Below are 53,484 nucleotides of genomic sequence, written 5' to 3'. Positions count from 1 at the left end.
CATTTTAGTATAACGGGGTTTTGAGCTAGAAAAAACAAAAAACCCCGAATAGATCCACTTTTTTTTAAAGTGTCTACTATTGGGGGTTCAGTTCAATGAGCAGTTATGCTCATCCTTTTATATGTCTTCACAAATTAAATGTATCGAGACAATTCCTTGTATATCATATGTGATGTGAGTAATATCTACAGATGAGACTTTAAAACGCTGATAGGAAGCAATTTTATAGCTACTACTGAGATTTTCATTATCTACCATTGAGACTTTCTGTAATTACCATGTTTACTAATGAGATTAATCTTTATCTTGTCGAAGTTAAGCAAAGATAGGCAGCAAATAAACCTGACTGCCTTCAAAGGCTATATTGACCTATCGTTCTCCGTTAGCGTAATAAGGAAAAATGTTGCCTTATGGATTTGTATCACTGATCGTCGTCAGAAAACCGTTCCGTCCGGCAGTATCAATGAACTGATAAATCGATTGAACTGCTGAATGGGTAAACAAATACCATTGATTTTCAGTCGCATCATATAACATAACATCGGGATTGCCCTCGGAATGAGATAAAGTATAGAGATCAAATTGTTTAATGCTGTTCCCTTTTTGATCCAAAAAATCAAACTTTCCAACCATGTAATAGTCCCCCGGTGTAAGCTCTTGAACACTCGATGTGTACCCAGCAGGGGCATTCACCTTACTTCCTTTGTTTTCAAAAATATGATAAATTGCTTCGTTATAGGCACTCCCATTAATTTGTTTTACTATGCTGCCCATTGTATAGTAAACTTCGTGTTGCAATGCTTTCACTTTCACGCCGTCTAGAACAAATGGGGCAGGTTCAACAGATACTGTCGAATTTCGGAATTCGACGCTACTGTTAAACGTTTCTGCAATAAAGCGAAGCGGAACCATGATGCGATTATTCTTGATATATGGTGTTGCATCGAGTAGCGTGGGTTTACCATTTTTCACCGCTGTTTTGCTCTTTACTTTTAAGATTACCAGCATATCGCTTTTTGCGAGCGTAACTTCCGAACTCGACCAGTTGACCTTTGCTCCCAAATTTTCACTGATAAATCGTAAAGGCACCATCGTTCGATTGTTCTTAATTTCGGGCTTCACATCGGAGGCAATAGTAACACCTTCAACTTTTATTTGCATATCTGCCGCGTAAGCAGGTGAAGAGATAGATAAAATTAATGCAGCGAAAATTCCTGTGAGAACCTTTTTCATAATATTTTATTCCTTTCTTAGCATATTTTAGAGAACTAATACTATGACGAGAACTATGAAGTAATGTTCCGCTTTACTGCTCGTTAGCTTAACTTAAAGGCTGCCTAGCGACAGCCCTTTCAGTGTTGAACTATCGTGTCGTGCCATAGCAGACGGTGAAGATGATCCCGAAAAACAATCTTACATTCAGTTAATAATTGGTGATCAGATGTTAGACTCTGATCTGTTATTCCCCCTAATTTTTTATTACACCAGGAGTTAAATCGTGCTTATTAAGCTCGATTAATTTCTTTAACTTTCTGGGATTTTTATTCTTCCTGCAGTTCGATACATGGATGTATTATCCTCATCGATCTTATAACCATTAATCCATCCTCTTTGTTTAAATTCTTCTAATAATTGTGTATTGTTTAATGCTTTTGAATATTTTGAAGTGAGTTCATATGCCTCTTTGGATATGCAGTCAACTAAAAAATCAACTTCATACCGCGTGAGTTCTCTTAGTTTACTGCCATGCCATGTCTATCCCAAAGCATATTGAAATAGTTATGATAATTGTTTGCTAATAACGGAGATATCCCCCCACCTTACGAGTTTGACTAACTTCTCTTAATTGATGATATCGAAGTAGCATTTGATTTGACGTCGACACCCATTTCCCTTTTCGATTGCAATGGCTTTTCGGATTCGGACTAGCACTCCTTTTGCACTTCGTTTAGTTCGAAATCTATACGATGCCTCTTGAAAGATCTTCCTCAATTATGGATTCAACCACTTGCTCTCGTACACTGTAAAGATACAGAAGAATACTCCTAAATCCGATTTTATGAGGTATCCGAGCGGAAACCTCGTAATTTATAAAATTTAAAATAATATAGTTACAATAGCGTGCATCATTGTTGTAAAATTCAAAGTCTGAATAGGCTCTTGACAACTTGGTTATATTGAATTAACGTATATCCATATATTGTAAGACGAAGCAAAGGAAATTAATCAATTTCTTTGAATCTTAGAAAGCCGATGCTGGGTGAAATTACATTGGGAGCATAAGGATATAGCCATAGAGCATTAAACAAAGAACTTGGAGTGGTCTACTTTAAAATTTGCTAGAACAAAAAAACTCTCTGTATATGGACTGATATCTTGCCTCAACTTTACGATATAAATCGGTTGAAAACCACTTATTATGCATGCAGAGATTAACAACCTCATTGCTTAGGAGGATATGATTATGTCAAATGAGAGCATCGCAGAACTATTATTTCCGGATGTTGAGCTGTTGCCTGCTGATATTTTTTCTCTATATAAGCCAAGAAATTTATCTCCATCAACTATGGTGACGCGTTTTGCACCAAGCCCAACGGGTTCATTAAATATTGGTGGGCTTTACGCAACTTTAATATCGGAGAGATTAGCACACCAAAGTAATGGAATCTTTTATCTACGTATCGAAGACACAGATAAAAAACGCGAAGTTAAAGGCAGCATCGAGAATATTATCAATTCTTTGCTATACTTCGGGATTCATGTTGATGAAGGACCTACCCTATCAAATGATGAAAAGGGAGAATACGGCCCCTACAGACAAAGCTCACGAATACAGATCTATAAGGTATTTATTAAGGATTTAGTGCGAAAAGGATTAGCATATCCTTGTTTCTGTAATGCTGAGGATTTACGAAGGACAAGAATAAAACAACAAAACTTAAAAGTAACAACAGGTTATTATGGTCAATGGGCTATTCATCGAGATTTTCCTTTTCAGAAAACCAAAGAAGAGATTTTACATGGTAGACCGTTTGTTATTAGACTTAAATCTTTTGGATCATCTGATACGAGAATACAGTATTATGACTTAGTGAAGGGGCCGATAGAGTTACCCGAAAATGACCAAGATATTGTTATTATGAAAACGGATGGTCTACCAACATATCATTTTGCTCATGTTATAGACGATTATTTGATGGGTACAACCCATGTCATTAGAGGCGATGAATGGCTTTCCTCGGTACCAATCCATATTCAGTTGTTTGTAACCTTAGGTTTTAGAAGGCCGGAGTATGGACATATTGCTCCTATAATGAAGCAAGACGGGGTTTCAAAACGAAAACTCAGTAAACGTAAGGATCTTGATAGTACTGCTGAGTATTACAAAGAACAAGGATACCCAGGCATAGCTATAGGGGAATACTTCATGAATCTAATCAATTCTGACTTTGAAGAATGGCGAATAGCTAACCCTCGTAAATCATATAGAGACTTTATCATCTACACTGATAAAATGAATACTAGTGGTGCTTTATTAGACATGAATAAACTCAACGACATAAGCAAGGATGTTATCTCTAGGTTAACGAGTCAACAAATATTTGACCATTTATACACCTGGTCAAAGGAATTTGATTCTGAGTTATATACTTTAATTGAAAAGAATAAAAACTATACTGTTAATATTCTAAATATAGGTAGAACAATTGAGAAGCCAAGAAAAGATTATTCCAAGTGGTCAGATGTGAAGCCAATGATTGCTTTTTACTATGACGAATTGTTTGAAAGGGATGTATTGAAAGGCTATAAGTTACCTACAAATATAAGTTTTGATGTTGCAAAAGACATTGTACTAGGTTTCAGCAAAACATATAGTTTTGATAATGAAAAAGAGGCTTGGTTTCATAAAATTAAAGAACTTGCTCAAGAACTCGGTTTTGCTAAGGACATGAAGCAATATAAAGCCTGCCCTAGCAGTTACAAAGGCCATGTTGGTGATGTAGCGATGGTAATTAGGGTCGCTCTAACTAACAGAAGCAATACACCTGATTTGTTTGATATTATGAAAGTAATGGGCGAAAAAAGGGTGCTTGAACGAATGCAGAGACTGCTGTTGTCATAAGAGTTTTAAAAGTAAAATGACCGATCGAGATCGGTCATTTTACTTTTAGCATAAAACATATTAGAGCCGCTAATAAAAGATATGCTTGTCGCAAATTATGCCAAAACTTGCAACAAACTGTACAACATCCTCAACTCATTATCTCCAACGGTTAATTACTTATTAAACTACTCATCAACTTTTTCGACAATAGCTAACCATACAGAAATTTAATTAATATATATTCAAAAAGGTCAAAATGACGGATTTCACCAAAGCGCCACTGCTACCATCCCCCCTTCAGTTAGCAATTCGGCACCTAGTCGTTCTGCTGCCAAAACTTGATTAAATGGGAATATTTCCAAAACCATACCATAGCTACGGGCGATCAACTCCACGGAAGCACATAAATGCCCCACATCGATATGAACGGTGCGGAATATGTGAGGTTCACGATATCGGTACATACTTCGCTCAAATACGGCTGTGAGAAGCAGAATGGCACGTGGTGGCTTATTCCATTGCTCAGTCAACTCCGGAATCAACGTAGATAAGAATTCAGAACCAACTCGTTCACTGGATATATAATCCAATTGGTGATCACCCACGCAAACATGGTAACAACCTTGATCTAGGCCCTGGACAGCCTGCACAATTACATAGGCTTCTACCGGATGCCGTGCCCCCATGGACGGGCTGGTTCGCAAGTAAAGAGGCTCAGAAGTGTGAGATGATTGATTTTGGTTAATGATACCTGTCAGACCGAAGGCTACTGCGCATAAATTGCATAGCTCCTGTATCCCCCAATCAGTGTGGTGAAGAGGCTTATAGGCAGACCCAACACTCATTGACATTAAACTAGCCTCTATTACTGGCAGGCTAATTCTTTTGAGAGGACTAGGAGATTTCTTGAAACGGGAGTTGTCTGGTTCAATTTTTCCGTATTCCTCCATTCGCTTAGAATCAATAATACGACCATTCTCAGCATAATCGACAAACGGGTAATTATAGGTCAATAGCAAATAATCCCAAGCCGCCTGCCAACCATGTCTCGCGAAGCTGGCCATATGTTCCAGGTCATTCCGATGCCTTGAGTCTGTAGTCAGAATTAGTAGTTCCTTTTGCTTGAGATTGTCAAGAAGTTGCTTTAGTACCTTTATAGGAATCGTCACTCGGGCACCTGTCCGTTCCAATGCCGCCATCTCATCTATTGGCTCGGCACATACAAGAAGGAGCATGACGGCAATAACCGGTAGGGAGAACCGTTGCCTATTGCCGAGGTGATCAACAATCCATCGCTGTTGACCCGCAGAATCACGAGTCGGTCGGACGCGAACACTCGCATGCATTTGAATAGCCATCTTCGTGCCTCCTCTGAGATTCACCTATTGTGAGTGTATACAGGATCCTTTCTCGCGCCTTCTGTAGTGTTAGCATCTGCTCTGCCTCTCGCTCCCGTAGAGCTGGTGCTGGCAACCCGCCAAGCCCTAAAGCACCTGCCGCAATCAGTAACTCATGCCCAAAGCGCCCTGCTTTTATGAATAGACCTCGAAGCGATCCTTCTCCAGGATGACAATGTGCGTAATCATTCAAGTCAACTGCAAGGAAAATGGTACAAGCAGCGGTAAGTGGAGCACTCTGACCGAATAGTATGCGGGAGACTTGCTCGCGCAACATGCCAAGCGCCAGTGGCTCAAGCCCATGAGAGTCCGGGTAGTATCGATAAAGCCCAGGCTCAACCTCTTTTACTGCGTAAACAGCAACGTAAGCCACGAATGAGTGGTGTCTTTCCGAATTTATAGAATTTCGGAGGCGACATAGCCCATACCACAACAGGCTGCTGAATTGCCATTCTGCGATTATTTTCTCTGCGTAACGCCGAATGGTACGCCTTTGTAAAATAACTTCCCCAAGAAGCAGGTCTTCTGGCAGATCAATTGGGGCTGTCAGACGCTTGATATTGATATCTGTTACGGGATCAGAATTGCAACATGGCATATTTACTTGTCTAGCCGGTTGCACGTGGGACCACAAATAATAGTCAAGTACCTGATCCCAACCACGTTTTTTCCAGTGCTCTATGTCACTAAGCAGTTCTAACTGGTTCTCTTCAGTAAGAAATCCCCGCTCAATGAGGTACTCCTGTAATTGTAGAGCTTTCTCCACTCCTGATGCCTGCATGGCCAGCAGATCCAAGAGGGCGTTTACTTCAACTTCTACCCGTTGACCTGCTATGGGATTCGACAATATAATCCCTCCATCTCCTTCAACCACAGGGCTCATCACTGTGAGTTCTTTCCAAGACCAAGGTGGCATCATTGCACCTCCTCTGTTTCTGCTATCATATGTTTTTTTCTTTTGCAGAGCTGAGAAGTTGGTAATAATGGTTCTTCGCTATACCACGTGGTTAAAGTTACGTTTTCTAGACTAACAGGGCGATTTGACATGGAGCCTCTGCGGGCATGAGTACTCGCGAAAGCCGTGAAGCACAAGTTCTTCGCGTTGCTAACCAGCTCATCATGCCCGCCTCTCCATAAAAAATCGCAGTCCATTTACTCCATTTAGAGTAGCGAGGAAGTCCGCAATAGGGTGAACCTCGCATATAGCGCTCATTTTGTCACATCACTGCTCGACCATGAGCTGGTCGATCGCCTTACCCAGTTGATTTTGTACCCAATCAAAATCGGTGCAACGTTTATCGTAATCCAACTCTGCCATGGCTTGGTACACCTCATTGATTGTCTCTGCCACTTGCCTCCAAGGTCCAGTTGTTAACTCGATCACGTTAGGCAAAGGGTATTTCTTTTTTATGACTTGGATAGCATTTCTATAATTATCCCTCCTGCGCTCATCTTGGATATAACAGAACAGATGTCCGATATCTAGCATAAAGTCCCTTTGATACAAAAATTTCATGAGTTGCAACCCAGTCCACATTTCAAAAAGGATCGCCCCAAGTTGAAAAAAATCCGCCACAGGAAACTGGGCAGGTGTAAAAGCAAAGCCACAGTACAACTCAGGGGCTCCATATAGATGATTAGGAATGAAAATAGAATACCATCGAGTATACCTTTCGCCCTGTGACAGAACCGAATTCCCTTCTCGATAAGAAAGAGCAAAGTCGATCAGCTTTAAGCTCCCATCCTGGAACAAGACACAGTTGCTCGGCTTCAGATCCCTATGGCTAATTCCTTGCTTGTGTAGTTCCTCTACCGCCCTACATAGTTCCCGAAAGAGTTGTAAAGTGTGCAAAGGCTCCCTATCAAGTGATTTTATATATTCACTGAGATCTTTTACCCCTCTCTCCAGTGGTAAAAAGCGAAGACTTACTGGCGTTTCTGTGTCGCCGGAACTTGCTAAATCTAACTGTAAGGTACAGTTCTTCTCTAAAAGTTCCACCACGTAGGACTTCCCTTTTAGTTCACTCAGTAGTTGCTCCTCTCGCTCAAAAGCCGCTCGCCAGTATGGATCTTCTACACCTGGATTGAGAAACTTCATTACAACCGATTTGCCTGTCACGACATCCTTAGCTTTAAACAACAAGGAAGGGCACCCCTGTGGCGGCTCCATCAGCAGCTTTGGATTAACATAGCGGTCGGAAATCATTGCCTTTTGTTCAATGTTTCTCACTAATGTCGCTGTGAAGTCCATCATTTTCTCTCCTCTCGTGGTCCTGCTTGTGTAGCCAGGCGAGCGATCAGACAAGGAGTCATAGGACCTTGGGATAAATAACGTTCCGTAATTGCAGGGACAGACTCCCCCTTCGGGTAAGCAGAATTCATTTGCTCCAATGCTCGCTCTGTCTCAACCAATCCCACTGCATATGGTAGTGATGCCCATCCAAGTCCACCACCATAGCGCATCCCTTCCTTGACAATGCTTGGGTAATGACTAGCAATATCCTGTAATAAAATGTTGGCAACATCCCGACCTTTTTCCATTAACGTCAACGCGATTGCAGATGGCATAAGTCGGCGTATCCGCGAATAATGCATCTCCAGAGCCCCCTTAGGAGATAAATCTGCCATGATGCCCTCTGCAAATACTGCCCATCCCTCCAGTCCAACGCTACTTTGTAAGCAGTCGAGGTATGGCCCCATTACTCCATAGGTTCTACGCCACACATGCTCATGGTGTCCTGGACAAAGTTCATGAGCGATTGCCAATGCAGTATGGAGACGGAAGCGACAATTCATTGGCGTGTTGCGATATACAATCATTGGCGAAACTAGCATGCGTGCCTCTTGTCCGCTCTCGGATAACGGCAAATACAGTACTTCCGTAGCGAGAAAGGAAAGAAGACGGTTCCCTACTTCAATACGAGCAGTTGGTGCTGTGGTATGAACATATGTCCCCATTGCTTTAGATCTCAAATGCCGATACACGGAGTGAAGCCAATTTAGAACACTTGATGGATCATTATTTACTACATTAGTTTCTAGGTGATCATCCAGTTCCATTCCCCATTCGGAAACAAAATCCCAATCTGTAAGCTGGCTAAGTGTCTGAAATGTCCCTGCTTCCTTTTCTATGTGGGCAAAGTTATCTAAATCTACAAACATACGTTCAGTTAAAGTATTAGCCCACCAGGACATTGACTGACCAGTTCCAAAGCAATTGGATAATAAATGCTCTAGATGTTCTGGACGCAACCCACGCTTCGGTAAAATAGCTCCCTCTAGTCCAACAGTCCACCGATGGAGCTTTGAACATAATTGATCGACCTGACCAGCAATCCGGCTCGATATAGTCCCCCTGAGCCTAATAAATTCTACAATCGCCGTAGCCAAGTTCTGTGCGGCGGATACCTCGTCAGACGAAGCAACAATGAATCCCAACTCCTGACGTCTAGCGGCCAAGTCCAACCAGCCTTGTGCAGCGTGGAGGCGTTCGGAAAGCCGTTCGTCAGTTGCTTCTGGGAGAGGGGGGTTAAGTGAAAACGGTAGCAGAGAAGCTGCAATGAGCTGAAAGTATGGCATAAAGCTCGTATAGTATAGACGTTGTACAGAAGCTTGGTATAACTTCTCCTCTACAAAGCGACCAATTTCCTCCGCCACCACTCGGTCTGTCAATCCAATTGCCTTGGACTTAAACACTGAAACATCTGTAGCTAACGATTTCAAAGCTTCTGCATAATCGGCCAGACCTTGATCCGAGAGGTCTTCTGCTCTATCCCATTGGACAGAGCCGCAAAGTGAGGCCCCGACTGGCTGCTTCTCACGATAGAGCTTATATATACGCGCTACTAGATGTTGTAGTGGCTCTGAAATAACAAACTCCTTTTCATTGAATATCATCATGCTCAATTCTCCACCTGTTCTTCTGTTATTTTCATGGCTTTTACGAGCATTATCTGTCCGATGGCAAGCCTGCCGAGCCAGTAGGCAATGTAACCAATATAAAGCCCCGTCAGATGCCATCCAGCAACAATTCCTAGCAACCAAGCAATAGGAAGCCTAAGGAGGTATCCAGGTAGCACGTTGGTGTACATATCCCACTTTGTTTTACCCATTCCCCGCAGCGCGCTGACGTTGGTACAGGCTAGGGCTAAAATCGGTGCACATAGGCCAATGATTTGTATCGCACCCAATGTCACTTCTTGAACTTCGGTAAAAGAAGTGAAAATACTTACCACTCCCTGCGGCCACACGATCAGTGGAAGCGCTAGCAATGACAAAATCACTGTCACTAGCAAGCGACACCGACTTACGTAAAACTGGATCATACTCAGATTCCGAGCCCCCCACGAGCGACCTACTAAGATTTGACACCCCATTGAGAGACTCATTGCAATTGAAAAGAAGATCATGATTAGATTGAAGGCAATACGTCCACCAGCGAGGTAAAAATTACCAATCATACCCATAATAATGAAGAAAAAAGTGTTGGCTAAATAGTCAAATGCTCCGGAGAATATAGCTGGCAAGCTAATATTACAAACCTGAGCAAATTCTTTTACTTGAAAGCGAAAATTATGGGGCCGTATGCGTTTAAACAGGTTCTTTTTGTAAGCCACTGCTAGTAAGAATAAAAGACCAACAGTACGTGCTAGCACACTACCAAGACCCGATCCCATCGCTCCGAGTGCAGGTAATGCCCCCATTCCATAGATAAGTGGATAGTTAAATATCACAGTCGTTGACGCAACCAATATCATTGTATACATCGACCACTTGGCCTGCTTTTCTGCATTAAAAGTGCTCTGTATCAACATAGCCGGAACCATGATCAAAAGCTCTGGAGATCGAGCGTAGAGGTAACTTGTTCCAGATTTTAAGACGTCGTTGGAATCTGTCAGCAATAACATTAACCAATTGCTAGTAACAAGAAGAATTATTACGCCAATCAGCGCAAAGCCTCCCGCGAATACTAAAGAGTGCCGGAATGAAACTCCGACCTGATTGGGTGTTCCAGCCCCAAACCGCCTAGATGCCAATACTTGGTGCCCCATCATTGCTCCTGTAACAATATTCGAAAAGATATTAAAAACAGCTGCTGCCGCCGCAACACCTGCCAAACCATCTATGCTATACCTGCCCATCATGGCTGTGTCGATTACACCAATAAGCATGGACGTTATCGAGCCAGCTAGTACAGGGAGCGATATGGCCAAAATCTCCTGGTAACCACTTAGCTTACCAGTTTTTTTTGTCATGTAACCTCCTCCTTTCTACGACTAACAGGGCTGCACTCTTTTAATTCCAAAAAGTAATAACATTTTTTCATTTCACGGTTCTAGACATCGCCGGGTGTATGAAAATGTCTATCATTACTATTCCCCTTACTGAAACAGCCTGCGAGGATTTTTGATTATATCTGAAACGAAGTTGTAATGGACTCGAGTTTCGTTAAAACGCAATAAACGAACGAACTATAAACCGATAGTCCGTTCGTTGGCTTGCCGATCACTTAGTCAAACTGGAAATCGTCGATGCCGTCTCGCACTTAAGGGTAATAGTACACTGAGTTTGCAAGAAGAATTAAAAACATTTATTGAATAAAGGCGCATTCTTGAAGCATAAAGTGGGCTTGTTTCTCGTATGGAGGGTGTGTTGGGTGACTGTCAGTACCTCCATAAACCTATGTTTTTATTAGTTTGATTTAATAAAACGAAGCAGCAACTCACTTAGATATCCGCTTTGGAACCTAATCGTGCGAAATATGAATATAAGTGCTACGACGACGTCAGTTTGTTATGATGTTTGCACCGATGGAAGACAAGCGCCAAGTGTATGTTTCAAATAAACGGAAACACGTGGATTTTACGGGTTGGATCAAGTACTGGTGGATAGCCACTTTTTTAAATCTAAAAGGATCACTTTGCCATGGGTAATCTAGTTACACACAGTGATTAGAACGTCTGTGTGTTGACAATTTACAGCGCGAGACGCTCTGGTTAACTTAAAAGTAAGTACCTTAAACCCTAAAAGTTAAGGCTTTCCCTTTATAGGTGCCCCTTTAGAATATCTGACGGTTGAATATGACTACAGACAGTGCACCGCTTATTTCGCTCACCCGGTCTGAATGTTATTTTATAATTATAGGGGTCGACCATATACATACCTGAAAGACTACGAGGTCGCTCACTGCCTGACAGATAACGTGCTGCTTCAAACACAATTAGTCCAGAACTAATAGACATTACTGGCGAAAAGGGCGTTTGTGGTGCTCTCCATCCAACATCATTGATCATTTGCAATGTTTCCTTAATTCCTACATCATACTCTAGCATGCACTGATGGCAAATTGTTTCGCCGGGGACGCACAGCGGTCCCACTACACACTGTCCCCCGAACAGAACGGGAACTCGGTTATCAAGACACGCCTTGGCAACGGCACTCCGAGTGCGGCTTGAGACGATTCCAAACGGGTTTACTACCAAGTCAACCCCATCTAGCAAGGGACTTAAATCTTGTGGCTCCTCCACGTAGAGCGCATGTCCTTCATACCGAATCTGTGGATCCACCTCTTGCAATTTTCGTGCCGCCGCCTCAACTTTAAGCTTTCCTACATCTTGGGCAGTGTATAGAATCTGTCGAGGCAGATTACTGGTTTCAATGTAATCAGGGTCGACCGCCACAATGTGCTGAATGCCAATACGAGCCAAGTTCAACAAAATCCAGCTACCAATCCCTCCTGCGCCTACCACCAATACTTTGCTCCGACGTAGACGTAGATCGAGTTCACTTCCACTTACTCCGTCTCGTTCCCATTGATCAAAGAACCACTGTTGGCGTTCATAGAGACTTCCCGTTGGCTTAAGAGTAGGAGTTCCTTCTACGATAGCCCCGAGATCAGATAGACGTTTGACAATTGAATTGACCTGCATTAGGCTAAATCCAGTCTGTTCGCTTAGTCTGTTAATGGCTCCTTCGACTGGGAGACCACTTTTCAGCAACTCTAGCAGTTGCCGAAACTTCTGAGTAGATCCATGCAAAAGAAAGCGTCGCTGAGTTGGGAGCGACCATATTTGAGCACCTTCTCCGCTCAACAAATAGTCCCAACCCTTGCTTAACCGCAGAACTTTGGTTTGAATGTCTTGCATAAATACCTCCTCAGGCCAGTGTTAATGTGTACAGGACTTGCTCACGAGTAGGGTCAAGCCCTAGTATCTCTGCGGCTAAAGCATCTTTCACAGCCGGTGTATGTGATGTCAACTTTCCGTAAGCAGCGGCACATAGGATTGCATAATGAACCGCTCTCCCGGCATCAATGAATAAGTTGCGAAGGGCTCGTTCATGCCGATAGCGCCATTGATATCGCTCATATTCAGCAACGTAAAGTAGCGTACATCCAGCTGTCAAAGGCCATTTCAGCCCGTACAGACAAGCAGTCATCTGCTCACGCCACTCACCAGGTATGATAAGTTCTACAGCATGATCCTCTACATCATAAAGGTAAATCCCCGGCTCCATATCAGCAATTCCGTAAACAACGAGGTAAATATCAAACGCGCATCCAAAGCTAGCTAAGTATTTCCTATTCCCCTCTGTTGGAGGCACCTTCCGATTCTTGCGTATTAACTGCGTACCATGAAAAAGGATACTACTCAAAACATCATGTTCAAAGTATCGAGCCGGAACACGACGCGTGGCCGAGCGGCGATGTAATACCTTACCCAAAGATATATCAGGAAGAGGTAGCGGCTTAGGGAGTGATTCAGCTTTTTCACCTACCCGCTTATGTAATGGCGGAATACCATCTTTCTGCAAGTAATCCTGCAAAACTATACGATTCTGGGTACGATAGTCTTGAACCTTGTCAGCAAACTCCCTAACCCGAGACCATAAATAGTAACCTAATGAATCATTCCAATTGCGGCTATGCCAATGTTCTATACCCGCAGCTGTCTCGGGATGTAATTCTGGTGCATCAAGCAGACCAAATTCGCGCAACCGCTCCGCAGTAGTCCCAACAGGATTGCTTGGATTCTGCAAACTACCTTTCAGCAACTCAAGTGCAGCGGATCGACTCAACTGAACACGTTTTTGCAACAGTGGGTTCTCAAATTCTAAGTACCCGCTTTGTATTTCATCTACATGCATTCGCATTGCTGTTAGCGGACTCCATCCTCTCTGAATCTGAGATTCATCCTTCACTTGCTCTAATGATTCTGGATTCATCACTTACACACCTCCTGCCAATGCTGCACCAAACATCGCGCCTTCCTCAAGGGGATGAAGCCCGATAATAGACTCTATATCCTGATCATCAATTGAATGATGAAACTGACACCGCAATCCCAGTGCGTCTGCCACAGTCTCCATAGTTACACATAAGTGACCGATATCCATAAAGATTGTTCGAAATGTGCGCGGCTCCCTGTATCGGTACATGTTTCGTTCAAAACAGGATGTCATAACCAGGAATGCTTCTGGCTTAAACTGCGCTCTTCGAACGGGTCCAGAGAATAGTTCAAACAACACCGCTTCGTCTGGCAAAAAACCCACGCGCTCTAGTGCATTAGCAGCCACGGAAAAGTGGTAAATTCCAGGATCCATTCCAACAACGTTCTGTACGAAAACATACCCTTCAGTCGGATGTCGAGACCCACCAGATGGACTGGTCTTGCGAATCAGATCCGCTCGGTTAGGAGAAGACTTCTTTCGTTGCCGAAACTCTCCAAAAAGCGTAGAGAGTAGTAACTTGAGTCGTTCCCCATCAAGTTGTTGCCCTTTACAATCCTGATGCCAAACGCGATCAAACGACTCTGTCAGTTCACCAACTGCTTCACTGGCGGAGATAACCGGATAGATCTTTGAAGCTTTCATGGGCGGCTTCATTCGATTCACATCAAGCTCTACTGCAGAATACTCTTCCATTCTAGCAACATCCACTAATCGTCCATCTGTCGCATAATCCACGAATGGATAATTATAGGATGCGATTTGATAGTCTGCAGCCTTTTGCCAACCGTAGAATGACCAGCGTTGCTTGATTTGCAGTGCCCAATTATGATTCTCGGTGGTAGGATCGACCAATAATCCATTTTCTATAAGTTCACTGACTAGCGTTTCAAGAAGCTGTTGATCGACTGACAAGAGCGGTGCCACTTCTGCGATTGCATCTTCTACAACTCGTCCACCCAAAAATGATACAAGTAGAGCACAAGCTGGTACTGATGCACGGAATCGCCGTCGAAGCGTACTAACTGTAATAAGCCAACTCTGTTCCCCAGTCATAGGAGGCTCAAAGCGAATAGATGCATGGGTATGTAAAACGCGCGTATGGCTTAGCGAAGACATAATCATCCCTCCTCCAATAGCTTGTAACAAAGTAAGTCTAGGGACTTAACTACACAGCCCCTAGACTATAAACTTTTACCTCATATTAATTCGCTGATTAATTACCATGATGACCAATCACCTTGTTCCAATGCCAATGGAAGAGAAGGAAGTTCCTCAATGACAAAGTCTTCAACTTTGAGGACATTCTCCAGCTCGACATTCACCTTCTGAACGGAAATAGGTTCCATTTCTTGATTTTTCATTCTTAATCCCTCCCTTCTTATAAAAAAGTTAATAGTTTGGTTTTAATCTATGATGTGGTAATTTTACCAGTTTATGACTTATATGTTTGTTCCTGAATAATAACATAATAATACATATATTTCAAAATATTTTTTTAATATGTATTCTGATTTAATGGTAGGCTTAATATCGCGATCATCAAAGAATTATCTGTAAATGAATTCCCTGTCTTGTAGAAGTTCATGCTAGTTTTTATAAAGAACATATCCAGGATCTCCGCTCGGGTTTGATCAAATCTAATACGACAACAAGTGGCGAGGTTTTTCAGAAAAATCCATACTCTCTGTCATGCTCACCCCCTTCTGAAACATGTGGATGACAGAGGTTTTTTTAGCGTATCATTGGAATGCTTGTCCAGCCCTACCGTCTGCTGTTTATACTCACCGTTACGGGGATTTCGTAAATGCATTCCAATACGATCATACTCTTCATAAAACTCGGTTTCTAACAGGTTTTAGTCAATAAGTCAAAATAGACTGCTGATTGATAACCATCTAATCGTAAGCAGACTATGTTCTTGTATTATTTCCGCATTCGGTAACTTGTACCGAAACACAAAAAAAACCAGCTAATGTTTGTCAAGCCTCGGTGTCTTGGCTGGACTACAAGAAACTTTTATTAATTTTCTCTGTACACCAAATAACCTCCATTGGCGTGGAGGGGATTGGGAAATAAAATTTGCCGATTTAATGGCAACGAACAAGACTTTGTGCGAGTTCATTTGAGACCTTCTGTATTACTAACGTCTACAACTAAGACTTTTCTCAAGCCCTAGTATGCCTGATGCTCCCCACTCTTGTTGTGTTCCATATAGAGTTCTTGTATTTTTAGGAGAGACACCATTTTTAATCGCTTTCCTCACCACATTCTCACTCGGTCCTTCCGCTGATAGATGCACACACCAAGGTTCTCTGGAATGTACACACAAACCAAGGGTTAACCAGGGTCTTGCAACGACTAATCCAGTAATATCATCAACTGCTGGTATATCCAGGTTGGCATGATCCATCTGGATAATATCAAGTCTTCCTAATGCTTCTCGGTCGGCATATCCCCTAGCAACTTCATCATAAGTTCGTTTAGCTTTAGAAGGATTTCTGCGGGTTTCCTTCACCCTCTTAGAAATCCTCTCAATGATGTGACATATCGTAATGTATTTAATTTCGGGTTCTTGTTTATCCATGCATTTATTTTTTGCAGAACGATGAATAGTTGCGACTGAAGGCTTTAGCCTAGTCAGATATTCATTCTCAATAACTTCTTTTAAAATTTCTATTTGCTTTGATGATAGTCTTACAGTCAATGTATCTAAAATAATATCAGGGTCATCAGGGTCATTTATAACTAACTTGAGATTATCCTTACGTTTATTTGTTCCCGAACCTTTATCTGATATTAATCCTTCTTCACCATTACTTTTATAGGCTGTAAGGTACCTCATTATAGATGATCGTGATGATCCTTTTTTCTTTTTAATCCTCTTTATTAGCTCATCTTGACTCAATTTCTCAAGATCTTCAGTGCTATCATCCATAAGAAATAAGTATTTGTCTTTAAATTGAATAAGTGATTGCATATCGCCACACTTAATCTGTTCTAGTAATAATAAAGGTTTTATCAGTTCAAATCTTTTGCTAACATCCTCTCTTTTTGAAGGCTTCAACTTAGCCAATTGAGAATCAAAAGGAATGCTGTCTTTTTTCGTAACAATCATTGATCTTAAGGGTTTAAAAGAAGGGTTTGTGATTAACGAAGAATACTCTATTGAGAATGTTTCATTATCTGGCCTCTTTAGCCAAATATGAGGAGGGTTTATAGATACAATTTTATGCAATTTTCCAAACAACTCACACTCTCCATGTATACGTAATTGACTGATACTCATTAGAACAACTCCCCCTTAAAATCTTCTTTAATGGATAACGCGGATTTCATTTCAAAATTGACAGTAATTATGGATTGAGAGCCTATAGTTTTGAGAACATCAATTAAAAAGTAACCATGTGCTATTAAGTGATACACAAGTGGCTTAATATGAAGAGGATCAATTACATCCATAAAACTTTGTGAAAGAACTTCTACTGAACAAGGGCCTATGTAGCTAAGCCGTAGAATGACTTTATCCGCCCACTCACTATAATAATTACAAGTTCTAAGATAGCCATTTAGGAAGTTAATATTATGGGGTAAAGGAGCTGGGAGAGTTTTGGGATATATTACTCGATAATCCCAACTATACATTTTTGCTATCAATTCACACTCCTTATTACAAATTTGAGTCACTTCATCTTGAATGTCTTCCTCACTTTCTTTTATTTGATACAGAAGTGGACGACTCCATTGTCGGAAAACCAAAGTGTCGGGTACATGATGCCACTCCTTTCCTCCGGTTGATACTAACACTTGAATAGGTTGTACATAATATCGTACTACTTCTCTGTCAAGCTCTAGATAAGCGTAAAACATTCTTTCGTTAAGCGATTCATACCCAACAGGTCTTCCATTTATATAGCTGTAGAAACTTCCGATGATGTGAGGATACCATTGGCTTCCTCTGTTATTCACCTTCCTTTTTGGAGCAAAAATTTCGTCCTCTTCTATCCAGGTTTTGCTTAGCCAGTCCACTTCTTCCCACCTCAAATTCGCAAAATGCCAATCGTTTATATAATTATTTATATTAATAATTTTGATCACTAATCTTACGTTATAAACCTTGTAAAAAAAAAAAACCAGCAGGATCAAGGACTGATTCAACTGGGTTAAATATTTTCTGTCTCATTTGCTAATATAAAATTCTCGATGGGTAATATAATCGGTCTCAATAGTAAATATTACTCACATGTGAAATGAGCAAGTAACATCCTAAATCTTATAAGCCTTCATCGCTTTGCGCAGCTCTTTCCACGTTGGGCGCTTACCGTACATAAGAACGCCTGTGCGATAAATTTTTGCAGACAACCATCCGAAGAAGAGAATGGATACGGCAAGAATAGCAAGCGACACAAAAATTTCCCAAGTGGATACTTCACCAAGACCGACCCGTACAAGCATCGTCGTTGGGGATGTGAACGGAACAAAGGACGCAATCTTCACCAGAAGTGTATCCGGTGTGCTTAAGCTGAACGTTGGAATGTAGAAAGCTACAAGCGCCAACATCGTAATCGGCAAAACCGCTTGACCAAGCTCTTCTGTACGACTCACCATCGAACCGATCGCAGCAAACAACACAGCATAAAGAAAATATCCGAGCACGTAGAAGATTAATCCATAGATAAGAACATCTAAGCCGATTTGTGAAAAATTTAAATGCCAGTTACCTAGCAAGTGCTGATTATGCGGAAGCATAATATTAATGACGGCGACAACCGCATACAAAGCAATTTGCGATATACCGACGAGGAACATCCCAATGATTTTCCCAAACATTTGATTGAGCGGTGACACGCTTGTAATTAATATTTCCATAATGCGCGAGCTCTTCTCGGTCGTCACCTCAGATGCAATCATATTGCCTGTAGAAATAATAGAAATGAAGAACAAGAGAAGCAGTGCATACACAACAACGTAATTCATAATTTTCACAGCCTCCGAGCTGCCTGCTTTCCCGTCTTTATCCTGATCGTCTACACCTTGAGTGGCGATTTGTACAGGTGTATTCAGCTCAGCAAGCTGTGCATCCGTCAATGATTGCTTCACGATATGCTGCGTCTTAATGCCCTGCAGTGCCGTTTGCAAATCCGTCTCAAGTGCGGAGTCGATTTTGCCCTTCTTCGATGTGTACATTACGTTGGGGAAATTCGAACCCTCTTGCTTCACAAACTGAATATATCCATCCAGCTTTCCGCTACTCACATCGTGGTTTAAAGTCGTTTCATCGAGTTTATCAACTTTTACAAAATGATATTTTCCCGCATTTCTCTGCTCTATATAGCTTTGAAGATTTTCTGCAATGTCACTCTGATCAGCGTACACAATACCGATCGATGCTGGTGCTTTATTTTGACCTTTACCCTCTGTAAATAAATGAATAAAATAAGGAACATTAGCTCCGACACAGATTAGAATCGCCATAATTAATGTTGTGATGAGAAACGCTTTTGTTTTTACTTTGTTCTTATACGTAAAGGCAATTACAGTACCCAATTTATTCATTGGATTCACCTACCGTTCTAATAAAGATTTGGTTTAACGTTGGCTCTTTCACTTCAAATCTTTGAACTGTCGTTTGTTCCATTGCTGTGCGCAAAATTTGCTGTGCAGCAGAGACATCGGATATATGAATGAGATATCCTTCTTCCAGACGATCTACCCCTTTGACACCCGCAATTTGCTGAAGTCCGCTCACTTCACCGTCCGTCAAGAGCAGCACTTCCTCCCTAGGATATCTGCTCTTAATCTCTTTAATATCCCCTTGTAGAACCGTATTCGAACGATGCAAAATCGTGATCTTGCGGCACAGTTCCTCTACATGTTCCATCCGGTGAGTAGAGAACAGAATGCTCGTTCCCTGATCACGAAGCTCTCTGACCGTAGCTTTCAGCAGCTCTACGTTAACAGGATCTAGCCCGCTAAACGCTTCGTCTAAAATAAGAATTTGTGGATTGTGCACAACGGCAGCGATGAATCCCATTTTTTGCTGATTCCCTTTGGATAGTTCTTCTATCCGCTTATCGTAATATTCTGGAACTTCAAATCGTTCGAGCCAGTAGCGCAGACTTTTGTCTGCATCCTTAGCTGACATCCCGCGCAGCTGTGCCAAATATATAATTTGATCGCTTACTTTCACTTTCGGATACAGTCCGCGTTCTTCTGGGAGGTAGCCCATCGTCTGCCTGAGTTCCTTGCTGTAAGGCTTGCCGTTATACAGAATTTCCCCAGCGTCAGGATAAATAAGACCTAGCACCATCCGCATCGTTGTCGTTTTACCTGCGCCATTTGCTCCAAGAAGACCGTAAATTTCCCCTTCGCCAACTTTTAAACTAATTTCATTTACCGCTGTCTTGTCGGCAAAATTTTTCACAACTTTGTTTAATTGCAACCTTTCCATTTCTCATCTCCCTTTCGTTTCCGCATTTCTCATCACTTCTTAAAAGTAAACATCATCATTACGCTGGCTTATGTCCTTGAATCCATAGACTTAACACTTCATCCAGCTCTAATCCTCTCATTTTTAACATTTGAATATCTGCCTCATGGAGTGTATGTTCTAAAGCTTGGCATTCTGTTGTTAGTACCCTAAGTATAGTAGAAGTCTCCCGCTGCCAGCTCACTACACCCGGCAGGTCATCTGCAATTTCTTCTTCGGTGCTTAGCCAGACTTCTTTCCAATTATCGAGCAGGCTATCCTTCTCAGCCATCCCCATGAGCTGACCTTGATGAATCATCACAATGTAATCTGCAAGCTTCTTCACCTCATCAACAATATGCGTATTCATCACAATTGTTGTCTCTCCTCCTTGCATAAAGAGACGAAGTTCATCAATCATCATCTTCCAAGCAAAAGGATCCAGTCCAGAAGACGGTTCATCCAGAAGGAGAAGTTTTGGACGTGCAGCTAATGCCGCCGCAATTTCGAATTTTCGCTGCTCACCCTTAGACAATTTGCGAAGCTTAACATCTCTCGGCACGCCAAAGCGGTCCATGAGCTGTTCATAATAGGCTGAGTCCCAGTCAGGATACCAGTAGGAACGAAACTTTACTGCTTGGTCTACCGTCCATCTATTTTCTTCTGGACTCGTCTGCTCAGGAACAAATGCAATTTGCTGCTTCATTTCGGTCGTCATTTCTTTTAATTCGCCTTGACCAAACCAAGAGATCTCACCCTCATCTGGAATGACCATTTGCATAAGCATATTCATCATCGTACTTTTACCTGAGCCGTTCTCTCCAACAATCGCGATAACGTAACCCTTAGGAATACGAAGATCAATGGGTCCGATCATTTTACGACCGCGGTGCTTACGTACGCCCCTATATTCGATAACAGTCTGTTCCATACCTGCCTTCACATCCTATTCGTCATCAGTCTTATATTTTAAATTTAATGTTGCAGTGAACAAACGCATTAATTCTTCTTTGGATAGATGAACAGATAATCCAACATCAACAGCATGGTCGATTGCCTCCTGTACGGCTGTGACACGGTATTGATCACGTGTGTCTTCGCCTACTTTGGCTACAAATGTTCCTGTACCTTGCTTTGTTCGAAGCAGCCCTTCATTTTCCAAATCTTGATACACTCTTCGTACCGTGATGACACTGCAATTCAGTCCGCTTGCGAACTCTCTGATAGAAGGCAGTAGAGTCCCCTCCTCAATTTGTCCGCTAATAATGAGCGATCTTAACTGATTCTCAATTTGGTGGTATAGCGGCTCTGCGCTATGTTCATTAATTTGAATGGGAATCCACACCCTTTGCACCTACCTCATCTAATACGTAATATGGATGAATTTGGTATTCATTTTTATAATAGATCACGTCGTTCTAACTTATTTAATGTAGTCTTACACAGCATGGCAAGCACGATCAGTCCGATTACTACCGATCCCCACATAAGGGGAGATAACATTCCCCATCTTTGGGCTGATTCAATCACTAAACTCATCACATTTATTCCAAGAAAGTGTAACCCTGCAACCAACACAGCCGTAACTAGCATAATGAATAACGTGTACCACAAATATATTTTCCCTTTATACAGAAATTCAAAATTAATATATACGCCCGTAATCGCAAGCCCAATCCCTATCCATGTAATTGTAAATGAGATATATTGAACGATGGTTAATTGGGTGCTTAAGCCTGATAACCAATAAATCATACTGAACACAATTACACTGTTCATTGCAAACGCTAGTAAGGATTGAATAACCCTGCTGTACATAACCACGCGAAGTGAAATCGGCAATGATCGAAAATACGCGAGCATTTGCGTATATGAATCTTCTTGTAAATATTTAAAAGAGCGCCTCGAGAAATAAAAACCAAGCATTGGAATTAAGAGAAAGAACATGAAATCGATAAATGATTTATAAAAAAACCGGTCTACATCTGAGTTTGTACGTATCATGAAACTAAGTATCCCGCCCATATACACCATAAAGAGAAAGGAAAATGTAATGAACAAGCGTTCATTTTTTAAATCTTGGACCGTAATGAACCAAGCATCACGTAACGTCTTCAATAGGATCTACCCCGCTTTTATTTAAATATTGCGTTACAGACATCTTGCTGCTGTGTATACTGTATATATTGATATACACAGTATACACAGCGTTCTATACAAAGTCAATATTTAACAATAAAAAAAGTCTAACAGCGATTTCCTGTCAGACTTTTCGTTATTTTATTTAGAAGATAGTTGTTTGTTTACAATGGATAAAACCCATTCGCACCAAGCAATTTCCTCTTGGTCGTGGCGAAGGCGCTGGTGGTAGAGCATATATCGTCCAAAATATATAGAAGACAAATCTTGAACCCCATCTCCGAATTGTTCTTCCATCACCCGCAGCTCTTCCTTATGATGAGCAACTTGTTTCTTGAACGCCGCTATACGTTCTTCAAATAATAATTTCATCGTATACGGCTCTGTTAACCACATCGTATTTACTTTTGCCAAAAATTCATCTCTTTGAACAGGAGGGGCTGGCGGTTTAGGCAGCCACTCTTTTAATAACGTGAGGCCCTTGCTTGTAATTGAATATATTTTCTTATCCGGCTTATTGCCCGATTGTTCTTCAAGTTCATAGGTTGTAAGCCCCTCTTGCTCCATCTTGGATAAGAGAGGATAAATTTGACTATATTCCACATGCCAAAAGCCTTCTAAATTTCGCTTTAGCTCATAACCTGAAGATGGCTTTCTTGCAATCATGCCAAGCAGCGTATAACCTAATGAATTCATAGAGAAATCCTTTCTATAAGTCGGCTCCTCTTTTACATCCCAAGAATAACTTCCCACACTGGCTTCGTATGTCCGCCTGGATAAAGCAAGTACAGAAGTATATATACCATAATACCCGTAATCGCAGAGAAAAACCAAATAATTGCAGTCGTTCTTCCCCACTTCCGATGTTTCGCAAACTTCTCTTTGAAAGCTAAAAAGAGTGTAGTTAGACCAAAGACAGCCCCCACTGTCGCGAGTGTAATGTGGAAAATAAGAAACACTTGATAGTAAATTTTAAGCTTGTCCGGTCCGCCCCACTCCGTGTTACCGATAAATACGGTTCGTGACATATAGATAACGAAAAACAGCAAGGCCGCTATCGCAGCTGTAATCATCACTTTCTTATGAGCTTCGCGGCGCCCCTTAATGATTAAAATCCACCCAATAGCAACCAATATGGCACTGATTGCAATAAAGGAAGTGCTGATTGTAGGCAGCACGAAAAATAAATCCATGTTCATCCTCCTCAAAGTTGTCTTTATCGTTGACTGATGTTCTGATCTGCCGGTTCCATTCGAGGCAACACTTGTTCATCATCATTATTATTCTCATTTTTATACCAATTGTAAAATACATAGCCCATCATTGAAGCAAATATAAACTCTTGCGTAAATTTCATCACTATCCCGCCAACCTGTTGATCAACCGTTGTGTCCAATATGTTAAAGAACTTAGGTCCTCCATATGCACGCAGTAAAGCGCTCGGATCTCCTGAAGTACAATATCCCATCGCCTTTGCCCATGCGTTCGGATCACTGAAGGTTGCATACATCGGTTCTTTTGCAAAAATAATTAAAGCACACGCCGGTGTAAGCAGCACCATATTGAGGAATATGTAGCCGATCTTCTTCAGGCTTGAAATTCCTTTTTCTTCAGGAAGCGGTCTAATCAGTGTCCACCACATCAGAACGGAAGTAATCAATAGAATGAGGTAGTACAATCTGTGCGCCGTAAAATGAAGCATGACGTAATCATGTATTACAGGAATATGATACAACGAAAATAATCCGTTGAACAATACGGCCGCCACAATCGGACTTGCTAGAAATGATAAGCGCCGGAAAGGATTTACTCTTAGCGCCGCACGCCATAGCCATACAGGAATGCCTAACATGACTAGAGGCGGAGCAACAAGATATGAAAGAGCCATACTAAGCATGTGAAACGTAAACATCGTATGTCCTAGCAAGCTAACTGGCCCGCCCTGTGCTAAATAAAGGATGGCGATTCCTGAGACAAATAGAACCTTTTGGCCTAGGCTGACATGTTCGGCACCCTCAAATTTCTCACTTAATGGTCCAATTACAACAAAATAGCCGCCAATAATAAGCAGCATAAAAGCCATAAACAGTGGACTCCATAAATCTGTAAAGCTAAAGTATTGTAATCCCAGCAAGTCCAAACCTCCTTAAGCCGGCTTCGTAAATCTGTCTAATTTATGACATAGCCTTATTACCGAAAAAAGAGGGGGCAGTAATACCTGCCCGCCTCTTCTTATCATCTTACCACCAAACCCAGCTAAGTGCCATGACGACACATGTGAAAGCAACGAAGAAACCGCCAACCAAGAACAAAATCGGAATAAAGTGTCCTTTATCTTTCATGTGCATCCAATAGCCTAGTTGGACTAACACTTGCAATACAGCCATAACAAGCAGAATGATCACTGTAAATGTTGTGTTCACACCGCCAGCAGCGACTGCTGCAAAAGCAATTAATGTGAGCACAATGGAGAAGATAAAAGCAACGACATGCTTGTAAGGTCCCTCGTGTCGGTGACCATGTTTAATAACATCATGATCTGTTTGTTGATGATCTACAGTCATGGGTTAGCCCACCTTTCCAAGGAGATAAACGACCGTAAAGATGAATACCCATACTACGTCAATGAAGTGCCAGTAGATTGCAGACACGTAAATTTTCGGTGCCGTAACAACCGTTAATCCTTTTTTGAACAACTGTGCAATCAATAGTGATATCCACAAAATACCGAACAAGACGTGGGCTCCGTGAAATCCAACAAGTGTATAAAATGATGAACTGAACGCACTTGTCGTCATTCCAAAATGCTCTTTGTGTACATACTCTGCGAATTCATAAATTTCTAGTCCCAAGAAACCAAGACCTAGAACTACAGTAATACCAAGCCAAGCAACGAGCTGTTTCAATTTATGGCGATGCATCGCTTGAATGGCGAATACACTCGTTAAACTACTCGTAAGCAAGATAAAGGTTGCCGCTGCGGTCATTCCCATATTGAACAACTCATGAGCCGTCGGTCCTTCGTTAGTTTGATTACGCAAAGCTAAGAATGTTGCAAAGAGGGTACCGAAGAGAACCGATTCACCGCCGAGAAAGAGCCAAAAGCCGAGAATTTTATTGCGGCCTTCGTGCGTCGCCTTCTCTGGTTCATGCGGAAGAGTGCCGTGTGTATGATCTACGTGAGCTGAACTCATGCTTTTACTCCCTCCTCTTCTAATTCTTCAGGTTCAATGTGCCAGCCATGATCATCGAAGACCGAACGGAGCAGCATGCAAATGAAAGTAATAAGAAGACCGATGATAACGACAACATAATTGTTGAAAATACCCGCTAAGAATGAGTTCGAGAACTCATCGCGGCTGAACATGAAACCAAGACCTGCAATAAATAAACCTACAGACATTACGAAAGGCAAGATTGATGCAGAAGGCATATGGATCGATCCTACAGGCTCTGAAGGTGTCATTTCTGTGTTGCCAGCTTGTTTCTCTTTCCAATATGCGTCTAGGCCGCGCACAAGCGGAATTTGTTTAAAGTTATATTCAGGCGGTGGTGATGGAATTGTCCATTCGAGCGTACGTCCATCTTCCCATGGGTCGTTTGCCACGCCTTTTGGTTTGCTCATTGTAATAACAATGTTTACAAAGAAAATGATGACGCCAACGGCCATCAGAAGTGCACCGATTGTACTAACCAAGTTCATTGTATCGAAGTCTTGATTCGGTAAGTATGTAAAGATACGACGCTGCATACCCATCAGACCTAAGAAATGTTGGATAAAGAACGTCAATTGGAAACCGATAACAAATGTCCAGAATGTCCATTTACCAAGCGTTTCATTCAGTAAACGTCCGAACATTTTTGGCCACCAGTAGAAGAGTCCACTGAATAAACCAAGCACCAAGCCGCCTACAATAACGTAGTGGAAGTGAGCAACAACAAAATAAGTATCATGGAACTGATAGTCCGCAGGAGCAGAAGCCAGCATAACGCCGGTTACACCACCCATAACGAACGTCGGAACAAATGCGGAAGCGAACAAGTTCGCTGTCGTAAAGCGGATTTGACCGCCCCACATGGTAAACAACCAGTTAAAGATTTTAATACCTGTTGGAACAGCGATAAGCATCGTTGAGATCGAGAACAATGCATTCGCTACAGGACCCATACCAATAGTAAACATGTGATGCGCCCATACCATGAATCCAAGGAATGCGATCAGGATCGTCGCAAATACCATGGAGCTGTATCCAAACAGACGTTTTCTAGCAAATGTCGGAATGACATCAGAGATAATACCGAAAGCTGGAAGAATCAAGATATAAACTTCTGGGTGACCGAAAATCCAGAAAATATGCTGCCAGAGAATAGGATTACCACCTGCCGCTACTTCGAAGAAGTTAGCACCCAAGAGGCGGTCAAAGGATAATAGTACAAGACCAACCGTAATGGCTGGGAATGCGAACAAGATAATTGCTGAAGTAATAAAGGATGCCCAAGTAAACATTGGCATGCGCATAAATGACATTCCTGGTGCGCGCATCGTGATCACTGTAGCGAGGAAGTTAATACCACCGATCAATGTACCAAGACCTGCAATTTGAATACCAATGGTATAGAAATCGACACCGTGAGTAGGGCTGAAAGCCTTGGATGCCAGCGGAGTATAAGCTGTCCAACCCGCATCTGGCGCCCCTCCCATAATCCAGCTTAAGTTAAGGAGCAGTCCCCCGAAGAAGAACGTCCAGAAACCTAGCGCATTCAGAAAAGGAAAGGCAACGTCACGCGCCCCGAGTTGAAGCGGAAGAACCGCATTCATAAGTGCAAATATAATTGGCATAACGCCAAGGAAGATCATTGTCGTACCATGCATTGTAATTAATTCGTTAAATGTCTGAGCTGAAACGAAATTATTCAGCGGCTTCCAAAGCTGAATCCGAATGAGCATGGCCTCGATACCGCCAATGCCAAAGAACAAACCACCTGCGACCAAGTATAAAATGGCTATTTTCTTATGGTCGACAGTCGTTAACCAGTCCATCAAGCCTTTGTGGTGCTTGACACTATGAGCATGAGCCAAGGTTATGTACCCCCTTATATAAGTCTTAGCTGAATATTAGTAGTTCAACTTGTAGTTAGCTAAGTAATCCGCGATACCATCGATTTGTTCTGCTGTAAGGTCAACCTTCGGCATCAAGTTACCTGGTTTAACTTTTTGTGGATCAGAAATCCATTTCTTAAGGTTTTCCTTAACAGGATGACTTTCATCATTAATCAAAATGCTGGCAACCGTCTCGCGTCCACCGATACCTGTTAAGTTAGGAGCAGCAGGACCGCCTTGATCGCCAACAGCGTGACAAGTTAAGCATTGGTTTTTGAAAGTTTCAGCGATTTGAGGATCTTCAGGAAGTTTTGCCGGCTCTTTCATCGCAGCTACCCAACGATCAAACGATTCTGGGCTGACAGCCTTCACTTTAAATTCCATCAAAGCATGGGACTGACCGCACAGTTCAGCACATTTTCCTAAGTAAACGCCTTCTTTCGGCGCAGTAAATGACCATTTGTTAATCGTTCCGTCTGGGTTCGTATCAATTTTACCGGATAGGGAAGGTACCCAGAAAGAGTGGAGCACGTCAGCTGTTTTAAGCTGGAATGAAATTCGTTTATTCGTAGGAATGATTAAATCCTGAGCTGTTTTCACGCCATAATCAGGATATTCAAACTCCCACCAAAATTGATGAGATGTAACTTTAACATGGACAGCATTTTTGTCTTTCGTGTAATCCTCGCCCATGGCGAACACTTTTTGAATCGTAGGAACGGCTAGAATAAATACTAGAATCAATGGAATAACCGTCCAAATGACTTCAAGTTTAAAGTTTCCTTCAACTTGTTCAGGAGGTTCTGTTTGTCCTTTTTTTCTACGGAACTTAATCCACACATATGTTGCAATACCAAACACGACGAGAAGTACGCAAATCATAATGGATATGGCTAGTTTCATCAAATCATACGATCCCTGTGCCACAGGTCCTTGAGGTCTCAAAGCGGACAAATCCTCACGGCCACATGCGGACAGAAGTAGTGCGATACTTGCCATCAAGGGAAGAAGTCGCTTAAAAGCCTGCCACCGTTTCATCATTAATCTACCCCACTTTACACATTTTCGCAGTCCATAACCCAATATTTAGGAAACAAACTGCCCAAGCCAAACACAATGATGCAATCCTGTCAAAATAAAACAATTACTCATTAAATATAAGTTGCCATATATTGTTTTGTCAATCTTTAGCGGCTAGTTCACAAATTGTTCAAAATATGTGAAAATGCGCGTCGTCACTCATTTTGCAAACGCTTACAATATAAGGATAGCGCTATCAAACTATCTATCATTGCTGCCTTTTTTCGCCATTTGGGCATGTAAATTCCGGTCGAATTCTGTAGATTACGACATTAGCTCAAATGAACCGAAAATTCCCATAATATAAAGAAAAAACCGCCTTCAAAGCGAATATCCGCAAAGAAAACGGCTGGTTTCTTTTATGGTGACTAAGCTGTAATATTAATATTTGTTTGTTTCTATTTTGTTGTTTCTATTTTGAAGTGAAATCAAGACACAGTTGAATTCATTTTATGCAGTTCATCTTCAACTAAAAGTGTTAGCTCTTCCTCATACCCTCCCATGATATGGTACTTCCGGACATATTCTTTCACAAACTTCTTTGGATCCTTAGGTCGGAAAATTCGTGTCATTTCCCTTAGACTTTCCTTGACTTCGTTGTGTCCCTTCGTTGCCATGAAAATTCCCTCCCAAAACGCTAGTGTTGAAAAACCTCGTTTTCGAGAAAACGCCGAAAAGATATGCAGGTATGATGAGGCTGGCTTCGTCTATTGTCCTTTCGCCCCTACTATCCTTCTATTGTATCATATTTCCACAACTGTTTCAGCTTTCCGAATAAAAAACAAAAGTATTTTTATTTATTCTCATAACATTTATCGGAAGATGTTGGGGATATTATAATATGATGACAGGAGGGAAATTGAAATGGACAGCGTATCTCCTAAAGTCTTGATTTTATATGCAAGCTACGGTGATGGGCATTATCAAGCATCTAAGGCGATTGAAGCATGCTTGCACCAAGTAGGAATTCATGATGTTCTGCTTCTCGATTTAATGGCTGAAGCCCACCCGATTATTAATGAATTAACGAAATACGTCTATATGCAGAGCTTTACCTCTATACCTCACGTGTATGGATGGGTATATAACACGACCAAAGAGATGCACCCAACTTCTCCATTATCAATTCTGATCCATTCTTTAGGAATACGTAAACTAAAACGATATATATCCACATATCAACCGAATTTAATCGTTCACACATTTCCGCAGCTCGTCATGCCAAAAATACGGAGACAAACGGGAATCGAAATCCCTATCGTAAATGTAGTAACCGATTTTGACCTGCACGGCAGATGGATTCACCCTGATATTGACCGTTACTATGTAGCTACAGAAGAATTGAGACAACAAATCATTCAGAAAGGAATTCCTTCGAACCGCGTCATCGCAAGCGGCATCCCTATTCGTACACAATTTAATTCCATTCCATTTAGCGTCAATCGATTTCGGAGAACTGGCAAAAAAAACGTACTGCTTATGGGCGGTGCTTTTGGAGTCGTTCAAGGCATTCGGAAAATTTGCGATCATCTGCTTACCCATACTCCGTTTGAACTCAATGTTGTATGCGGCCGAAACAAGGAGCTTTATAATGAGTTAAATCATCTATTCGGCACACATCCGAATATTCAGATCCACGGCTATGTCGATCAGATATCACACCTTATGCAAGCTAGCGACTGCATCGTAACGAAGCCGGGAGGAATTACTTTATCAGAAAGCATGGCCTGCGGTCTCCCCTTATTTCTATATCGCCCTGTCCCCGGGCAAGAGCTCAATAACGCCCTATTCTTGCAAAAGAAAGGTGTTGCGTTCATTTCTCATGAACCAAGAGAACTAACTTCACAAGTAATGCAGGTACTTAACAATAATAACCATCTTCATAATATAAATTCTCATATGCAGCAGCTTGTGAAGCCTCACGCGGCTGAGCGGATTGTAGAAGATATGATTAACCATTGGTACTTAGCACGGGAGTCTGTGTCCATTCGGTAAATTAACGGTTATTCATATGTATTTTGGGGTAAGTTATACGAGAGGTAACAGAACTCCCTCTTACTGTCATAACTTAAGGAGGTACCGCAGGCAATGAGTGAGAAGAAGAAAGACGAGATGCTTCCCCTTTCGCGGGAAGAAGTCGAAGTTGACGGTATATACACGAATGAATGGGGTCAGGAAGAACATTTGCACCGCGGTCAGCACTTCCCGGCCGATCCTCCGCTTGGCGTAACGGAATGGCAGCTGACCGAATTTATGTTTGACAATCATCATGAAGGCCTTACGGATGAGCGGCTTGTTGCCAAGAAAGATGAAGATAAACCAAAACCGAAAATCGATCATCCTCGCCGGCACCTTGTTAAGGGAGATCGATAGCATCTCTATCTATTATCAGCACTCCGATCAAGCTTACGCGTTAATTGCGTAGCAAGTTTGACGGAGTGTTTTTTGTGTTCATGTACGAGAGGGACTTGTCATATGCTAGGGTATAATCACTTAACTCGAAGGATGTGAGATATGGTGTCTCCCTTTAAATCTTCCACTGGACTTGACGATAATATTGCAGGCTTGCTCTGCTATCTATTTACTTTTATCGGCGGTATTCTATTTCTCGCTGTAGAAAAGCGCAGCCGCTTCGTCCTCTTCCACGCACTTCAGTCTATCTTCGTCTTCGGCAGCATCGCCATAGCCCAAATACTTTGCGGCTTTGTCCCCCTGTTCGGCGCGATGCTGAGCACACTTCTATCGCTTCTTAGTATTGTTCTGTGGGCATTACTCATGATTCAAGCTGTTCAAGGTAAATGGTTTAAGCTGCCGATTATTGGCGATTTCGCTGAGCACCAAATGCGAAGTATGAAGTAATTTGCAGAAAAAAGTAGTTTCTTCTCACATTTAGGGTTCCCTTTTAAGCCGTATCTTCTTACAATGAATTATAGATTGGGCTTTTCATGGACTTGGAGGAGAATGCATGTATTTGTTTGTTGTAAATAAAAAATCGGCAAATGGAGGCGGCTACCGCACTTGGAAGCAAATCGAGACGATGCTGAAGCATCGCCGAATTCCTTACAAGCTCATTTATACTGAAAGCCCAGATCAGGCACAGGCATTAGTCACTGAAATGCTGTCACTGCCAGAAGAGTGGCGTGCTGTTGCTGTTATTGGAGGAGACGGCACCATTCATAGTGTGCTGCCCGCTCTTCGCGGACAGACGATTCCGCTTGCCGTGATCCCGGCAGGATCCGGGAACGATACGGCCCGCGCTTTTCATATCCCGTTTAAACCAGCCGATTCACTGGATGTAATGCTAAATGGCACAGCTCGGCAAATTGACCTAATCTCCACATCAGGTGATCCGACAGTCACCGCTCTTGCGATCGGGTTCGATGCCGAAATTGCACATACCGTGAACAATAGATGGTATAAGAAATTTTGCAATATGCTGCGCATTGGCTCGGTCGCATACATTATTGGCTTACTGGAATTGCTTGTGACATTTAAGCCCGCAAAAGTAACACTCTCGATTGATGGAGAAACTAAAGAGTACGATGATACTTGGATGACTGCTGTTTCTAATATTCCATCTTACGGCGGCGGAATGCGAATCTGCCCGCAGGCACAGTCAAATGACGGCATCCTGGATATATGTATAGTTCATCGTTGCACACGCTTGCAGCTGTTCAGAATGTTTCCAACTGTCCTCAGCGGACAGCATGTAAACTTGCCATTCGTTACTATGCTTCGCGGACGGACCGTTACTGTGCAAAGCGAGAGACCATTTCTCGGAATTGGAGATGGTGAGCTTGTAACGACGACGCCGCTAACCGCTTCGGTCGATGAAGGGGCTTTATTCGTGCTTTGCCCTAAGGAGGACTGACCCGAGATGGGACAAGAATTATTCGAAATATATAACAAAAGGCACCAATATCTCGGCACTGCACCTCGTGATGAGGTTCATGCTAACGGATATTGGCACCATACTTTTCATTGTTGGATTGTGAGAGATACCCCTTCAGGCCGTAACGTTCTGTTCCAAAAAAGACAGACGATGAAAGATACTTTCCCAGACCATTATGATATTACAGCCGCAGGCCACCTCGCTGCCGGAGAAACGGTACGTGACGCTGTTCGTGAGCTTCACGAAGAGCTAGGCTTGCTCGTTCCATACGAATCGCTTGTTCCCATCATGACGGTTAGAAGCGAAACAGAAGGCACCGCTAACTCGGTACCCTTTATAGACCGGGAGTTCAGCTCGGTATTCGGATTATTAGCCGCTCAGCCTATTGCAGACTATGTCCTTCAAATCGATGAAGTAGCCGGACTTTATGAAGCGGATCTAGAAAAGATACTCCATCTGTTCATGGGTAAAGTATCGTCGATCTCTGCTGACGGAATATCCGCTGACGGGGCTCTTATCGCTTCCCAAAGAATAACCCGAGACCAATTCGTCCCGCACGGCATTCCTTATTATACGGACGTATTTAAAGCTTTGCGTAATTTATAAATGAATACATAGGCGTGCTAGTGCTCATCGCCATGAGACACATACTTGCGAACTAATTTTTCGTAATTAGCGCCATAACGTTCAAATAAATCCGTGCCTATGTCTTGTTCGAGTTCGAACAGCACCATTTCTTGCGTGAAATGCTGCAGCAGCAGCTCCGCCATTACAGGATGCTCGGTGACAACCGCTTGAGCAGATATGTTGTCACCCCTCATGCCGAGCATACACCACTGACGATCTACGACGAAGGAAAATCTGCGCCCAGCTGGCGTGTCTTCCTTCAACGTGTCATGCTGCCATGGTATAAAATGACGCAAATAATTGTCTCCCCCGTCACAAGACCATAGCACTTTAACTCCACGCTCTTCGGCTCTCTCTAAATCTTCCCGCAGCATGGAGGCTTCTTCTCGCCATACCGAGACGACGATTTCCCGCTTCGCTCTATCCAGCGCACGTACTAACGTTTCAAGTACATTTTTGTCACCTTCAATATTGTAAAAAGGCAACTCGCTAGGCCCAGGCTGCGGCATCGCTTCTTCCACATAGCGTAGCGACTCCTGCATATGCCCCGCAATCATGCGCGTCAACTCATCAGGCTGAAGAACGCTGTAACGCACCGGATCACCCGGGCTGCATCGCAAGAAGCCCTGTGAAGATAGTCGCTGCAGCGTAGCATATACGTTGGAACGCGAGACGCCTATTCTTTTGGCGACCTCATATCCGGATAGCGCACCCTGCTTCGCCAGCTCTACCATCACTTTCGCTTCCATTTCTGTGAATCCTAGATTCCGCAGATGATGTAGTAATTCATCCATTGTTTGTATGTCCTCCCATGCTGCCAGTTCGAAACAGCTCCCTCTCGCTTCTAACTATTATATTTGTTCCGCGCCGCAATGCGGACACCACTTGGAACCTTTCGATAAATCCGCGCTGCATATTTGACACTTCACCGTTACTTGATCGGTATCGACTGAAGCTGATTGCTCGTTCGTGCTCTCTAAATGTTGCCGCCATGAGCGGATACGTCGATCCAGTTCCTGTTGCCGCTCACGTTCCCGTTCGAGATCTTCTGACAAGCGGCGAGTCTCCTCTGAACTCCGCTCAGACGCAGGCTCAGGTGCCTTAACGAACTGTTTAAATACGATCGTATCAGCTTCCGTAACTCTAGTTACCTCTGCTTTCTTCTCTTCTACCTTCGGCAGATATACAGGAACAGTCTTGTCATCGTCTTGTTCCGTTTCTAGATTTGATTCATTCGAAACTTGAACGAGCTTACGTCCGCAATTTGGACAGAAATTAGCTGCAAGTGGAGCAATTTCGCCGCATTTACATAGGCGTTCATTTTTCAGCTCAGCAATTCTCTCACGCAGTTGTTCAATCTCTTCATAAAGAGAATCACACGTTTTGGCAAGCTCCATCATTTCCTTCTCTGCGAAGGACATATCTTCTGCCCGATATCCTTCATAGAACACTTCACCTATTCGCGTAAAATGAACATCCATCTCACGCTCAATATTCGAAATTTGCGAGTTAATCTTCCCGATTTCCACTACATTTTGAGCTCGCTCTGTCGCACGGTTCGCGCCGTCTTTAATCCGTTGTAAAATATTCATGACACGCTCTCCTTCCATGTTTACCAATGTCAACATTTATTTGTTGTCACAACAAACGATGCCCTTTACGCTCATTAAACCTCTTCATAGTTTTATACAACAATTAGTTATTGCTTACGATAGAGTCTCATTCTGCAAATGAGGTATAATGGTAGGACTTGTTTGTATACCTTTTAAGAGAATATGTCTCTTAAAGTGTTTTTATCATACCAAATTTATGATGATCTGTGAAAATAGTTAACAATATTAAGTTCACAACATGAAGGGATTTTGCATGGATAACAACAAAAAGAACCCGGTTTCCTACTATCCACGGCCTTGGGGAGTTTCAGAACATCGCGCTGTACCGCAAGCCAGTAACGCCCCAAGAGAGACTAGCAATGTATTAGTCACTGATGACATGGAGGATGCACCTTATTTTCGGGCACTAGAGCAAAAAGGAATTAGACTGAATGAGCCGCAGATTGAAGCGGTACGTTACGGAGAAGGCCCACTCTTAACTTTAGCTGGGGCAGGATGCGGTAAAACAACCGTTCTAGCAGCTCGCACAGGCTATCTGATCTCACTGCGGCGTGTTCATCCCAGCAGCATTCTGCTCATCACATTTACGAATAAAGCAGCGGCAGAAATGAAGGAACGCATTAGTAAACTGCCAGGTATTACGGCTTCTCAAGCAAGATCAGTGCAGGCAAGAACATTTCACTCTTTCAGCCTAGCGCTCCTTAGACACTATGGAGTTAAAGACGATGTATTCGGCGAACAAAGAGCGCAGCATACCGTATTAAATATTTTGCAGCGGCAAATGGGGATGCGTGAACCTTTTGCACCTGAGACGCTGCTCTCTGCCCTCACCAGCTGGAAAATAAGCGGCAGACAACTGGAAGATATGCCTGCCTCCACAGCGGATGAGATCAATTTCAAATCCGTTCTGATGAAATATGAAGCGTGGAAAGCTAACAATCATAAAATGGACTTTGATGACATCCTCCTAAGAGCGAGGCAGCTCTTGAATGATCCGGAAGTGCTTGTACCGCTTCAGAACAAATTTCAATATGTAATGGTTGATGAATTTCAAGATACGAATGAAGTACAATACGAGATTATTCGTCTCATTACAGAGAAGCATGGCAATTTAATGGTCGTTGGTGACGATGACCAGACAATCTACTCATTCAACGGGGCGCGGCACGAATCCATTTTAAATTTTGATAAAGTGTATCCCGATGCTGCTGTCATTACGTTAGGTATTAATTATCGAAGCGACAGTCGCATTCTTGGACTTGGCTCTGAAATTGTCTGTCATAATGTGGAGCGCCGCGAGAAGAGATTGCTGTCTGCAGGTGATCAAGGTTCAGCGCCGCAGTTTGGCAGACCTGCTGATGCAGAAGAAGAGGCCGAATGGGTTGTGTCACATCTTACCGAGCAAGTCCAACAAGGGAAACTAACTTACCGTGACATTGCTATATTGCACCGAACAGCGAGCAGCAGCCGGGCTGTATTCGAGCAGCTGATTATGCAAGGTATACCTTGCATTCAGTACGGTGCTTCGCCAGTGTTCTATGATCATTCACTTGTAAGGCCGATTATAGATCATTTACGACTGTCCATAGACCCGCGTAATTTTGGGGCGCTGCAGAGCGCGCTAGGTCCGCTGTATGTGTCTAAGGAAGCTGGGATGGCTTATATACTGGCTGAGGAGAAAAAGCAAGCGAAGAAATATCCGCTCATTCATTTGACGGGATGGCCCCAGCTTCGCAGTTTCCAGCAGGATCAGGTCAAAGAACGAATCAAATTGATTAAGAAGCTGAAGACGATGAAGCCGGTATATGCTGTTCAGGAGGTGCGCAGAGCTTTCTATGATAAATATATCGAAGCAGAGAATCAAGGCGTCCCTACGCAGTATAAGGAGGGTGTCCTAGAGACGCTGGACGAGCTCGAGACCGCAGCGCGCCGCTTTGATACCGTTCAGCAATTTGTAGAATTTGCCGATGAATTATCCACAAGACATAAACAAATGGAATCATTGCAAAAGCTCGAGCAGGCGAACGCGGTTCATCTCATGACCATTCATCGCGCGAAGGGTCTGGAGTTCCCGTGTGTCTATCTAATTGGCGCTTCGGAAGGAATTCTTCCGCACAGCTCTGCTCTCGCAGAAGAAGCACAGGAAGACCGTAAAGCGAGTAAGCCAAGCGCCAAGGATGGTGAACTTCTGCAAGCGGCGCTGGAAGAAGAACGCAGACTTGCTTATGTCGCTGTAACAAGAGCGAAATCGTCATTATTTATTACGTCTCCTGCATACCATCATGGCAAGAATGCAGCTGTATCCCGCTTCTTGCTCGAAGCATTTGGCGTTAAGAATGCCCCGAAAGAAGCAGTGGCTGCTTCCAAAAGATAAAAAGCAACCTTCAATAAATCACCCCCTGACATTCGAGTCTAGGGGGTGATTTATTTGGCTGATGTGCGCTTTCTGTTACCGCTTGGGCTATTCACTATTTCAAAGAAACCCGCGACCTTATTGATTGGCATAAGAAATCGTTCCGGGAAACTTCCTTTCCCTTGTAATTCTATGAAATCTTTGCCGATTTGAACAAGCGGAATATCGAAAAATAAATTGCCGGATTTAAACGTAGTTCTTACCCCTATTCGAGTAAATTTAGTGCTCTTTCGGATCCGAAACACTTTCATAAAGTTTAAACTTCTCGGAACAAATAATTCACCTTGTACGCGTATGAACGTCTTTGGACATACTTCTTGCAGTATCCCAGGCTCAAGAGCCAGCCCTGCGGCATTAATTTCAATTGATTTTCCTACAAGCTGAGTGAGCCTTTGATGCAACGTCATATTTTGAATTTTGGGACATCCAAGCATGGCGGGTACCTCCAAATGACTGATTTGTCATAGGATATGGATACACACACCCAATCGTCACGGCTAAAGTCTATTCATTTTTAAGGCGTCACCGTTTCCTTACTCTCTTTCTCCTTCGCTTCTTTCTTGGCCGCTTCCTCCTGCTCTTTGGCCTTAAGCAGCTCCGCTTGGCCTTGTTCTTGTATTCTTGTCAGCGCCTCGTCAATTGACTGCTCTCCTTTTATAACCTTATCACCCTCCGTCGTTAAGAGAGTATTAAACTGTGAGAAAAACATACCTGGTACATTAGAGTAGATTCCATTACTCGACGCCCTTGGCTTTAACATGTAGAAAGGTTCTAAATCGTGCCCATCTTTGTCTTTAATATATTCTTTGCGAATTGACAACTGGCCGCTATAGGTACGTGATTTGATTTTGGCCATTTGATCACTGCTAATAAACTTCATAAATTCCAAGGCCGCCTTCAGGTTCGATGTATGTGAATCAATCGCCATAATATTGAATATATTCACCTCCGGACTCACATCCGGTTCGGACGGATTGACAGGTACTGTCACTACTGCCCATTCAAATGGCTTGTTCTGATTTGACATCCTCACGTATTCCAGTTGATTCATGTACCAAGAGCCTTTAATCGTCATCGCTGCCTTCCCAACTACAAAGGCATCCTGCTCGGTAAATGTATTGCCTTGCCCAGTCTGATTCTGATCTTGATTGTATACTGCCCCCGACTTGATCGCTTCTACAGCGGTGCGAAAAGCCATTTTCCATGATTCTGAGCTAAACTGAAACTGCTTCCCTTCGGGATCTATGATCCGTAAATTGTTCGTATTCCCAATCGACGTAACAAGTGAATTCAAGGGGCTTTGATAGTTGTCTGAGTAATATCCATACACACGGTCTTCTTTACTTCCAGCCGTGGGGAATCTCTTAGCTAAATCCAATACTTCTTTCCATGTCATTTGGTTGCGAGGAAGCTCTACACCGTACTTTTTAAACAAGTCAACATTGTAGAAAATCGCATTGCTGGAGAAGCTATCTGTTAAACCATACAGTTTACCTCCTCCTTTCTCCCTAAGCATATCCATAATAAACGGCAGTACTTGTTCTTGACCGAATTCTTTCTGCTTCACTAATGTTTCTAAGTCGTACAGCCGGCCATCCTGAGCAAACTCCTCATATTGATCAATCGACAATATAACGACATCCGGCTTCTTCTCGTCAACGAACTTCTTAGCCGCATCTTCATACTCTTCCTGAGTCGTAAAACCGCCAGCATTCTCATACATTGACTGTGTTGAAATGACTTCGATCTCTACATTTGGATATTTCATCGTAAAATAATTGCCGTAATCCGAATAAAATTGCTGTTCATCCCAGTACATCACTTTCAGTGTTGCTTTCTCATTTTCCCCTAACGACTTACTTCCTCCATTTCCGATACTGCATGCCGTTAATATTAAAGTAAGTAAAATTATTGCCACAACCATTCTTGTCCATGTCTTCTTCACTTTTGACCCTCCCTTATGTATTTTTTTACAAAATTAAACTGTTTGTGCAACATTATCTAAACCAATCTAGTAGTTAAAAAGTTATGATTTTGTAGAAAATTTAACGCAATCACACACCCCCTCACATGATTACTAACACGTTTTACGTACGAAGTTACACGATGTTCCATTCAAAAAGTTAAGTTACTCAAACACAAAAAAAGACTGCTGAAAATCAGCAGTCTTCTCTAACGTATTTAATTCGAGACTATAGCTTAATGTTCGCTTCATCGAAGTATTGCTCGAGCGTAAGTCCGCTTTTGGCAATATCAGGAGCTAAATCCTTGCCAACATAACGGATATGCCAAGGCTCATACACATAGCCTGTACTATCTTCCTTGCCTTTAGGATAGCGAATAATAAAGCCGTATTCCGGGGCATGTTCAGCCAACCACTTACCCTCTTTGGATTCTCCGAATATTTCTTCAATCGCATTTCCTACACTTGGACTGGATACGTCGATTGCGAGTCCTGTCTGATGCTCGCTCGTTCCTGGCTTAGCGCTTACTTGAGCAGCATATTCTTCGCCTTTCGTTGCTACATTGTTGTTATATATAGCAACTTGACGTTTATAGGAACGATATCCAGATACCGCTCTTAATTCAATACCGTCTTTCTTCGCGCCTGCGAACAGATCCTCTAACGCCTGTGCCGCTTCTTTGCGTAAATGGCGCTTCTCATGCGGCCCATCGAAAGAAAATGGAACATTAGGCTCTACAAGATCATTAGGTTCGTATCCTTCAGGTAAGCTGCGTTGCTTGTTCACGACAACCGTCATCGCCTCTGCGTTTGTAACAACTGCTTGTCCGTCAACTTCTTTAACGGTGACTTGAAGGGCGTTCTCGCTCCGCTTCAGCATGACAGGGTCAGCTGCTTGTCCATTTTGAGTCTGAGGTGCCGAAGATTGAAGCTGTTTACCTGATTGTTCTGCCGATCCGCTCTTCTCACATCCTGCAAGAAGAACTGCAGAAATGAGCAAAATCGCACATAAACCATATGTGACTTTACGTCTGTTTCCTTTTCGATAAAACATCATTTCGCTCTCCTCTGCTAACATGTATACTCCATTATACCCCAGATAAGGACAGAAGCACCATGCGTTGGCGGTTGGAAATTACGATTTTCTGTCGAATTTAGTCGTTTTTAAGGCTTTGCTTGTCCCCTGACTTGCTCAATGATCAACTTATATCCTTGTTTAATTTTCGGTACTCCAGGAAGGAGTTCTTCAAGATTGTCCCCGATCACCTCAATGACTCCAAGGTCATCTGATAAGAGCTCACTCCTTGATTCAGTATTGATTTGAACATCATGAAACAAAGGTCCTGGGGTATGGAAACGCCCTTGTGATGCAGCTTCGGCGAGCCACTCTTGAACAGACGGCAAATCCGAATTAAAGCTTGAGGAATCTTGAGACTGCTCAGCGCTTGAGAGTATATCTTCATCTTGCTCATGCCGCCGCTTACTCGGAAGCTTTCTCCAACCACTAAGCACTTCTGTGAGCACATCCTGCTTGGTCAATCCGTACAATGCCAATAGGAAATCAATATCGTCTGCGCTCTTACGCATAACTTCTTGCAGAACAGCCTCTATATGAGCACACCAATCCTCATCGCAATCACACGTATATCGTGCCTCCAAAGCATAATCGCCGGGTGTCGGTATCAAGTCGCTTAACTCTTCTTGCCGCTTCTTAGGATATTCATCTTGCAGCAGCTGCGCGAGTTCAAGCGGAGTCCGGACGATGCGGTGAACAAAGCGCTGTATACCCGCTTCAGTCAGCTGAGTACACGCCGTAACATGGTTTATCGTTTTTTGCGCATCCCAAGATGTTGACTCCACGGTCCCGCGAACTGTACCATCTTCAATTTCGAGCTCGGTGACTTTTCTAGTCATTGCTAACGACTCCATACTTTAACCTCCTAGCTCAAATCCCTTGCCTGCAGGGCAATGAGCCCCCTTAGCTCCTCATTTGACATTTCCGTAAGCCACTGTTCACCTGAGCTGACAACCTGCTCGGACATTGCCTTTTTACTTTCGATTAATTCATCGATTCGCTCTTCGAGAGTGCCTTGGCAGATCAGCTTATGGACCTGAACATTTTTATTCTGACCAATCCGGAAAGCGCGGTCCGTCGCTTGATTCTCTACTGCAGGATTCCACCAACGATCATAGTGTATGACGTGGTTAGCGCGCGTCAAATTCAGCCCTACGCCCCCTGCTTTCAATGAAAGAATAAAGAACGGCAGTCCTTCCCCTTGCTGATAATCGTGCACCATAGCATCCCGTTCACTCTTGCTTACTTTGCCGTGAAGAAAGAACGGACTTTGTCCGTATTTTTGCGCGAGCTGAGCCACAAGCAGCTCTCCCATCTGCACATACTGTGTGAAAATTAACGCTGCTTCCCCGTTGTCTGCAATCATATCCAATAGTTCAAGGAGCTGCATCATCTTGCCCGATCGTTCAGCGGAATTTGCAGTAAACGGCGCATTCTTAACAAGCAGCGGATGATCGCAAATTTGCTTCAGCTTCGTTAAGGAAGACAGTACAAGTCCCTTACGGGCAATTCCTGTGCTCTCATCAATTCTGCCCATCATTTCTTCTACAACCGATTGATATAGACGAGTCTGCTCCGCGCTTAATAGGCAATACGATTTAAGCTCAATTTTATCCGGTAAATCTTTACGAATATCCGGGTCACTCTTCAGCCTGCGCAGCATAAAGGGTCTGACCAATTGACGGAGCTGCTTCAGTCTGTCTGATGATTCCTTGGAAACAGTCCCAGCCCCGTACATCTGGCGGAAGTGACTCGCTGTTCCTAAGTATCCGGGATTAAGAAATTGAAAGATCGACCATAATTCGCTGAGCCGATTCTCTACAGGCGTTCCCGTCATCGCAATACGGTGAGGTGCTCTAAGCTTCATCACGCTTTGGGCTTGCTTTGTCCGGTAATTTTTAATATATTGCGCTTCATCGAGAATGACTGCCTTCCACGAGACAGATCGCAAATCTTCTCCGTCTCTGCCGGCCAAATGATACGTTGTCAGAACGACATTATGATCCATTGCTTCCTGCACGAAAAGTTCACCGTGCAAACGGTCCGTGCCGTGGTGAATATGCAATTTTAAACTTGGCGCGAACTTTTCAATTTCACGCTGCCAGTTGCCGAGTAACGAGGTAGGACACACAATGAGAGCCGGTCCTGAATTTTGCTGATCCAGCAAACAAGTGATAACTTGGATCGTCTTACCGAGACCCATATCATCCGCAAGACAAGCACCAAATCCTAAATCCCGCATGGCCGCTAACCACTGAAACCCCCGCTCTTGGTAAGGACGAAGTGTGCCGTGAAGTCCAGAAGGAACGGGCTTAGGCGGAATTTTACGCAGCGTATCTCCTTCTATCAAAGCGGACAGCAGCCCTTCAGTCTCTGATTGTATATCTAACACCTGAAGGCCGCTCCACTTGATCTCTTCATCCGTATCCGAAGCAGCAAGGTGCAACAGTTCACGTACAGTCATTTCACCTTGTTCATGCTTCTTCAGATAACGCAGTATGGACTTAATCTCTTTCATATCAACTTCAATCCATGAACCTCGAAATGGAACGAATGGAACATTTGCCGCCGCCAGTTCCGTTAATTCGTCAACTGTTATTGTCTCTTCACCAAGCACTGCCTGCAGTTCAAAAGAAACAAGCTGTTCGATACCTAACATTGGAGCTGCTTGCCCCTGTTCAGACCACGACTTCACTTTAATTCTAACACCTGCGCGGCGGCGTCCTTCTTTGCTTAGTCTAGTCGGCATCTGCACATTTACACCAAGCCCGCGCAGCGGCGCAGCAGAATGTTTCAGAAAATGAAACAGTTCCTCTGGGCGCAAACTTATGCCTTCCGGACGACTGGTAAGAAGCACTTCAGCGACTTCCTTCGAAACTTCAGCAGCTTTAGCTAGACGAAAGAGCAAATCTTCGTGAATATTTACATATGTCTTGCCTCTCACTTCTAAATCCGGCTCCTCATGATCCCATATGAAGCCTGCTGGCAGCAGGAGAGATGGATCATCCGCAGCTTCAGCCCAAAATGAGAGATACCATAACTCGCCTTCCTCCTGAGGAGGCTCAAGCCGAATACATAACCGAAATCCGCCGCCTTTACGCACCTCATCATGAGCAGGATTCGGCATAACCGCTCTGCTTGCAGCCGTGACCGCTTTCGTCAGCCGCTCGATTTCTGTTGTATTCCCTTGGACAGGAATGGTATGAACCGAGCTAAGCGCACTATTCCACCATAATTCCTCAAGAGGAGAAGAACCTCTGCGATAGTTAGCCTTGTAAGGGTCAAGCTTATAGCCAAGCCCCTTCAGTCCTCGTCTAACTTCGGAGTCAACGAAAGAAGACAGCAAAGAATACAAAACGGTCCGCTGAGCCGTCTCAATAGGCATCCGTTCATCGAGACCAAAGGCTATCGATCCGGCGAGACCGATAGCCGGCATTGATTCAGCGAGCTCTAGAAATCGTTCAGCATCTCTTCGCTCCGTCAGAAGCGGTCTCCATACTCCTCTGATAACCGATTCATTGCTGCGGCGCCTTGAACCTGACTGGTGGACTGGTGCAAAATGCGGCGTAATTTGACCGCGCAGAAGCAGCTCTTGGGCAAACCGAGCAGACTGATGCCAGTACAACATTTCAGGGGAAAGCTCAATATGATGCTTAGAATAGACATTTTGATCTAAGTGAAGCAGCATAGCGAATGCATCCTCGGCTGTCATCGCAAGCCCTTCCAGCATGCGCCCCATCAATGTTCTCCGTTCTCCTCTTCTTGATGTTCTAAGAACTGCCGAATATGGCCAGCGAAGCTCAGCTAGACGCAGTACAGCACGACTAAAAGGACGGGTGCCGTCTGCTAGCTGCAGCTTTCTCAGCACACCCGTCCAAGTATCCACTTTAGGCTCCGACACTTCACCGGAAAAACAAAAAAACACATCTCCGAGCCATATTCCATACAGCGGTTGATTCATCGTTGTCTCCCGTATCCTTTTCCATATTTTAATAACATCTTATACGAAAACGAACAGATTTAAAAACAATAATCTATAATGATGTAAATAAAATCATCGCCCGATATAAATTGAGCGATGATTTATGAAAGAAATGACTTATAGAATTATGCTTTACGGATCGTAATTTCTCCGCCTTCAGATGGCTCAGCCACTTGAATGAGAACAATACCTTTGGCCTCATCCAAAGTCCATCCGAGTTTACCGTTGTCCAAATCTTCTTGGGTCAATCGGTCTAATCCGACAATTGAGGAAACTTCGAATTCCGTGTTATGAAGCGCGAATTGCAAGCTGCCTCGATTCGCTTGGTAGCCCTTTTTGTGATAAGAGTAAGAAATAGTTAATCCTTCTTCGTTACCAAGAGCCTTTACAGCTAATTCAGAAAATTGACCACGCTCAAAAGCAAACGTCACACCATCATCTTCATACAGTGTATAATCAGCCGAGAAAGATCGATCACTACTAGCACCATACAGATGGAACGTAATAAGATCTGCAAGCTGCTCGTCCGCATATTGCTTCAGCGGACCTTCCGTAATAAACGAGCCAGATTTCACATAAATAGGCAGCGTATCGAGCGGAGCATGAGCCAGAATATGGCGCCCTCCCTCATGCTGCTCTCCTGTCCAATAATCGATCCACTGCCCTGCAGGTAAATATACAGCTCGGTGATCGGTATCCGGACGGTATATAGGAGCAATCAGCACATTGCTGCCCAGCAAAAATTGATCGCTTAAGTTCGTGACGTTAGGATCATCCTGATACTCAAGGAGCAGCGGACGCATAACTGGCAAGCCTATCTTAGACGTTTCATGGAACAAATTATACATATGAGGCATCCAGCGGTAGCGTAAACCAATATACTTGCGAATAATCTTTTCCGCGTCTTCACCGAAAGACCAAGGTTCTTGTCGCATAGTTCCAATTGCAGAGTGATTACGAGTATAAGGGAAAAACACACCCATTTGCGTCCAGCGGACAAGCAATTGATCCGAAGTATGGTGCGCAAAACCGCCAATATCCGGTCCAGCAAAGGCGATTCCAGACAACCCCATATTTAACACCATCGGCATAGCCATCGCCATGTGCTCCCAGAAGCTGCGGTTATCTCCAGTCCATACAGCCGCATACCGCTGAATACCAGAATATCCAGCTCTCGTCAGAACGAATGGACGCTCATCATTACTAAGCTTGCGCATTCCTTCAAAGGTAGCTTTAGACATGAGCATACCATACAAATTGTGGAGCTCCTCATGCGTCTTAGGCTTACCATTATTCCGGTGTACAACATCGAGATCCATCGTCTTTGATTCATTAAAAACCGCTGGTTCATTCATGTCATTCCATATTCCGCGAATACCAAGATCAGTATAGAAACGATGCTGTTCTCCCCACCACTCTGCTGTCTGGTCATCAGTAAAGTCAGGGAAGGCACTGGCGCCTGGCCATACATCGCCGAAGAAGATTTCACCTTCAAGCTTCTTGCTGAAATATCCGTTTTGCACACCCTCTATATATTGCTTATATTTCGGGTCCTTCTTCACGCCTGGATCGACGATTGGAACAATCCGAATTCCCATTTCTTGCAGTTCTTTTATCATTCCTTTAGGATCAGGGAAGCGAACAGGATCGAACGTAAACACGCGATACTCATCCATATAATGAATATCTAAATAGATGACATCGACTGGAATTTGCTTCTCACGGAATGTCCGTGCGAGCTGAAGCACTTCCTCTTGAGTCTCATAGCTATAACGAGATTGATGATAACCGATGGCCCATTTAGGCGGCAGAGAGATTTTGCCTGTAATTGTTGTATAACGAGCGACCACTTCTTTCATATCCGGACCATAGATAAAGTACAAGTCGTAATTTCCTGTAGCACTGCCAATCGTATATGCAATTTGATGAGAACGCATATCGAAATCGGTACGCCCTGGATTATCAACAAAAATACCGTAGCTAAGTCCGCTGTGCATATGGATAAGAAACGGTACCGACTGATAAAGTGCTTCAATTTCAGGTAGATGAGGTGCGTACACGTCTGTATTCCAGTTCGTATAATGTTCTCCCCGTTTATCTAGAAAGCTTGCCTTCTCTCCGAGTCCGTAGAAATGCGATTCCGCAGGCATATCATACACAGCTGTAGTCGCACTGCGAGGGTTCCAGCTAATTAACGACTGACGAGCTACAACTTGTCCGGAATGATTCAGAACAGTCCATGTAAACGAATCTTTATCCATCCGAAGAATTATAGAAGCTGTTCGGAAAATGATTTCTTCAGCATTCTCTTCCATTTGGACCTTAGTAGGCCGATACCCCTCTTTTACAATAGCTGTGGTTGTAGACAAGTCAGGCTTGTCCCCTTTAAATAGCTGAATGCGAAAGCAATCATCTGACAAAAACACAATTGCAAAATTGGCATGCTCTGCTCGGCAGATATAGAGAGATTCATCTTGCTCAAGCTTTACAAATTTGCCGCTTGTTAACCACGCTTCCTGTACGATAACCGGACCACTATGATCGGGATGTATGGCTTGACTCGTATCTTCCATTTGTCTGTAGACCTCTCTTTTCAATTAAATGAATTGATGATTAGGAGATAAATGAAGAGGCTGCTACTCTAAGTAGAGGCAGCCTCTCATCACATATTTTACGATTTTCCCTTACTTGTAAATTATTTCTTCAAATTGTTCCAAGTTTTCTCAAAATCTTCGAACATTTTTTGTTTATCGGATTTACCTGCAACATAGGATTGCATGATGTTACCGAATTCATTTGTAGCGCCGTCAGGGTATTTAGCCCAGTTCCAGCTAAGTGTTTTGCCTGCTTGGCTGTATTTCACAACTTCAGCGCCTAGAGGACCGATGTCATCAGCAGTTGCTGTAATGCTCTTGAATGCAGGAATGAATTTGAATTCTTTAGCAATGTATTTTTTGCCTGTTTCAGACGTTACAAGCCAGTTCAAGAATTCTTTAGCTTCAGCTTTTACTGGTGAGTTCTTGTTAACTACCCAGTTGTTAGGCACGCCTACAGCCAGTCTGTCTTGATCAGGATTGTCATTGATTGGCATTGGCAGAATACCTACATTCAGGTTTTTATTAATGCCATCAATTTGTCCTTGAATCCAGTTGCCTTGTTGCGTCATTGCAGCTTGACCGTTCGCAAACATCGTTACTTCTGTGTTGTAGTCCGTTGTGAGCGGGTTTTTGTTGCCGTATTTCAAAGTTAAATCTAGCAGATTCGCCCAATCTTTAAATACTGGGTTATCGGAAATTTTCGCTGTTCCATCATTTAGGCCTTTAATAAATGCGTTCGGATCAGGTTGTTGCGCAAATGCAATGTTCAAATTATGAATGCCGAGAATCCAGAACTCTTGGTATCCGTTCGCAAATGGAGTGATGCCCGCATCTTGCAATTTTTGAGCTGCAGCTGTAAGTTCAGAAAGCGTAGTTGGCAGTTTAGTGATGCCCGCTTTTGCGAACAAGTCTTTGTTGTATACGAAGCCGTAACCTTCAAGGTTCATCGGTTGACCATACAACTTGCCGTCTTTCGTCATTGGCTCTTTCGCAACATCAATAACATCGTTTACCCAAGGTTGATCGGAAAGATCCTCTAGTTTATCAATCCAAGTATCCATTTCAGCGTAACCTTGAATATTGAAAATGTCTGGTTCTTCACCGGAAGCGAATTTCGCTTTCAGCGCAGCGCCGTAGTCAGAACCGCCGCCTACAGTTTGAATATCCAATTTGATGCCTGGATGTTCCTTCTCATATTCTTCTTTCATCTTATTGAGAGCTTCGGAAATTTCCACTTTAAATTGGAAAATATGAATCGTTTTTGTTTCAGCGGGTTTGTCAGTGCCTCCACTGTTCGTTGTCCCAGTTGAAGCTTCCTCTTTCGCTTTACTGCCGCAAGCAGAAAGCACCAGAGATAAAGCGAGTAACATGATGAATGAAAGTTTTGCATATTTCTTTTTCATGCGTTGATCCTCCCTTTTTCGATTACTCAATTTTTGTAATCGTTTACTTTTCCATTATAAATGAGAGAGTAAACGTCCTTGCACGTAGTATATTGACCAAACAGGGGGAAGAGATTGACAATCGCTTTAACCCTTAACAGCTCCCTGCGTAATTCCTTCAATAATGTACTTCTGCATCGATAGGAAGAAAATAATGACTGGCAAAATGCCGAGCACAAGTGCCGCAAGCGCTAAATCCCATTGCTTCGTATACTGCCCGAAAAAGGCGCTTGTCGCAAGCGGAATCGTTCGTGTATCTGCACCTTGAAGAATGAGTGACGGCAGCAAATAGTCGTTCCAGATCCACAGTGTATTCAGAATAATAACGGTAACAATCATCGGTTTCATAAGCGGCAATACGATCCGGAAGAACACGCCGTAACTGTTCGATCCATCTACCGTTGCTGCTTCTTCAATTTCAAGCGGAATCGATTTAATAAATCCATGGAAAAGAAACACCGTCATCGGAATCCCAAACCCAAGGTAACAAATAATGAGTGCAATCCTGCTATCCGTAATGCCCAGCGTATCTGTTACTACTTTCATGACTTTCACGAGCGGAATCATGACCGATTGGAACGGAATAACCATGGCAGCGACAAACATGGTAAATAGAACTGCGTTAAACCGCGTATTATGACGAACCATTCGATAAGCGGCCATCGCACTCATGAGCGCAAGGAGCAAGTTGCTCACGACCGTAATTATGAGCGAGTTCCAAAATGCTGCTGGGAACTTCGTTGCTTCCCATGCTTTACTGTAGTTGCTCCACTCGAAGGAAACTGGGAAGCTTGCCGAATTCGTAAGAATGTCTCCGAACGATTTGACCGAGTTGACGAATAGAAAATAAAACGGAACAAGAAAGATCAGCCCTACAAGAGCGACGATGATTTCAGTCACCAGCGTACCGGCGCGGTATTTTTTCGTAATTTCCATTAGGCTTCAACCTCCTTGCTTTTCGTAAATTTAACTTGGACGCTTGTAATAACGGCTACGACAACAAAGAAAATAATCGCTTTCGCTGTTCCAAGTCCATAGCGGTTGTTTTGGAACGCTTCTTTGTAAATATTGAATGCCACCGATTCCGTTGAACCGAATGGTCCGCCTTTTGTCAGTGACAGGTTAAGGTCAAACATTTTGAAAGACCACGAAATGGCAAGGAACAGACATACGGTTACCGCCGGCATAATAAGCGGAACAATGATGCTTCTTAAGATTTGCAAGCGATTAGCGCCATCAATTTCTGCAGCTTCCAAAATATCTTGAGGCACGTTGCCAAGCGATGAAATGTAAATAACCATCAAGTAACCAGCCGTTTGCCATACGAAGACAATAACGATTCCCCAAAAGGCTGTCTTCTCATCCCCTAACCATGGTAAATTGAAGAATGGAAGCTTCGTAAATTCACCGATCGCCGCAAAGCCTTTCACGAAAATAAACTGCCAAATAAAACCGAGCAGCAGCCCGCCAATGACGTTCGGAATAAAGAACACCGTACGCAGTATATTGCGCGTCTTAAGCGGCTTTGTTAAGAAATACGCTAAGAAAAAACCAAGAACATTAGTCAATATAACACCAATTACGGTAAACTTAGTTGTAAACCAGAACGCAGCTCCGAAATCCGGATCATCCATAAAAATTTTTTTGAAATTATCCAGTCCTACCCAGGCCACTTTATCAGCTACACCATCCCAGTTCGTAAATGAGAAAGATAGACCCAGCAGGAAAGGAATCATGATAATAAGAATAAAAAAGACTGTGGAGGGACCCACAAAGACGAGCTGTTGCAGCAGTTGAGAAGTCTTTTTGCGATTCATCCCGTTCTCCCCTTTACTTATCTTGATAATCTTAAATCTATTATGTGAGATCGCTTACATAAAAACCACAGAAGATCGTGAACCGATAGGGGGAAAATATTGATATGAGATTTCAAAGCATTCGTTCTAAGTTAATAATGTTCATGCTCATCGCTACGACGATCCCTCTCCTGCTGTCGATAACGATCACTTACATACATACTAGGGAGTCGATTAAAGAACAAGCGATTCAAGAGAATACACGGCTTATTTTCCAAGGGAAAACGAATCTAGAAAACTATTTAAAAAGCATCAATCAAGCTTCGATTCTCGTTTATTCTGACCCTCATTTCTTAAACAATCTAACAAAAATCCCTGATGATTACCGGGCTGTAGCCGAGGTGTATACAACACTCAAAAGTATCCAAAGCTCGGTAGCCGATATTGATCAAGTGTACTTGCACGCGAACAATACGGAGCAATCGACCCTAGTTACGAGGTCTGTGACCAAACGCGAAACGAGATCACATGCATATATAGGCAAAGGAATCTCTTGGGAGAACGGAGATACACAAATCGAAGCGACTCATCCCATGCATGGCTATGGCTTTCAGGGGGCCGCTGATAATAACAAAAGCGTGATTACACTCTACCGCTCTATTACACGGATTCCAACAACGAAGCAACTAGGCGTACTTGCCATCGACGTTGGTTTAGATTCCATCGCGACCATCAGCGGTCAGCTCTATGATGCCAATAAAGAAAAGCTTATGCTGCTCGATGAGAAAGGAACCGTTATTTACAGCGGAGATTCAGAACTGGTCGGCAAACGACTCCCGGATAAATGGACCTTGGACAAGCTGTCTACGGGGCAGCAAAAAGGACATTTTGAGGGGAACAATTCAATCTACATCTATGAGAAAATAAATATGGGGTATGCCAAGTGGACAGTAATGAAGCAAATCCCAAACCATACGCTGTTTGAACGCGCCACAGAGCTGACGCAAATTAATATGGCGATTACTGTCATCGCGCTGTTATTAATTATCCTCGGCACTCTATTCATCTCAATTCGCATTACAGAGCCGATTAAGCAGTTGACTCGTTATATGAACCGAATCCAATCTGGACATCTTGAAGTAGATATTGAAGTGACCAGTAAAGATGAAATCGGGGTTTTGTTTAGACGATTCCGCCAGATGATGGATACGATTAACAACTTGATCTTAAGAGAATATCGGCTTGAAATCGCGAATAAAACAAATGAATTAAAAGCATTGCAAGCACAGATTAACCCGCATTTTCTGTACAATACATTGCAATCGATCGGTACCCTTGCGCTGCAGCATAATGTACCTCGAATCTATTCCCTGCTGTCTTCACTCGCGAAAATGATGCGATACAGCATGCGCAACAATGATACGCTCGTTACTTTACAGGATGAAGTGAACTATATAAACTCCTATATTGAACTGCAAAAGGAACGGTTTGGAGACGGGTTCGAGGCAGAGATTCATATCGATCCGAATACACTTAAGGCACATATTCCAAAAATGATTCTTCAGCCGCTGGTTGAAAACTACTTCAAACACGGTATGAATCCACAACTTGGCAAAGGACATCTTAATATAACAAGCACGCTGACAGGCGATGGAAATAGGCTGCGCATTACCGTCAAGAACGACGGATCGAGTATACCAGAGGATAAGCTTAGCAAACTGCAAGACGCGCTTCAGCAGCAAATGGCAGGTCATACACAAGAAACTGCTGACGAAGATGAACCGATCGGAATTCGCAACGTGCTTATGCGTCTGCGGCTTTACACAGACGATACTGCAATACTTACTTTGAACAACATGAAGCCGCATGGAATAATGGTTACGCTTGAATTTAACCTACTGGGGAGTGACAACAGATGAGAGCATTAATTGTTGATGACGAGAAGCATGTACGAGATGCAATCCGCCTATTGGTTGATTGGGACAAGCACGGGATTGATGAGGTGCTCGAAGCCGAAGATGGAATAAAGGCCGCTGAAATCGTTATAGAGTCATCGCCGCAAATTATTATGACGGATATGCGGATGCCTGGCCAAGACGGGGCCCAGCTCCTGAAGTGGCTGCATACGAACGCACCAGACAGCAAGGTCATTGTCATTAGCGGTTATGATAACTTTGAACTCGTTCGGCACACGATTCGATATGGCGGTATGGATTATATCCTTAAACCGGTTGAAGCCGAGGCTGTTAATGAAGCGATAGCGAGAGCTGTGACGACATGGCGCAGTCAGGAAGAAGAGCGTCAAAGACGTTTCAAGCAATCGATTGAAATGAACCAGATGAAGCCTCTTTACCACGATAAGCTTCTCTCTGAGCTCATTATGGAAGACAGCGCAAAGGATAGCGTTCTGACACAGCTGCAGGCTGAATTCCCCTATTTAAAGCTGGCACAGTCCGTTACGGTCGCAGTCATGAGCACCCATCAACTAGATGACGCGATTGTGCGCAAATACGAATATAATCGGGAACTCCTCTTCTTTACGTTAATTAATATTTGCAACGATTTTCTGAAGAAGCAAGGAAAAGGGATTGCCTTTCGCCATCTAGAACGTCTTGACGAAATCGTCATTCTCTACTGGGATGATCAAGATGCGCTCAATACAGCGCTGCGCAACATCAACGAAGGCATTACTATAACTTTACATAGAAGAATGCACTTTGGGGTAGGTTCACTGCACGTGTTCCCGAATAAAGCAGCCGCTTCCTATCATGAAGCACGCCAATCACTCTGGCACCGAAATTTACTGCACGGCGATTCGTATATCCACCGTGATATTCGGACAGAAACCGCTCAATTCAAACCGTTAAGACTGAAAGCTTATCAAGAAAAATTCCGACTGGCCGCTCTAAGCGGATCACTTGATCAAATGTCATCTGTGCTGGATGAATGGATGGCGCAAGCGAAGCAGCTTGACTTCCTTACACCTGAACAATTGGATCAGTGGAATACGGAATGGGACTGGCTTCTTGAACAGTGGATTGAGGACGGTCCGCTCGAGAATGAGCCGGAGCACGAGTCCATCATTCATTCAGAGTTAACAGGTTGGCTACCGCTAGGTGAGGACGGACTTCTCTCATTCCCTAAGTGGAAAGAGCAGTGGACCAAACGGCTTCAAGCCGCCGGCAAAATGCTTACCAATGTGCATGGTAAAGAAAATCACGTCATTTTTGATATTGCCCGCTACGTGGAACGAAACTATCATGAAGACATTTCTTTGCAGGACATTGCAAGCAGGTTCTATTTAAGCCGCGAATACATATCACGCAAATTCAAGCAGCAATTCGGAGTAACGCTGTCTGATTATTTAGGCAATATTCGCATTGAAAAGGCTAAGGTGCTTCTCCTTAATCCTCAGCTGCGCATCTCGCAAATTGCAGAGATGGTCGGCTATCAGGATGAGAAATATTTTAGCAAAGTGTTCAAAAAGATTGAGGGTATAACACCGAACGATTTCCGTAAACAAAGTCATTCACTGACACAAGAATAAGCCCATCATATCTTGTTGCG

At 43.2% G+C, this 53,484-nt stretch carries 45 protein-coding genes and 1 pseudogene; 9 read left to right on the top strand and 37 right to left on the bottom strand.

Annotated elements, in window-relative coordinates:
* Positions 1-408 precede the first annotated feature (408 nt).
* The gene (locus J2Z20_RS17210) at positions 409-1,233 is read right to left on the bottom strand and encodes a copper amine oxidase N-terminal domain-containing protein (protein WP_209853192.1); all 825 of its coding nucleotides are present in this window, start codon (positions 1,231-1,233) and stop codon (positions 409-411) included.
* A gap of 1,231 nt (positions 1,234-2,464) precedes the next feature.
* On the opposite strand from J2Z20_RS17210, the gene gltX reads away from it, so the two are divergent.
* On the top strand, positions 2,465-4,123 hold the full coding sequence (gene gltX, locus J2Z20_RS17205; protein ID WP_209853190.1) for a glutamate--tRNA ligase: 1,659 nt from the start codon (positions 2,465-2,467) through the stop codon (positions 4,121-4,123).
* 248 nt (positions 4,124-4,371) lie between these two features.
* Here gltX and J2Z20_RS17200 read toward each other — a convergent pair whose 3' ends face one another.
* The 25 genes and pseudogenes from J2Z20_RS17200 to J2Z20_RS17085 form a co-directional block, all read right to left on the bottom strand.
* Complete coding sequence (locus tag J2Z20_RS17200; RefSeq protein ID WP_209853188.1) at positions 4,372-5,463, bottom strand: SagB/ThcOx family dehydrogenase; 1,092 nt, start codon at positions 5,461-5,463, stop codon at positions 4,372-4,374.
* Positions 5,417-6,418, bottom strand: coding sequence for a nitroreductase family protein (locus tag J2Z20_RS17195; RefSeq protein ID WP_209853186.1), 1,002 nt, complete (start codon positions 6,416-6,418; stop codon positions 5,417-5,419). The genes J2Z20_RS17200 and J2Z20_RS17195 overlap by 47 nt, the downstream gene beginning before the upstream one ends.
* A 306-nt stretch (positions 6,419-6,724) precedes the next feature.
* Positions 6,725-7,753: a serine/threonine protein kinase gene (locus tag J2Z20_RS17190; RefSeq protein WP_209853184.1), complete on the bottom strand. Its 1,029-nt coding sequence runs from the start codon at positions 7,751-7,753 to the stop codon at positions 6,725-6,727.
* A complete protein-coding gene (locus J2Z20_RS17185) occupies positions 7,753-9,402 on the bottom strand; it encodes a hypothetical protein (protein ID WP_209853182.1) in 1,650 nt (549 codons plus the stop codon). Before J2Z20_RS17185 ends, J2Z20_RS17190 begins: the two co-directional genes overlap by 1 nt.
* A 2-nt stretch (positions 9,403-9,404) precedes the next feature.
* A complete protein-coding gene (locus J2Z20_RS17180) occupies positions 9,405-10,757 on the bottom strand; it encodes an MATE family efflux transporter (protein ID WP_209853180.1) in 1,353 nt (450 codons plus the stop codon).
* Between the two features lie 789 nt (positions 10,758-11,546).
* Positions 11,547-12,593: a HesA/MoeB/ThiF family protein gene (locus tag J2Z20_RS17175; protein ID WP_209853178.1), complete on the bottom strand. Its 1,047-nt coding sequence runs from the start codon at positions 12,591-12,593 to the stop codon at positions 11,547-11,549.
* A 64-nt stretch (positions 12,594-12,657) separates the two neighbouring features.
* Positions 12,658-13,725: a SagB/ThcOx family dehydrogenase gene (locus J2Z20_RS17170; RefSeq protein ID WP_209853176.1), complete on the bottom strand. Its 1,068-nt coding sequence runs from the start codon at positions 13,723-13,725 to the stop codon at positions 12,658-12,660.
* A 3-nt stretch (positions 13,726-13,728) separates the two neighbouring features.
* Positions 13,729-14,847: a SagB/ThcOx family dehydrogenase gene (locus tag J2Z20_RS17165; protein WP_209853174.1), complete on the bottom strand. Its 1,119-nt coding sequence runs from the start codon at positions 14,845-14,847 to the stop codon at positions 13,729-13,731.
* 101 nt (positions 14,848-14,948) lie between these two features.
* Positions 14,949-15,092, bottom strand: coding sequence for a hypothetical protein (locus J2Z20_RS17160; protein WP_209853172.1), 144 nt, complete (start codon positions 15,090-15,092; stop codon positions 14,949-14,951).
* 300 nt (positions 15,093-15,392) lie between these two features.
* A pseudogene (locus J2Z20_RS18390) lies at positions 15,393-15,583 on the bottom strand (IS256 family transposase); the annotation flags it as partial.
* A gap of 288 nt (positions 15,584-15,871) precedes the next feature.
* Entirely contained in the window at positions 15,872-17,017 is a 1,146-nt protein-coding gene (locus J2Z20_RS17155; protein WP_209853170.1) for a hypothetical protein, read from the bottom strand.
* Positions 17,017-17,757 carry a hypothetical protein gene (locus J2Z20_RS17150; RefSeq protein WP_209853168.1) on the bottom strand — a complete coding sequence of 247 codons (741 nt, stop codon included), beginning with the start codon at positions 17,755-17,757 and terminating at the stop codon, positions 17,017-17,019. Before J2Z20_RS17150 ends, J2Z20_RS17155 begins: the two co-directional genes overlap by 1 nt.
* A 237-nt stretch (positions 17,758-17,994) precedes the next feature.
* Positions 17,995-19,284, bottom strand: a complete 1,290-nt coding sequence (locus tag J2Z20_RS17145) for an ABC transporter permease (protein ID WP_209853166.1) — start codon at positions 19,282-19,284, stop codon at positions 17,995-17,997.
* Positions 19,277-20,179: an ABC transporter ATP-binding protein gene (locus J2Z20_RS17140; RefSeq protein ID WP_209853164.1), complete on the bottom strand. Its 903-nt coding sequence runs from the start codon at positions 20,177-20,179 to the stop codon at positions 19,277-19,279. Before J2Z20_RS17140 ends, J2Z20_RS17145 begins: the two co-directional genes overlap by 8 nt.
* Before the next feature lie 58 nt (positions 20,180-20,237).
* Positions 20,238-21,128, bottom strand: coding sequence for an ABC transporter ATP-binding protein (locus J2Z20_RS17135; protein WP_209853162.1), 891 nt, complete (start codon positions 21,126-21,128; stop codon positions 20,238-20,240).
* A 15-nt stretch (positions 21,129-21,143) separates the two neighbouring features.
* Positions 21,144-21,542 (bottom strand): GntR family transcriptional regulator, encoded by a 399-nt coding sequence (locus J2Z20_RS17130; RefSeq protein WP_209853160.1) that lies wholly within the window; start codon positions 21,540-21,542, stop codon positions 21,144-21,146.
* Between the two features lie 53 nt (positions 21,543-21,595).
* Positions 21,596-22,315 (bottom strand): hypothetical protein, encoded by a 720-nt coding sequence (locus tag J2Z20_RS17125; RefSeq protein ID WP_209853158.1) that lies wholly within the window; start codon positions 22,313-22,315, stop codon positions 21,596-21,598.
* 162 nt (positions 22,316-22,477) lie between these two features.
* The gene (locus J2Z20_RS17120; RefSeq protein WP_209853156.1) at positions 22,478-23,032 is read right to left on the bottom strand and encodes a PadR family transcriptional regulator; all 555 of its coding nucleotides are present in this window, start codon (positions 23,030-23,032) and stop codon (positions 22,478-22,480) included.
* A 32-nt stretch (positions 23,033-23,064) separates the two neighbouring features.
* Entirely contained in the window at positions 23,065-23,529 is a 465-nt protein-coding gene (locus tag J2Z20_RS17115) for a DUF420 domain-containing protein (protein WP_209853154.1), read from the bottom strand.
* A gap of 23 nt (positions 23,530-23,552) precedes the next feature.
* Positions 23,553-24,470, bottom strand: coding sequence for a cytochrome c oxidase assembly factor CtaG (gene ctaG, locus J2Z20_RS17110; protein ID WP_209853152.1), 918 nt, complete (start codon positions 24,468-24,470; stop codon positions 23,553-23,555).
* Between the two features lie 106 nt (positions 24,471-24,576).
* Positions 24,577-24,900 carry a cytochrome C oxidase subunit IV family protein gene (locus J2Z20_RS17105; RefSeq protein WP_209853146.1) on the bottom strand — a complete coding sequence of 108 codons (324 nt, stop codon included), beginning with the start codon at positions 24,898-24,900 and terminating at the stop codon, positions 24,577-24,579.
* 3 nt (positions 24,901-24,903) lie between these two features.
* On the bottom strand, positions 24,904-25,530 hold the full coding sequence (locus J2Z20_RS17100; protein WP_209853144.1) for a cytochrome (ubi)quinol oxidase subunit III: 627 nt from the start codon (positions 25,528-25,530) through the stop codon (positions 24,904-24,906).
* Positions 25,527-27,377, bottom strand: a complete 1,851-nt coding sequence (gene ctaD, locus J2Z20_RS17095) for a cytochrome c oxidase subunit I (RefSeq protein ID WP_415640045.1) — start codon at positions 27,375-27,377, stop codon at positions 25,527-25,529. Before ctaD ends, J2Z20_RS17100 begins: the two co-directional genes overlap by 4 nt.
* A gap of 75 nt (positions 27,378-27,452) precedes the next feature.
* Positions 27,453-28,478, bottom strand: coding sequence for a cytochrome c oxidase subunit II (coxB, locus tag J2Z20_RS17090; protein WP_209853140.1), 1,026 nt, complete (start codon positions 28,476-28,478; stop codon positions 27,453-27,455).
* A gap of 467 nt (positions 28,479-28,945) precedes the next feature.
* A complete protein-coding gene (locus J2Z20_RS17085; RefSeq protein WP_209853138.1) occupies positions 28,946-29,134 on the bottom strand; it encodes a hypothetical protein in 189 nt (62 codons plus the stop codon).
* 247 nt (positions 29,135-29,381) lie between these two features.
* Between J2Z20_RS17085 and J2Z20_RS17080 the strand changes: the two genes are divergently transcribed.
* The 5 genes from J2Z20_RS17080 (at position 29,382) to J2Z20_RS17060 (ending at position 33,015) form a co-directional block, all read left to right on the top strand.
* Positions 29,382-30,512: an MGDG synthase family glycosyltransferase gene (locus J2Z20_RS17080; protein ID WP_209853136.1), complete on the top strand. Its 1,131-nt coding sequence runs from the start codon at positions 29,382-29,384 to the stop codon at positions 30,510-30,512.
* A gap of 93 nt (positions 30,513-30,605) precedes the next feature.
* The gene (locus J2Z20_RS17075; RefSeq protein ID WP_209853134.1) at positions 30,606-30,890 is read left to right on the top strand and encodes a transposase; all 285 of its coding nucleotides are present in this window, start codon (positions 30,606-30,608) and stop codon (positions 30,888-30,890) included.
* 144 nt (positions 30,891-31,034) lie between these two features.
* Entirely contained in the window at positions 31,035-31,376 is a 342-nt protein-coding gene (locus J2Z20_RS17070; RefSeq protein ID WP_209853132.1) for a DUF4870 domain-containing protein, read from the top strand.
* A gap of 106 nt (positions 31,377-31,482) precedes the next feature.
* The gene (locus J2Z20_RS17065) at positions 31,483-32,388 is read left to right on the top strand and encodes a diacylglycerol/lipid kinase family protein (RefSeq protein WP_209853130.1); all 906 of its coding nucleotides are present in this window, start codon (positions 31,483-31,485) and stop codon (positions 32,386-32,388) included.
* Between the two features lie 6 nt (positions 32,389-32,394).
* Positions 32,395-33,015: an NUDIX hydrolase gene (locus J2Z20_RS17060; protein ID WP_209853128.1), complete on the top strand. Its 621-nt coding sequence runs from the start codon at positions 32,395-32,397 to the stop codon at positions 33,013-33,015.
* A gap of 17 nt (positions 33,016-33,032) precedes the next feature.
* On the opposite strand, the gene J2Z20_RS17055 is transcribed toward J2Z20_RS17060, so the two are convergent.
* Positions 33,033-33,830 (bottom strand): TrmB family transcriptional regulator, encoded by a 798-nt coding sequence (locus J2Z20_RS17055; protein ID WP_209853126.1) that lies wholly within the window; start codon positions 33,828-33,830, stop codon positions 33,033-33,035.
* 57 nt (positions 33,831-33,887) lie between these two features.
* Complete coding sequence (locus J2Z20_RS17050) at positions 33,888-34,628, bottom strand: V-type ATP synthase subunit I domain-containing protein (protein WP_209853125.1); 741 nt, start codon at positions 34,626-34,628, stop codon at positions 33,888-33,890.
* Positions 34,629-34,902: 274 nt separating this feature from the next.
* On the opposite strand from J2Z20_RS17050, the gene J2Z20_RS17045 reads away from it, so the two are divergent.
* Positions 34,903-37,023 (top strand): ATP-dependent helicase, encoded by a 2,121-nt coding sequence (locus J2Z20_RS17045; RefSeq protein WP_209853123.1) that lies wholly within the window; start codon positions 34,903-34,905, stop codon positions 37,021-37,023.
* Between the two features lie 50 nt (positions 37,024-37,073).
* Here the strand turns inward: J2Z20_RS17045 and J2Z20_RS17040 are convergent, their stop codons facing one another.
* The 9 genes from J2Z20_RS17040 to J2Z20_RS17000 form a co-directional block, all read right to left on the bottom strand.
* Complete coding sequence (locus J2Z20_RS17040; RefSeq protein ID WP_209853121.1) at positions 37,074-37,496, bottom strand: hypothetical protein; 423 nt, start codon at positions 37,494-37,496, stop codon at positions 37,074-37,076.
* Between the two features lie 80 nt (positions 37,497-37,576).
* Positions 37,577-39,007, bottom strand: coding sequence for an ABC transporter substrate-binding protein (locus J2Z20_RS17035; RefSeq protein ID WP_209853119.1), 1,431 nt, complete (start codon positions 39,005-39,007; stop codon positions 37,577-37,579).
* Positions 39,008-39,254: 247 nt separating this feature from the next.
* Positions 39,255-40,079, bottom strand: coding sequence for a M15 family metallopeptidase (locus J2Z20_RS17030; RefSeq protein ID WP_245252519.1), 825 nt, complete (start codon positions 40,077-40,079; stop codon positions 39,255-39,257).
* Between the two features lie 110 nt (positions 40,080-40,189).
* Positions 40,190-40,954 carry a hypothetical protein gene (locus J2Z20_RS17025; RefSeq protein ID WP_209853115.1) on the bottom strand — a complete coding sequence of 255 codons (765 nt, stop codon included), beginning with the start codon at positions 40,952-40,954 and terminating at the stop codon, positions 40,190-40,192.
* A gap of 11 nt (positions 40,955-40,965) precedes the next feature.
* A complete protein-coding gene (locus J2Z20_RS17020; RefSeq protein ID WP_209853113.1) occupies positions 40,966-44,061 on the bottom strand; it encodes a DEAD/DEAH box helicase in 3,096 nt (1,031 codons plus the stop codon).
* Between the two features lie 146 nt (positions 44,062-44,207).
* On the bottom strand, positions 44,208-46,655 hold the full coding sequence (locus J2Z20_RS17015) for a glycoside hydrolase family 31 protein (protein WP_209853111.1): 2,448 nt from the start codon (positions 46,653-46,655) through the stop codon (positions 44,208-44,210).
* Positions 46,656-46,777: 122 nt separating this feature from the next.
* Entirely contained in the window at positions 46,778-48,082 is a 1,305-nt protein-coding gene (locus J2Z20_RS17010; RefSeq protein ID WP_209853109.1) for an ABC transporter substrate-binding protein, read from the bottom strand.
* Positions 48,083-48,208: 126 nt separating this feature from the next.
* Positions 48,209-49,057, bottom strand: a complete 849-nt coding sequence (locus J2Z20_RS17005; protein ID WP_209853107.1) for a carbohydrate ABC transporter permease — start codon at positions 49,055-49,057, stop codon at positions 48,209-48,211.
* Entirely contained in the window at positions 49,057-49,938 is an 882-nt protein-coding gene (locus J2Z20_RS17000; protein WP_209853105.1) for a carbohydrate ABC transporter permease, read from the bottom strand. The genes J2Z20_RS17005 and J2Z20_RS17000 overlap by 1 nt, the downstream gene beginning before the upstream one ends.
* A 104-nt stretch (positions 49,939-50,042) precedes the next feature.
* On the opposite strand from J2Z20_RS17000, the gene J2Z20_RS16995 reads away from it, so the two are divergent.
* Together J2Z20_RS16995 and J2Z20_RS16990 are read left to right on the top strand one after the other, a co-directional pair.
* The gene (locus J2Z20_RS16995) at positions 50,043-51,836 is read left to right on the top strand and encodes a cache domain-containing sensor histidine kinase (RefSeq protein WP_209853103.1); all 1,794 of its coding nucleotides are present in this window, start codon (positions 50,043-50,045) and stop codon (positions 51,834-51,836) included.
* The gene (locus J2Z20_RS16990) at positions 51,833-53,464 is read left to right on the top strand and encodes a response regulator (protein ID WP_209853101.1); all 1,632 of its coding nucleotides are present in this window, start codon (positions 51,833-51,835) and stop codon (positions 53,462-53,464) included. Before J2Z20_RS16995 ends, J2Z20_RS16990 begins: the two co-directional genes overlap by 4 nt.
* Positions 53,465-53,484: the final 20 nt, after the last annotated feature.

The organism is Paenibacillus sediminis (genome assembly GCF_017873765.1).
Lineage (GTDB): Bacteria > Bacillota > Bacilli > Paenibacillales > Paenibacillaceae > Paenibacillus_AG > Paenibacillus_AG sediminis.
The sequence above is the reverse complement of the archived record's forward strand: the minus strand, read 5'-3'. Positions and strand labels throughout refer to the sequence as shown.

Excerpts from the sequence above, each read along its gene's own strand:
- J2Z20_RS17210 (WP_209853192.1), bottom strand. The coding sequence starts at position 1,233 with ATGAAAAAGGTTCTCACAGGAATTTTCGCTGCATTAATTTTATCTATC.
- gltX (WP_209853190.1), top strand. The coding sequence starts at position 2,465 with ATGTCAAATGAGAGCATCGCAGAACTATTATTTCCGGATGTTGAGCTG.
- J2Z20_RS17200 (WP_209853188.1), bottom strand. The coding sequence starts at position 5,463 with ATGGCTATTCAAATGCATGCGAGTGTTCGCGTCCGACCGACTCGTGAT.
- J2Z20_RS17195 (WP_209853186.1), bottom strand. The coding sequence starts at position 6,418 with ATGCCACCTTGGTCTTGGAAAGAACTCACAGTGATGAGCCCTGTGGTT.
- J2Z20_RS17190 (WP_209853184.1), bottom strand. The coding sequence starts at position 7,753 with ATGGACTTCACAGCGACATTAGTGAGAAACATTGAACAAAAGGCAATG.
- J2Z20_RS17185 (WP_209853182.1), bottom strand. The coding sequence starts at position 9,402 with ATGATGATATTCAATGAAAAGGAGTTTGTTATTTCAGAGCCACTACAA.
- J2Z20_RS17180 (WP_209853180.1), bottom strand. The coding sequence starts at position 10,757 with ATGACAAAAAAAACTGGTAAGCTAAGTGGTTACCAGGAGATTTTGGCC.
- J2Z20_RS17170 (WP_209853176.1), bottom strand. The coding sequence starts at position 13,725 with ATGAATCCAGAATCATTAGAGCAAGTGAAGGATGAATCTCAGATTCAG.
- J2Z20_RS17165 (WP_209853174.1), bottom strand. The coding sequence starts at position 14,847 with ATGTCTTCGCTAAGCCATACGCGCGTTTTACATACCCATGCATCTATT.
- J2Z20_RS17160 (WP_209853172.1), bottom strand. The coding sequence starts at position 15,092 with ATGAAAAATCAAGAAATGGAACCTATTTCCGTTCAGAAGGTGAATGTC.
- J2Z20_RS17155 (WP_209853170.1), bottom strand. The coding sequence starts at position 17,017 with ATGAGTATCAGTCAATTACGTATACATGGAGAGTGTGAGTTGTTTGGA.
- J2Z20_RS17145 (WP_209853166.1), bottom strand. The coding sequence starts at position 19,284 with ATGAATAAATTGGGTACTGTAATTGCCTTTACGTATAAGAACAAAGTA.
- J2Z20_RS17140 (WP_209853164.1), bottom strand. The coding sequence starts at position 20,179 with ATGGAAAGGTTGCAATTAAACAAAGTTGTGAAAAATTTTGCCGACAAG.
- J2Z20_RS17135 (WP_209853162.1), bottom strand. The coding sequence starts at position 21,128 with ATGGAACAGACTGTTATCGAATATAGGGGCGTACGTAAGCACCGCGGT.
- J2Z20_RS17120 (WP_209853156.1), bottom strand. The coding sequence starts at position 23,032 with ATGAATTCATTAGGTTATACGCTGCTTGGCATGATTGCAAGAAAGCCA.
- J2Z20_RS17115 (WP_209853154.1), bottom strand. The coding sequence starts at position 23,529 with ATGGATTTATTTTTCGTGCTGCCTACAATCAGCACTTCCTTTATTGCA.
- J2Z20_RS17105 (WP_209853146.1), bottom strand. The coding sequence starts at position 24,900 with ATGACTGTAGATCATCAACAAACAGATCATGATGTTATTAAACATGGT.
- J2Z20_RS17100 (WP_209853144.1), bottom strand. The coding sequence starts at position 25,530 with ATGAGTTCAGCTCACGTAGATCATACACACGGCACTCTTCCGCATGAA.
- ctaD (WP_415640045.1), bottom strand. The coding sequence starts at position 27,377 with ATGGACTGGTTAACGACTGTCGACCATAAGAAAATAGCCATTTTATAC.
- coxB (WP_209853140.1), bottom strand. The coding sequence starts at position 28,478 with ATGATGAAACGGTGGCAGGCTTTTAAGCGACTTCTTCCCTTGATGGCA.
- J2Z20_RS17085 (WP_209853138.1), bottom strand. The coding sequence starts at position 29,134 with ATGGCAACGAAGGGACACAACGAAGTCAAGGAAAGTCTAAGGGAAATG.
- J2Z20_RS17080 (WP_209853136.1), top strand. The coding sequence starts at position 29,382 with ATGGACAGCGTATCTCCTAAAGTCTTGATTTTATATGCAAGCTACGGT.
- J2Z20_RS17075 (WP_209853134.1), top strand. The coding sequence starts at position 30,606 with ATGAGTGAGAAGAAGAAAGACGAGATGCTTCCCCTTTCGCGGGAAGAA.
- J2Z20_RS17065 (WP_209853130.1), top strand. The coding sequence starts at position 31,483 with ATGTATTTGTTTGTTGTAAATAAAAAATCGGCAAATGGAGGCGGCTAC.
- J2Z20_RS17060 (WP_209853128.1), top strand. The coding sequence starts at position 32,395 with ATGGGACAAGAATTATTCGAAATATATAACAAAAGGCACCAATATCTC.
- J2Z20_RS17055 (WP_209853126.1), bottom strand. The coding sequence starts at position 33,830 with ATGGATGAATTACTACATCATCTGCGGAATCTAGGATTCACAGAAATG.
- J2Z20_RS17050 (WP_209853125.1), bottom strand. The coding sequence starts at position 34,628 with ATGAATATTTTACAACGGATTAAAGACGGCGCGAACCGTGCGACAGAG.
- J2Z20_RS17045 (WP_209853123.1), top strand. The coding sequence starts at position 34,903 with ATGGATAACAACAAAAAGAACCCGGTTTCCTACTATCCACGGCCTTGG.
- J2Z20_RS17040 (WP_209853121.1), bottom strand. The coding sequence starts at position 37,496 with ATGCTTGGATGTCCCAAAATTCAAAATATGACGTTGCATCAAAGGCTC.
- J2Z20_RS17030 (WP_245252519.1), bottom strand. The coding sequence starts at position 40,079 with ATGTTTTATCGAAAAGGAAACAGACGTAAAGTCACATATGGTTTATGT.
- J2Z20_RS17025 (WP_209853115.1), bottom strand. The coding sequence starts at position 40,954 with ATGGAGTCGTTAGCAATGACTAGAAAAGTCACCGAGCTCGAAATTGAA.
- J2Z20_RS17020 (WP_209853113.1), bottom strand. The coding sequence starts at position 44,061 with ATGAATCAACCGCTGTATGGAATATGGCTCGGAGATGTGTTTTTTTGT.
- J2Z20_RS17015 (WP_209853111.1), bottom strand. The coding sequence starts at position 46,655 with ATGGAAGATACGAGTCAAGCCATACATCCCGATCATAGTGGTCCGGTT.
- J2Z20_RS17010 (WP_209853109.1), bottom strand. The coding sequence starts at position 48,082 with ATGAAAAAGAAATATGCAAAACTTTCATTCATCATGTTACTCGCTTTA.
- J2Z20_RS17005 (WP_209853107.1), bottom strand. The coding sequence starts at position 49,057 with ATGGAAATTACGAAAAAATACCGCGCCGGTACGCTGGTGACTGAAATC.
- J2Z20_RS17000 (WP_209853105.1), bottom strand. The coding sequence starts at position 49,938 with ATGAATCGCAAAAAGACTTCTCAACTGCTGCAACAGCTCGTCTTTGTG.
- J2Z20_RS16995 (WP_209853103.1), top strand. The coding sequence starts at position 50,043 with ATGAGATTTCAAAGCATTCGTTCTAAGTTAATAATGTTCATGCTCATC.
- J2Z20_RS16990 (WP_209853101.1), top strand. The coding sequence starts at position 51,833 with ATGAGAGCATTAATTGTTGATGACGAGAAGCATGTACGAGATGCAATC.